This is a genomic window from Paenibacillus sp. J22FR83 (assembly GCF_059691955.1).
In genome coordinates this window covers 403,699-461,369 of sequence record NZ_JCAUAM010000003.1, presented here as the reverse complement: position 1 = coordinate 461,369, position 57,671 = coordinate 403,699, and the positions used below count along the sequence as shown (strand labels likewise).

General features: G+C 45.0%; 48 protein-coding genes (2 of these 48 only partly in view). 9 read left to right on the top strand and 39 right to left on the bottom strand.

The genetic code is table 11. The features are described 5' to 3' along the window. The 3 genes from AC58PV_RS07755 to AC58PV_RS07745 all read right to left on the bottom strand — a co-directional run. Positions 1 to 634 carry the beginning of a GDYXXLXY domain-containing protein gene (locus AC58PV_RS07755; protein ID WP_497431692.1) on the bottom strand. It extends 1,580 nt beyond the left edge of the window, so 634 of the gene's 2,214 nt are visible here — the first part of the coding sequence; it begins with the start codon at positions 632 to 634; the stop codon falls past the left edge of the window. An 85-nt stretch (positions 635 to 719) separates the two neighbouring features. Then, positions 720 to 2,540, bottom strand: a complete 1,821-nt coding sequence (locus tag AC58PV_RS07750; protein WP_497431691.1) for an ABC transporter ATP-binding protein — start codon at positions 2,538 to 2,540, stop codon at positions 720 to 722. Beyond that, a complete protein-coding gene (locus AC58PV_RS07745) occupies positions 2,524 to 4,278 on the bottom strand; it encodes an ABC transporter ATP-binding protein (RefSeq protein WP_497431690.1) in 1,755 nt (584 codons plus the stop codon). Before AC58PV_RS07745 ends, AC58PV_RS07750 begins: the two co-directional genes overlap by 17 nt. Positions 4,279 to 4,459: 181 nt before the next feature. Here AC58PV_RS07745 and AC58PV_RS07740 point away from each other — a divergent pair, with 181 nt between their 5' ends. Beyond that, positions 4,460 to 4,666 (top strand): YrzA family protein, encoded by a 207-nt coding sequence (locus AC58PV_RS07740; RefSeq protein WP_497431689.1) that lies wholly within the window; start codon positions 4,460 to 4,462, stop codon positions 4,664 to 4,666. A 108-nt stretch (positions 4,667 to 4,774) separates the two neighbouring features. Here AC58PV_RS07740 and AC58PV_RS07735 read toward each other — a convergent pair whose 3' ends face one another. The 24 genes from AC58PV_RS07735 to lacZ all read right to left on the bottom strand — a co-directional run bounded on the left by AC58PV_RS07735 (position 4,775) and on the right by lacZ (position 36,604). Then, a complete protein-coding gene (locus AC58PV_RS07735) occupies positions 4,775 to 5,734 on the bottom strand; it encodes an acetylxylan esterase (protein ID WP_497431688.1) in 960 nt (319 codons plus the stop codon). 24 nt (positions 5,735 to 5,758) lie between these two features. Beyond that, positions 5,759 to 7,405, bottom strand: coding sequence for a hypothetical protein (locus AC58PV_RS07730; RefSeq protein WP_497431687.1), 1,647 nt, complete (start codon positions 7,403 to 7,405; stop codon positions 5,759 to 5,761). 462 nt (positions 7,406 to 7,867) lie between these two features. After that, positions 7,868 to 8,983: an alanine dehydrogenase gene (gene ald, locus AC58PV_RS07725; RefSeq protein ID WP_497431686.1), complete on the bottom strand. Its 1,116-nt coding sequence runs from the start codon at positions 8,981 to 8,983 to the stop codon at positions 7,868 to 7,870. Between the two features lie 122 nt (positions 8,984 to 9,105). After that, positions 9,106 to 10,761, bottom strand: a complete 1,656-nt coding sequence (locus AC58PV_RS07720; RefSeq protein WP_497431685.1) for a PucR family transcriptional regulator — start codon at positions 10,759 to 10,761, stop codon at positions 9,106 to 9,108. Positions 10,762 to 11,059: 298 nt separating this feature from the next. After that, the gene (locus tag AC58PV_RS07715; protein ID WP_497431684.1) at positions 11,060 to 12,220 is read right to left on the bottom strand and encodes a DUF2264 domain-containing protein; all 1,161 of its coding nucleotides are present in this window, start codon (positions 12,218 to 12,220) and stop codon (positions 11,060 to 11,062) included. After that, positions 12,213 to 13,334: a glycoside hydrolase family 88 protein gene (locus tag AC58PV_RS07710; RefSeq protein WP_497431683.1), complete on the bottom strand. Its 1,122-nt coding sequence runs from the start codon at positions 13,332 to 13,334 to the stop codon at positions 12,213 to 12,215. Before AC58PV_RS07710 ends, AC58PV_RS07715 begins: the two co-directional genes overlap by 8 nt. A gap of 529 nt (positions 13,335 to 13,863) precedes the next feature. Continuing rightward, a complete protein-coding gene (locus AC58PV_RS07705; protein WP_497431682.1) occupies positions 13,864 to 14,646 on the bottom strand; it encodes an SDR family NAD(P)-dependent oxidoreductase in 783 nt (260 codons plus the stop codon). Between the two features lie 153 nt (positions 14,647 to 14,799). Next, positions 14,800 to 15,885, bottom strand: coding sequence for a Gfo/Idh/MocA family protein (locus AC58PV_RS07700; RefSeq protein ID WP_497431681.1), 1,086 nt, complete (start codon positions 15,883 to 15,885; stop codon positions 14,800 to 14,802). A 179-nt stretch (positions 15,886 to 16,064) separates the two neighbouring features. Further along, on the bottom strand, positions 16,065 to 16,730 hold the full coding sequence (locus AC58PV_RS07695) for a hypothetical protein (RefSeq protein ID WP_497431680.1): 666 nt from the start codon (positions 16,728 to 16,730) through the stop codon (positions 16,065 to 16,067). Positions 16,731 to 16,809: 79 nt separating this feature from the next. Next, the gene (gene glpX / locus AC58PV_RS07690) at positions 16,810 to 17,775 is read right to left on the bottom strand and encodes a class II fructose-bisphosphatase (RefSeq protein ID WP_497431679.1); all 966 of its coding nucleotides are present in this window, start codon (positions 17,773 to 17,775) and stop codon (positions 16,810 to 16,812) included. A 46-nt stretch (positions 17,776 to 17,821) separates the two neighbouring features. After that, positions 17,822 to 18,625 (bottom strand): pyruvate, water dikinase regulatory protein, encoded by an 804-nt coding sequence (locus AC58PV_RS07685; protein ID WP_497431678.1) that lies wholly within the window; start codon positions 18,623 to 18,625, stop codon positions 17,822 to 17,824. Between the two features lie 16 nt (positions 18,626 to 18,641). Next, on the bottom strand, positions 18,642 to 19,247 hold the full coding sequence (locus tag AC58PV_RS07680; protein ID WP_497431818.1) for a helix-turn-helix transcriptional regulator: 606 nt from the start codon (positions 19,245 to 19,247) through the stop codon (positions 18,642 to 18,644). 311 nt (positions 19,248 to 19,558) lie between these two features. Beyond that, on the bottom strand, positions 19,559 to 20,101 hold the full coding sequence (locus AC58PV_RS07675) for a chromate transporter (RefSeq protein WP_497431677.1): 543 nt from the start codon (positions 20,099 to 20,101) through the stop codon (positions 19,559 to 19,561). Between the two features lie 20 nt (positions 20,102 to 20,121). Further along, positions 20,122 to 20,808 carry a chromate transporter gene (locus AC58PV_RS07670; RefSeq protein WP_497431676.1) on the bottom strand — a complete coding sequence of 229 codons (687 nt, stop codon included), beginning with the start codon at positions 20,806 to 20,808 and terminating at the stop codon, positions 20,122 to 20,124. A 142-nt stretch (positions 20,809 to 20,950) separates the two neighbouring features. Continuing rightward, positions 20,951 to 21,865: a DMT family transporter gene (locus AC58PV_RS07665; protein ID WP_497431675.1), complete on the bottom strand. Its 915-nt coding sequence runs from the start codon at positions 21,863 to 21,865 to the stop codon at positions 20,951 to 20,953. A gap of 124 nt (positions 21,866 to 21,989) precedes the next feature. Continuing rightward, on the bottom strand, positions 21,990 to 22,493 hold the full coding sequence (locus AC58PV_RS07660; protein WP_497431674.1) for a hypothetical protein: 504 nt from the start codon (positions 22,491 to 22,493) through the stop codon (positions 21,990 to 21,992). A gap of 209 nt (positions 22,494 to 22,702) precedes the next feature. Then, on the bottom strand, positions 22,703 to 24,253 hold the full coding sequence (locus AC58PV_RS07655) for an ABC transporter substrate-binding protein (RefSeq protein ID WP_497431673.1): 1,551 nt from the start codon (positions 24,251 to 24,253) through the stop codon (positions 22,703 to 22,705). Between the two features lie 78 nt (positions 24,254 to 24,331). Next, the gene (locus AC58PV_RS07650) at positions 24,332 to 25,240 is read right to left on the bottom strand and encodes a carbohydrate ABC transporter permease (RefSeq protein ID WP_497431672.1); all 909 of its coding nucleotides are present in this window, start codon (positions 25,238 to 25,240) and stop codon (positions 24,332 to 24,334) included. 21 nt (positions 25,241 to 25,261) lie between these two features. Next, on the bottom strand, positions 25,262 to 26,206 hold the full coding sequence (locus AC58PV_RS07645; RefSeq protein WP_497431671.1) for an ABC transporter permease subunit: 945 nt from the start codon (positions 26,204 to 26,206) through the stop codon (positions 25,262 to 25,264). Positions 26,207 to 26,398: 192 nt separating this feature from the next. Next, positions 26,399 to 28,741, bottom strand: a complete 2,343-nt coding sequence (locus AC58PV_RS07640) for a helix-turn-helix domain-containing protein (RefSeq protein ID WP_497431670.1) — start codon at positions 28,739 to 28,741, stop codon at positions 26,399 to 26,401. A 31-nt stretch (positions 28,742 to 28,772) separates the two neighbouring features. Beyond that, positions 28,773 to 30,854 carry a right-handed parallel beta-helix repeat-containing protein gene (locus AC58PV_RS07635; protein ID WP_497431669.1) on the bottom strand — a complete coding sequence of 694 codons (2,082 nt, stop codon included), beginning with the start codon at positions 30,852 to 30,854 and terminating at the stop codon, positions 28,773 to 28,775. A 104-nt stretch (positions 30,855 to 30,958) separates the two neighbouring features. Continuing rightward, complete coding sequence (locus AC58PV_RS07630; protein ID WP_497431668.1) at positions 30,959 to 32,107, bottom strand: glycerate kinase; 1,149 nt, start codon at positions 32,105 to 32,107, stop codon at positions 30,959 to 30,961. 29 nt (positions 32,108 to 32,136) lie between these two features. Next, on the bottom strand, positions 32,137 to 33,018 hold the full coding sequence (locus AC58PV_RS07625; protein WP_497431667.1) for an NAD(P)-dependent oxidoreductase: 882 nt from the start codon (positions 33,016 to 33,018) through the stop codon (positions 32,137 to 32,139). A 439-nt stretch (positions 33,019 to 33,457) separates the two neighbouring features. After that, positions 33,458 to 36,604 (bottom strand): beta-galactosidase, LacZ type, encoded by a 3,147-nt coding sequence (lacZ, locus tag AC58PV_RS07620; RefSeq protein ID WP_497431666.1) that lies wholly within the window; start codon positions 36,602 to 36,604, stop codon positions 33,458 to 33,460. 131 nt (positions 36,605 to 36,735) lie between these two features. Here lacZ and AC58PV_RS07615 point away from each other — a divergent pair, with 131 nt between their 5' ends. Further along, positions 36,736 to 37,572 carry an AraC family transcriptional regulator gene (locus tag AC58PV_RS07615; protein WP_497431665.1) on the top strand — a complete coding sequence of 279 codons (837 nt, stop codon included), beginning with the start codon at positions 36,736 to 36,738 and terminating at the stop codon, positions 37,570 to 37,572. A gap of 106 nt (positions 37,573 to 37,678) precedes the next feature. On the opposite strand, the gene AC58PV_RS07610 is transcribed toward AC58PV_RS07615, so the two are convergent. After that, positions 37,679 to 37,969 (bottom strand): hypothetical protein, encoded by a 291-nt coding sequence (locus AC58PV_RS07610; RefSeq protein ID WP_497431664.1) that lies wholly within the window; start codon positions 37,967 to 37,969, stop codon positions 37,679 to 37,681. Between the two features lie 421 nt (positions 37,970 to 38,390). On the opposite strand from AC58PV_RS07610, the gene AC58PV_RS07605 reads away from it, so the two are divergent. Beyond that, a complete protein-coding gene (locus tag AC58PV_RS07605) occupies positions 38,391 to 38,528 on the top strand; it encodes a hypothetical protein (RefSeq protein WP_497431663.1) in 138 nt (45 codons plus the stop codon). Between the two features lie 41 nt (positions 38,529 to 38,569). On the opposite strand, the gene AC58PV_RS07600 is transcribed toward AC58PV_RS07605, so the two are convergent. The 5 genes from AC58PV_RS07600 to AC58PV_RS07580 all read right to left on the bottom strand — a co-directional run bounded on the left by AC58PV_RS07600 (position 38,570) and on the right by AC58PV_RS07580 (position 44,328). Continuing rightward, positions 38,570 to 39,442, bottom strand: a complete 873-nt coding sequence (locus tag AC58PV_RS07600) for a sugar phosphate isomerase/epimerase family protein (protein ID WP_497431662.1) — start codon at positions 39,440 to 39,442, stop codon at positions 38,570 to 38,572. A 36-nt stretch (positions 39,443 to 39,478) separates the two neighbouring features. Next, entirely contained in the window at positions 39,479 to 40,339 is an 861-nt protein-coding gene (locus AC58PV_RS07595; protein WP_497431661.1) for a sugar phosphate isomerase/epimerase family protein, read from the bottom strand. A 32-nt stretch (positions 40,340 to 40,371) separates the two neighbouring features. Next, entirely contained in the window at positions 40,372 to 41,436 is a 1,065-nt protein-coding gene (locus AC58PV_RS07590; RefSeq protein WP_497431660.1) for a Gfo/Idh/MocA family protein, read from the bottom strand. Between the two features lie 131 nt (positions 41,437 to 41,567). Beyond that, entirely contained in the window at positions 41,568 to 42,536 is a 969-nt protein-coding gene (locus AC58PV_RS07585; protein WP_497431659.1) for a quinone oxidoreductase family protein, read from the bottom strand. A 154-nt stretch (positions 42,537 to 42,690) separates the two neighbouring features. After that, on the bottom strand, positions 42,691 to 44,328 hold the full coding sequence (locus AC58PV_RS07580) for a putative bifunctional diguanylate cyclase/phosphodiesterase (protein WP_497431658.1): 1,638 nt from the start codon (positions 44,326 to 44,328) through the stop codon (positions 42,691 to 42,693). A gap of 265 nt (positions 44,329 to 44,593) precedes the next feature. Here AC58PV_RS07580 and AC58PV_RS07575 point away from each other — a divergent pair, with 265 nt between their 5' ends. Both AC58PV_RS07575 and AC58PV_RS07570 read left to right on the top strand, forming a co-directional pair. After that, positions 44,594 to 45,358, top strand: coding sequence for a phytanoyl-CoA dioxygenase family protein (locus tag AC58PV_RS07575; protein ID WP_497431657.1), 765 nt, complete (start codon positions 44,594 to 44,596; stop codon positions 45,356 to 45,358). Between the two features lie 82 nt (positions 45,359 to 45,440). After that, positions 45,441 to 46,271, top strand: a complete 831-nt coding sequence (locus AC58PV_RS07570) for a helix-turn-helix domain-containing protein (protein WP_497431656.1) — start codon at positions 45,441 to 45,443, stop codon at positions 46,269 to 46,271. Positions 46,272 to 46,388: 117 nt separating this feature from the next. Here the strand turns inward: AC58PV_RS07570 and AC58PV_RS07565 are convergent, their stop codons facing one another. Both AC58PV_RS07565 and AC58PV_RS07560 read right to left on the bottom strand, forming a co-directional pair. Continuing rightward, positions 46,389 to 48,209 (bottom strand): heparinase II/III family protein, encoded by a 1,821-nt coding sequence (locus tag AC58PV_RS07565; protein WP_497431655.1) that lies wholly within the window; start codon positions 48,207 to 48,209, stop codon positions 46,389 to 46,391. Between the two features lie 171 nt (positions 48,210 to 48,380). Next, positions 48,381 to 49,013 (bottom strand): SGNH/GDSL hydrolase family protein, encoded by a 633-nt coding sequence (locus AC58PV_RS07560; RefSeq protein WP_497431654.1) that lies wholly within the window; start codon positions 49,011 to 49,013, stop codon positions 48,381 to 48,383. 242 nt (positions 49,014 to 49,255) lie between these two features. On the opposite strand from AC58PV_RS07560, the gene AC58PV_RS07555 reads away from it, so the two are divergent. The 4 genes from AC58PV_RS07555 (at position 49,256) to AC58PV_RS07540 (ending at position 54,402) form a co-directional block, all read left to right on the top strand. Then, positions 49,256 to 50,785 (top strand): spore germination protein, encoded by a 1,530-nt coding sequence (locus AC58PV_RS07555; RefSeq protein ID WP_497431653.1) that lies wholly within the window; start codon positions 49,256 to 49,258, stop codon positions 50,783 to 50,785. Beyond that, the gene (locus AC58PV_RS07550) at positions 50,769 to 51,860 is read left to right on the top strand and encodes a GerAB/ArcD/ProY family transporter (protein ID WP_497431652.1); all 1,092 of its coding nucleotides are present in this window, start codon (positions 50,769 to 50,771) and stop codon (positions 51,858 to 51,860) included. Before AC58PV_RS07555 ends, AC58PV_RS07550 begins: the two co-directional genes overlap by 17 nt. After that, positions 51,857 to 53,059 carry a Ger(x)C family spore germination protein gene (locus AC58PV_RS07545; RefSeq protein ID WP_497431651.1) on the top strand — a complete coding sequence of 401 codons (1,203 nt, stop codon included), beginning with the start codon at positions 51,857 to 51,859 and terminating at the stop codon, positions 53,057 to 53,059. The genes AC58PV_RS07550 and AC58PV_RS07545 overlap by 4 nt, the downstream gene beginning before the upstream one ends. A gap of 239 nt (positions 53,060 to 53,298) precedes the next feature. Continuing rightward, positions 53,299 to 54,402 carry a GerAB/ArcD/ProY family transporter gene (locus AC58PV_RS07540; RefSeq protein ID WP_497431650.1) on the top strand — a complete coding sequence of 368 codons (1,104 nt, stop codon included), beginning with the start codon at positions 53,299 to 53,301 and terminating at the stop codon, positions 54,400 to 54,402. A gap of 25 nt (positions 54,403 to 54,427) precedes the next feature. On the opposite strand, the gene AC58PV_RS07535 is transcribed toward AC58PV_RS07540, so the two are convergent. The 4 genes from AC58PV_RS07535 to AC58PV_RS07520 all read right to left on the bottom strand — a co-directional run. Beyond that, positions 54,428 to 54,598 (bottom strand): Spo0E family sporulation regulatory protein-aspartic acid phosphatase, encoded by a 171-nt coding sequence (locus AC58PV_RS07535; protein WP_497431649.1) that lies wholly within the window; start codon positions 54,596 to 54,598, stop codon positions 54,428 to 54,430. Positions 54,599 to 54,726: 128 nt separating this feature from the next. Continuing rightward, the gene (locus tag AC58PV_RS07530; protein ID WP_497431648.1) at positions 54,727 to 55,524 is read right to left on the bottom strand and encodes a polysaccharide deacetylase family protein; all 798 of its coding nucleotides are present in this window, start codon (positions 55,522 to 55,524) and stop codon (positions 54,727 to 54,729) included. Between the two features lie 76 nt (positions 55,525 to 55,600). Next, on the bottom strand, positions 55,601 to 56,671 hold the full coding sequence (locus AC58PV_RS07525) for a dihydrodipicolinate synthase family protein (protein WP_497431647.1): 1,071 nt from the start codon (positions 56,669 to 56,671) through the stop codon (positions 55,601 to 55,603). A gap of 2 nt (positions 56,672 to 56,673) precedes the next feature. Beyond that, positions 56,674 to 57,671, bottom strand: partial view of an NAD-dependent epimerase/dehydratase family protein gene (locus AC58PV_RS07520; protein WP_497431646.1) — the 3' portion only. The gene runs 19 nt beyond the window's last position; the window shows 998 of its 1,017 coding nt (coding positions 20-1,017); the start codon falls outside the window, past its right edge; the stop codon is at positions 56,674 to 56,676.

Sequence of the window (57,671 nt, the reverse complement as noted above, 5' to 3'; positions counted from 1 at the left end):
GCGCTGCAATGAGTGGTACGTTCATCCAAATCCCATAATTCTCAAATGTGTGGGACACGGACATGATTACGAAGATACAAAGTGTCGCCTGAAAAGTCACCCATTTGAGAAAGGGAGAATGTAAGATCTCTTTCTCAAACAGAACAAACAAGGTACCGTTCACGATCGAAAGCCCTAACCAAATCACGAGCGTAACACCCTCGGCTTCGGAATAACTGCCCCATTTGGGAAAGAAGAACAATCCATAAGCAAGGTGCCCAAGTATATAGCTCAAGACATAATAGGGCTGCCATCTTGTAAGAATCGCATACAGAATGGCTGGAATTGACCATACGAGAAACAAACTGTAACTGTCTGCATGTGAGTTATAAGTTTGACCGATCAACCCGATCCCCACACCGAAAGAAATACAGCTGGCGAACAAGCTTAGCTTACTTAGAAACTCCCTTCCCACCTGGCGGGAAAGCCAAACGGATAACCCGTAAAATCCCAATATAAGTACAAATATAGGAATAAACTTCTCTAATCGGTTCAGCTTCTCCCAGTTAGAAGCAAAGAAGTAACCAATAGCAGTTAAAAGAGCACTAGCCCCTAGTACATAACCAAGTTGAATCATGATTTTGTTGGATTTCATGCTGTTTTCCCTCCCCTCGACTTACTTCTCATTTTACAGGACATCGCTGATTTGAGAAGTACTATCTATTCCTAGTACCTGATCATTAGCCTATAGAAGACATTCGGCCGCCCGCTTCATTCTCTGAAACATGACTTCCTTGTGAATGATGGGCCAGTTGCTCATAAATACCATGACGTGCAAGTAACTCGGTGTGTGTACCTTCTTCAACAATTTCCCCATGACTCATGACGATAATACGGTCAGCATGCATAATGGTTGATATTCGGTGTGCGATCACAATGGATGTTCTTCCTTCAGCAACAATGTTCAAAGCTGTTTGAATGAGCTGCTCGGTTTGTGAATCCAAATTCGCCGTAGCCTCATCCAGAATAAGAACTTTAGGTTTGAATACAATGATTCGTGCAAAAGAAATCAATTGCCGTTCACCTGCCGACAACCCGCTGCCTCTCTCTGAAATACGGGAATCATACCCATCTTTCATCCGTGTAATAAGTGCGTCCGCACCCACCAATTTACAAGCTTTAATGACCGTCTCACGTGAAATCGTGGAGTCGAACATCCTTACATTTTCAAAAATACTGCCTGCATATAGATATGGCTCTTGTTGGACCAACCCTATCGTTCGATGGAGATCCGTCTGGGAAATGTCCCGAATATCAATGCCGTCAATTCGTATGGCACCTCTCTGCACGTCATAGAAGCGACAGAGCAGACTGATCAGAGAACTTTTACCTGCACCTGTTGTACCTACAACCCCAATCATTTCACCGGGAGCGATATGTAAGTCCAAATCTTCAATAACTGCCGTATCCTTCTGATATCCAAAATGAACATGATCAAACTGAATGTCTCCTTGGACATTAACCAGTGGAATCAATTCTGAAACCTCTTTATCCTGAACTTCGGGTTTCGCCGAGAAAATATTCCAAATCCGACTCATGGATACTTGTGTAGACTGAAGTGTATTCCATTGCTGGGTGATATTATTGATAGGTTGAAAAAACTGTCTAATATACGTAATGAACGCGTAAAGTACGCCAAACTCAATCGCTTTATCAAAGACGGCGATACCGCCCACCCAAGTGATAAAAGCTATCGATAAATTACCTAAAATGTCAAAAGAGCGGTTAAACAACACACTAGTTCGGATCTCTCTTAAGTTCGCTCGGAAATAGCCTGTGTTCTTATCCGTAAACCGACTCATCTGCTCCTTCTCTTGATGAAACGCTTGAATAAGGTGCATGCCTGATAAGTTCTCTGCTGTGAACGCTACCATTTGAGATAGCTTGGATCGTGATAGCTGATACGTTTTGCGCATATAAGAACGGAAACCCACCGCAATAAGTACGATAATTGGAATCACGATCATACTATACAGCGTCAACATCGGATCCAAATGATACATGAGCACGATAATGAAAATCAACGTCATGCTGTCACGTACTAAACTGAGGAGTACTTGTGTGAAAAACTGATTCAATGTTTCCGTATCACTGGACACATGCGTGATCAAGCTTCCACTTGGCGTTTTATCATAATAAGACATCGATTGTTTGAAAATATGTTGAAATAAATCTTTGCGGATTTTGGCGACAATGCTTTGACCTGCGAATTGCAGCAGATTATTTTGAATATAGCTGAAAAACATACTTGAGATCGATAATCCCCCGTATAGCAAGCAGATCATGATCAATGCGTTGAAATCATTCTTGCCGATCATCAGATTATCGTCGATCGCTATTTTGACCAAATAGGGCTGAAATAAATCTGCCGCGATGCCTAATAAGGCACATACGACAACGGTTGCAAACGTGAGCTTATGCGGTTTAGCGTAAATGGCTAGCGAACGAAAGGAAGCTTTCGTTTGATTGAGGTCTTGTGGACGTTTATTCCGCTTGAACATCGTCGCTACCTCCTTCTTGGATGGCATACAGCTCTGCATACAAGCCATCTTGTTCAAGTAATTGATGATGTGTGCCGCGTTGAACAATCCTACCTTCATGCAGCACGATAATCTCATCCGTGTGTTTAAGTGCTGAAATGCGGTGCGCAATCCAGATGGTCGTCTTGTTCAATCGCTCTTTTCGAATCGCATCGATGATATGTTTTTCCGTTACGGAATCAACTGCGCTTACGCTGTCATCAAGAATCATCAGAGGTGAATCTTTAATAATTCCTCGAGCTAAACTCGTTCGCTGGCGTTGACCACCCGATAAGGTGACCCCGCGTTCGCCTAGTTTTGTCTCAAACTTTTCGGGAAATGAGACGATACTGGATAGAATTTGCGCTTTATTTGCAGCGCGTTCCACTTGTTCTATAGAGGATTCCCTTTTGAAGAAGGCAATATTATCCCGAATGGATGTGCTGAACAGAAAGCCCTCTTGTGGCACATAAGCGATTTGATTCCGCAGACTTTCCAGTGTCACATCACGGATATCGCTATCTCCAATCCATACCGTTCCTTCCGGCGGATCGTAAATTCGCAGCATGATTTTCATCAATGTGGACTTCCCGCTGCCTGTTTTGCCAATAATACCGATCGATTTCCCTGGTTCAATGGTCAGTGAGATATCATGAAGCACTTCATCCTCGTCATCTGGATACGCAAATGACAAATGCTCAATGCGAATCTCTTCCTGATCCAGATGCGTTGGCTGTGCAAGCTCATTCTGCTTAATTTCGGACTCCTTCGCTAGCAGCTCATTGACTCGTTCCAAGGATGCTCGAGAGCGCTGCAGCGCATTAATTACGCGCCCAATTTGCTGTAAGGGATTCACCATCATTCGGATATACAAGGTTAATTCAACGAAATGACCAATCGTGATACGCCCATGAATCGTCAAATAGCCCCCGAAGGCAATCGCAATAATAAGCGATACCGCACCCAGAAACGGGATTAACGCTTCAAATAACGAGGATAGTCGGACTAAACGAAGCTGCTTGTCACGAATCCGATCTACGGTTTCACTAAATCTGCCAATCATGATGGGTTCTACCGCGAATTTCTTCGCAACACGAATACCTCCAAATTGCTCTTCGGCTGATTCCGTCATTGTTCCTATTGCTTCCTGAACTTGTAATGAACGCTGTTTGATGATTGGTTGAAATTTAGCGGATAACACAGGAATAAGTAATAAGGGCACGATGCAGATCAGAATAACATACAGCGGGATGGAGCTAAATAACATTGAAACAATCGCAGCAGCAATTAAAATGACCGAGTTCACAATTTGGTTGATTCCCAAAGAAATGGATTCTCGAATAACGGTCACATCATTCATCACATAACTCAGCAGCTTACCCACACCATTTTGCGAATAAAAAGTGGCTCCAAGCCGAGTAAAGTGATCAAATAACCGATTTCTCGTTTCGAACTCGAAGCGTCGGCCGCTCCGCATAATCATGTACTGGCCAATCGCGCACAATACACCAAAGGCTACACCAATGATGAGCAGCTTCACGCTGTATTGCACAATTAAACTTGGGTTTAGTCCCCCTTTTTGGAGCTGATCCGTAAACATACCTAGCAGTTTAGGATAGTACGAGTGAATAATATTCCCTACCGAGATCAAGAGTGCGGCGATCACATACACCGGCCAATTCTTACGCAAGAAATTAACCAATAACCGTGTAGGCTTCAAAACGACATCACTTCCCATTACTAATTTTGACTCGCTTGTAAGTTTTCCCATGTATTATTAACGTCCGATCCACGCATTTCCCAGTATACGCCTATTCACTTCTACTTCCTATATCAGATATTGACGTTATAATAAGAGAAGTCGTCATAAATTTACATAGACCCATAGGAGGCGCAGGATCATGGACTTTATTTTAGATCGTATCGAAAATAAAATTGAGTTTTTTCAGGCGTATGATTTAAAAACACTGGAGAAGAAAATTAATGATCAAATCGACAATAACAAGGCGCTCATGCTTGATGTATATGCGATTCAGCATCACACTGTCTTCGACCCCAATGCAGTTAAAATGCTCTACAGTGCAGTGGTTCATTTCAAAGTGAAATAACAATCAGCTGCTCAAAAAAGATCGGTGGTACACCGAGACAATATCGCGAGCCCCAGGCTGCGCGCAAAAAACCACTCGCATCTTTGGAATGAGAGTGGTTTTAATTTTTTAAAGATCCGACATGAATTGGAAAGTCAAATCACCGAAACCTGGTAATCCTTCATGTCCGAAATCCGGGAAGATTTCTAATTTTTTGGTAGCCGTGATTTTATTATATGCAGCAAATTGGGTAGACGGCGGGCATACCGTGTCCATAAGACCTACACCCATCATCACTTCACCTTGAATGCGATTAGCTAAGTTTTGAATATCTATGTAGCCCAATTTCGTGAAATATTCTTCCTCGCGTTTGTGCTGTGGGTCATGACGACGGAAGAAGTCCTTCAACTCTTGATAAGCATCCTTCGCTAGATCCATCTCCCACACGCGCTTATAGTCGCTTAGGAAAGGATAGACGGGTGCTAGTTTCTTAATTCGTGGCTCAAGCGCTGCACAAGCAATCGTTAAAGCACCACCTTGCGAACCTCCCATAGCACCTACGCGTGCAGGGTCAACTTCAGGCATACTCATCGCGATACCAGCAAGCTGTGCAGTATCCAAGAAAATGTCGCGGAACAGGAGTTGATCCGGGTGATCATCCAATCCTCGCACGATGTGTCCTCTCAGCGTCGTCCCTTTGGTTCCGCCAACATCCTCTGAGAATCCGCCTTGACCACGACAATCCATGGAGAAGAAAGAATAGCCAAGTGCTGCGTAAGAAAGCTTATCGTTCCAATCGCCAGAATTACCTGAGTAGCCATGGAACTGAACAATCGCTGGATGCGGTTCTGTCACATTCTTCGGGCGAACATATTTCGCGTAAATGCGAGCGCCTTTCACACCTGTGAAATACAGATCAAAGCAGTCCGCATACGGTACTTGAAACTCACTAGGGCGAAGCTCGATTTGGGGATCTATCGCCTTCATTTCAGCGATTGCACGCTCCCAATACGTGTCAAAATCTTCGGGTCTTGGATTTCGTCCTTCGTACGTGTGTAGCTTTTCTAACGGATAATCAATTGCTGGCATGTGTCCATCCTCATTTCTACGATTTTAAGCGACCGTATAGGAAGTGAAATCGATGACTTCACCATTAATAAGTTTACTTATTCCCTGCGCCAGATCGCCGCTTAACAACAACGCTTGATTCAATAAAGACGTATAGGTAATCGTGTTATTTGCACCGTATGTAGGTTGCTTGTCATTCATCAATTGGGCAAAATGGTGAATATCGCGAATCCCAAGTAATTCTGCATGTGACTGATCAACGCATTCGACGACGACTGCATTCCTTCTACCTTGACTAGTTACAAAACAACGATCCTCCAGCACTTCTCGTTTGAACGCTTGCTGGATATAAACAGCCATGTAAACGTTACCTACTTGTCCAAACAGTCCATTAGGTGTCTCTACCCACTCCCCTAGAGGCAAACAACCTTTGATGTAACCAGGCTGGTCCGTTGGAATGTCATAGGAAGCCATAATAACCTGCTTATGAAAAAGCACTTCTGTGTATTCGCTTTGATGACGCAAATCTCCTTCTGGCTGCTCCAAATCTGGATGGAAAAAATAACCGTGATTCACACCTTGTACGTGATCAAGCGGAAAAGCGATGTCCCAGCGATGTTGTTCATTATCAAATTCACGAATTCGTTCCCACATCCCGCCCATTGCAAAGCTTTCTGTGATATATACATAACTATGCAGATGATCATTCTCATGCTGTGCTTGACCGATTTGTTTAGGTATTTGCCGCTTGATTTCAACGGGTACCGATGACCGATGCAAGGCTGTTTGAATGGTTTGCGCCGGCGCTTCATACGCTAGAAAACCCGCATACTCGGTTCTTGGCATGTGAGCCGGCAGCTTGAAATCCCCATATTGCACATAATCGTGCAGGACATTCGTATCTTTAGGCATGTCATGCGGCCAAATCCGTGCATGCGGCCCTACCCAAGCGCCACCTAAGTAGAACGTTGCTCGCTCGCTCCATAAATAGTCGAGCATGCGAGCGAGTTCACTACGGATTTCGGTATCTTGGATCAACTGCCACGCACAAGTGAACGCCTGCACCCAATGCCAGAACCATGGCAGTCCGCCGTATTCCGTCATCCCATTAGCAATGACTCTTTGGCGTGTCAATTGGAGACTTTCGAATCCATCTTGAACTAAAGCGGCGTCCCCATAGCGTTGTCCGAAAATAAGCTTCGCAGCTGTATATTTCGCTTCGTGATGACCATAACTTGAGAGCGGTTTCCGATAGAAGTTGCTCTCGTAAATATGGCGAAGCGTTGTATCAAACGCTACACGGAGCGCTTCGCTCAACTGCTCTTGATAACGCTGCGCAAAATAAACCATCAAGCTGCCCATAAGCTCGACTGGCAATGTATTCTTGGACGCCTCTTGAGGCGATGGTCTTAAGTTCAGAGGCCAGTGACCATAAGTGCTGCTGGCAGGATCTTGATCTTGAATCTGGAGTAAATGAAGAAGAACACTCTCTGCTTTAGCCTTCGCTGCAATCCGATCACCTTCGAAGGTGATCGCGGTATCCACCGATGCCGCAAAAAGATAAGATGCGTAATAGAAATTGTCACGCACGTCCCCTTCAAATAGAAAACCATTACTCAGAATGGGTTGTTTATAAGCTGCCTGCGCAATATTCGCAATAATTTCGTCTTGGCGTTGCTGGATCGTAGTCAAATTGTCATCTCCTATTAAAAAACATATGTAGCCTATTGGTTTAATATTAAGTTATCAGGCAAATTCTCGAATTGAAACGTTTCACTTCACCAATTTTATATGTTAATAAATGTAGCGTCAATGCGAAGTTATGGGGAAAAGGCCATGTGTTGCGAAGTTGAGCTAGTGCCGTGGGCTCCTGGCCGACTCCTAAAACCACCAGAGTCAGATTAAATGGAATTTGTACATCTATTTAGCTCATTTTCTCACGTATAATTTAGATTAAATGTAAAATATGTAGTTAATTTCCTCCATTCCGATCAATTCAGCCAAATCAACTGGAATTACCTACATAAAATACATCTAATTACTATTTCAATGCAATTTCGCATCAAATACATGTAGAAAATCCATCTATTTGCGGTATCAAAAAAAGAACCTCCAAATGTTAGATTGTGTCTAACGCTTGGAGGTTCTTTTAAATTATTGGATTAGCGAATATATATCCGTGTACGTATAACCATGAGCCTCAGCGACGGCTTGATATGTCACATGACCATGTGCCACATTAATCCCCTTGGCGATGGCTTTGTTGTCAAGTGCGGCACGCGCGAAGCCTTTCCCTGCGATTTGCAAACCATAGCTGGTCGTTACATTCGTCAACGCCAAAGTTGAAGTACGCGCAACGGCTCCCGGCATATTGGCTACCGCATAATGGATGACCCCATGCTTCACATAGGTTGGCTGATCATGGGTTGTCATACGGTCGATCGTCTCGATCGATCCACCCTGGTCAATGGCAACGTCGATGATTACACTGCCGGGGCTCATCGTTTTAACCATATCCTCTGTCACGAGACGAGGTGCTCTGGCACCAGGAATCAGTACTGCGCCAATAACGAGATCCGCACGTCGCACGACTTCGGCAATGTTGTATGGATTGGACATAATCGTTTTCACACGACCGTGAAATTGATCATCCAATTGGCGAAGTCGATCGGCATTCAAATCGACAATGGTCACATCAGCTCCGAGGCCTATGGCCATTTTCGCCGCATTCGCACCGACAATGCCACCACCGATCACTGCGACTTTACCAGGTTCAACACCAGGGACACCACCTAGCAGTATGCCTTTACCACCATGCGCCTTCTCTAGAAAATGGGCACCGATCTGCACAGACATACGCCCAGCCACTTCACTCATCGGCGTTAAGAGCGGTAAGCTGCCGTTATCAAGTTGGATCGTTTCATAAGCGATGGCTGTTACATTTTGACTAACAAGGGCATGTGTTAATTCCGCTTCAGGAGCTAGATGCAGATACGTGTACAAGATCAATCCATCATGAAAGAAACCATATTCCTCGAGTAGTGGTTCTTTCACTTTGACGACCATCTCCGATGACCAAACCTCCCCTGGGGTTGCCACAATTGTCGCACCTGCCGCCAAATAATCCTCGTCCTTGAATCCAATACTATGTCCGGCCAACGTTTCGACCCTTACTTCATGTCCTGCTTGTTTGTATGAAAGCACCGAGCTCGGTGTCATGCCAACGCGAAATTCGTTGTTTTTAATTTCTTTAGGAACGCCTATAATCATGCCCCATCAACCTCTCTTGAGGATCCCTTCATGTAAGGATCGCTCTCTACTTGTTTCCAAGTATAAGAGAGAATTTGGTATATGCCATTAGACATATTGTCAAAAAACCACGTATTTTCTTTTCACAATTTCTTCTCCGGATATAGAAGCTGATAAGCTCTGATTCCCACTTGAAGTGCCAATCGTTTCTCAGGATGCATATAATCGGAGCCAAGTAGTTCTTCAATTTTGTCCAAACGATAATAGAGCGATTGCCGCACGATAAACAGTTGCCCCGCAGCAACTTGCTTCGACCCATCATGATCCAGATACACTTTCAGTGTTCGCAGCAAGTCACTGCCTTTTAAGGTATCGTGATCAATGAGTGGACCGAGGTAGGAGCGCACGAATGACGCAAGAATTTCCTTGTCCGCGATATGAAATAATAGCTCGAATACGCCTAACTCATCATAAAACATCACATTCTTCTGCTGTAACGTAACGGTTACTGACAGCGCTTGGAGTGCCTCTTGGTAACTGCGATGCGCTTGTAAGAAGCTATGATTCGGCTGCCCAATCCCGATCTTGAGTCGAGCTCCTGCGTGATCCTTCATTCCTTGAAGAGATGCAAGTACATGCTGCAAGCGCTCTTTGGCTGGCTTCTTAGGAGCCTTATCGAAGGCGAGAACGACAAGTCTGTTATGTTTCAAAGTAATGATGGGATGAAATAGCCCCCCTTCAAAAACCGATCTAGCCGCAAGCGACAAGTGTAGCCCCATCGATTCAATCCCGTCATCTTCCGCAGTCAGATCTTCTTCTTGTTCCTGCTCAAATTCGATCAGAACCACCTGATAAACCAGCGCATTTAGACGTTTAAATTCAGTACCGATCAGTTCCTTAATCTGCTCCTCCTCTTGTATGCGCATATGAAGCAAATCATCCACCCACAGGGTTTGCGAATACAATTTTCGTTCTTCCATATACCGTTTCCGCAACAAGTCCTGTGCAATTGACAGGGAAGCTGAATCAAGTATTAAATACTCATATTCCTGCGGCTTACGATCAAGCACGAGCAGAATGTGTGCCCATGTTTTGCCCATTGCGCCAACAGGTTGAACGATAACAGATTGGCCCTCTATCTCCTCCAAATACAATCCTGCTCCTGTTTCGCCAGACCTACTTTCACTATTTTGGGAAGCAAGGAAATCCAACCATTTCGCTGACTCCCATTTACCAAGAGGCGGAGTGAATTTCGGCTGTGCATCAATTGGCACATAAATGACTTGACCTTTGGTGCTGCTTTGCAACAAAGCAAGTACATGCGTGACACCTTGGGAAGACAACGTCATGCGATGAAATTCACGCGATACTTTCTCCAAATCCTGAAGCGCTTTATGATGCTGATTAATAATATGGGCATGGATATCCTGCGTGATATCGATAAATCGAACCGCTTCCGGGAAAATAATGAGTGGGAAATCGTGATCCTCAGCAGCGTCCAACCAATCTTGAGGAACTGAACTTATATAGTGTCCCATCTCCATACAAAGACAGGTTACGTTTCTGTGGATTAGCTGCTCCAAATAGGTCATGAACGATTTCGTATCGTTCTTGAAGGCGGCACCCGTCGTTAGAATCATCTCGCCACCTTGCAGCAGCTCTTCAAATTGGCTCACTTCGATAATATGAACCCAGCGGACTAATCGTCCTAAACCCATTTTGCCAGCCGCGATATAGGCATGTTGAAAAGTCGGACGTTCCAGTACCTCTTCAACGGTTAATTGATAGTTCTGATGCATGTAAACTCACTTCTCTCTGCTCGTTCTCAATTTTCGCTTCTCGCAAAGTTATCCACAATCTTACCATCATAGTATTTGTGTATATCTGTCAGGTTTTCAATCAAGCTAGTTACTTCTCAAGTGTACACGAAAATCATGAAGGATTCACACTCCTGTTCTCACATCTAATCACTAACTTCACTTACGAAAAAAGCGCCAGCTCCCGGAAATCAGAGCTAGCGGTGTACAATCAACGCTTATAAAACAAAAGCACGCACCCATCCCATCGGGACGTGTACGTGCTAGGAAAGGCATAAATCTATTCATATATCGCTTTGTCTATCGCAACCGTCTGACCTGACCACACTTGCTGGGAGGTCCACGGTACAGCCGCACCTTGCCAGAATTCATCATCCGCTGTCAAGCCTAGCGGTAGAAACACCGCCGAACATAAGTATAAGCTTCCTGTTGAGATATAAGGCTCGCCTAGCTCCGGTTGGTGTCCGCAAAGTCCTATCCGCAGCCAACCGCCTTCATCGAAAGTACCTGGTGCTTCAATCAAACGGCGTATGACGGCCGTCAAAGCTCCGCGTACTTGAGCTGGCTGTACACCAACAGGCAACTCACGTCGCTGTGATGTCTGGGCCAGCGCTTGGAAAGCTCCGAATCGGTAAGCTAACGAACGGCCGATCGCTGGGAAAGTGCCTTCAGGTGAAATCATGCGCTCCTGAACGGCCGCATAACGTTGCGCGCGCTTCAGAATGTTCTCGCGCATGTTGCCCCAATCCCCATATAGCTCATGCACATGCTCAATGATATCCACCATCATTGGCTGAATAACAAAGCTGTTATAGTAATCCGCATGATAGTCCACGCCATCACCATACATGCCATCGCCTAGATACCATTGTTCATGCTGTTTCAAAGCAAAGTCAACACGCATATGGTCCCAGTCTTCGCCCATGACACCTAGCGCAGTTTCTGTCATTGCTGCGAAGAGCAGCCAGTTGTTGAAACCTGGCTTACGCGTCCGTGACGTTTTCATCGCGGCAGCAAGATTCTTTTGAACACGGGAGTCCAAGCTGTGCCACAGCGTATTCGGTGCACGCAGGATGGCGTGCGCTAAGAATGCGGTATCCACGATTGGCTGCATGCCCGTCGCAAAATTCAAGAAATCCGGAGACTCTGGATCCGTTGCCGCATCCATCGCCTCTTGGGCGAGCTTGACGTACGCCTGACGAAGCTGCTCTTCCTCAGTATCTAACGCTGGCGTCTCTAGCCAAGGGGCGATTCCGACGAGCGTACGACCGAACGCTTCGAGATGCGTGAACGCGTGTTGCTCTTCTTTTTTACATTCAACTGGCATTGTGGCTCTAAGTTGTCTGTTTGCTAGCGCCCGAAGGACAGGCTCAGCGATGCGATGCATCGTCTGAACCCAATAGGCGCGATCTGTTGCCACAGCCGATTGTGAATTACTCATACCAATACCCCTTGAATCCTTTTTCCAAACGAAGCAGAGCTTCTAGATAGTAGTAGTCGCCCCAAATCACATAATCATCCGGTGCAGCGCCGCCGCGAACACTGTAAGAACCGCGCTCAAGGAGACCTTGTGCATCCGGTTTGCCAATTGTTGCGTAGGATTTCACAAGTCCTGCCATCGAACGTTGTACCCCATCTTCCAAGAATGCACGATCTGGATCATCCGCTGCCAAATGCTCAAGAATCTCTAAAGCCCCTGCAGATGCAATCGCTGAAGCTGAACTATCTCGTTTCGTTTCGGCATTAACTGGCGCATTGAAATCCCAGTATACAACATCGTCTTCTGGCAAACGCTCGAAGAAATAACGTGCTAACCGTTTAGCTGTCTCTAGATACAGCGGATTTTTGGTATAGTGATAAGAAAGCGCAAACCCGTAAATTCCCCACGCTTGTCCTCTTGTCCAAGTAGATCCATCTTGATAACCTTGATGCGTTCCACCACGCAGTGGTTCACCTGTTTCTTGGTCAAAATAGAACGTGTGATACGATGAATCGTCACCACGTACCAAGTAGCGGCGCGATAGATCCGCATGGATAATCGCGACTTCTTTATATTTCGCATCTCCTGTTTGCTCGTATGCCCAGTAAAGCAAAGGAAGATTCAACAAACAATCGATAATGATCCGCCCGCCATTGTGCTCATCGCCTTCAGGACCCCAAGCTTGAATATATTGGCCCTTCGGTCTCCAACGTTTCATCAACACGTCTGCAGCCTGCAAAGTAAGTTGTTTCGCGTTCTCATCCTTCTCCAGGATCCATTGTGCTTTGGAAGAAAGGGAATATAAGAATCCAATATCATGATGATCCAATCCAACATGATTCTCTAGTCGATTTTTAAAACTCGCAACCGTTTTCTGTGCAGCCTCTTGGAATACTTTGTCACCGCTATACTGGTAGCTCAGCCACAGAATTCCTGACCAGAAGCCATCCGTCCAATCGGTATTCGGATTCAAATGATAAATATCGTTCTCACTAACATGAGGGAACTGATCCCCAAAACGCTCAATATTCACTTTCGTCTTCTGCAAAGCATCCTCAATAGCTTGTTTCCACATGATAGAATCACTCCGTATCCCTTGTAATAGGTTGCTCAATACCTGCTCCATTTTTCACGAGCGTGTTAAACGTTTAACACTCATATTTAGATTAAATTGAAACGTTTAACCTGTCAAGTAAAATTAACGATTTTGCTATCCTTTTTGGACGAAACCATTGCCTCCATGTTACTGCTGATATCTAAAGCAAATCTTTAATTAGATTATTCTTAAAAAATAGGCTTTTCCCTCTAAAAAAAAATAGAACCAACATCGATTTCCTTACGTAATACTATTCATGCATGACATTCTTTCAGTGTTAGGGAGGTTTCTTGCTTATGACAATCACATTCGCCTTTCACCACAATACTTCTATCCGGGACGCTATCTCTGAGATCGTCTGGTATCTAAGAAAGAAACGCAGAGCGTAATCCAATCCATTTCCCTAAGAAACATAGAAGAAGAACAAAGCCTATGGCTTTCCGTTATCGGAGAGACATAGGCTTTGTTGCATTTGAACTTATTTGTATTTGAGAACTTATTTGAACTTCTATAAGGCTGCGCCTTTTCCACCATCAATATTCACAGAGGTCCCTGTTACATAGGAAGCGGCATCAGATGCCAAAAAGGTAATCACATTCGCTGCTTCCTCCGCATTCCCAATACGGCCTAATGGAATATCATGCCGCGGATCACTTGCAAACTCTTCCCACGTGAGGTCAGGTGCAACTTTTTTCCAAACTTTCTCGATCTGATCACTGCGGATTGTCCCAATACATACGGTATTGACCCGAATCTGTGCAGAGCCCAAATCTTTACTCATTGCATTCGTTAATGCCAAACCAGCCGCTCTGCTAACCGATGTCGGGAGTGATGAGGCTGGAGGTGTTTTGGCTGCGGACGTCGTAATGTTTATGATCGAACCTCCACCTGCTTCTCGCATATGTGGAATCGCAAATTGTGAGCAATGGATCGCCCCGAATAATTTCAATTCCAAATCTTGACGCCACACAGCCGATCCTACCTGTTCAAATGGTGCAGCAGCAGCTGTCCCTGCATTATTCACAAGAATATGTAATTCGCCAAAATGTTGAACCGTCTCTTCAATCGCTCGCTGACAATCCGCTTCCGATGTCACATCTGCCACAATGGCTAGTACTTCGCCTTCGGTTAGATTGGCAATTTGAATCGCAGCTTCCTCAAGCTGCTCTGAATTTCGCGCAAGGATAGCCACTTTCGCCCCTTCGCGGGACAAAGAAATAGCGGTAGCAAGTCCAATCCCTTTGCTTCCCCCTGTAATTAAAGCTACCTTATTGTGCAAGCCCAAATGCATATGGTTCGCTTCCTTTCTCTCAATAACAGAATAATGGCAACCTACCTACTGTAAGCATACGCCATCACAACGCCTTTTTTCAAATTCCATCTGAACGAAGGTAACGAAAAAACCACGAGAACCTAACATCCTCATGGTTTTTCTTTGCCGCTACTATTGGTTTAAATAAACAGCTTGGCCTGTGCGAGCGGACTCGTAGATGGCTTCAAGGATTTGCGATACAACATACGCTTGCTCAGGCGTTACTACCGGATCAATATCTTGGTCAATCGCATTGATCCAAGTACGCATTTCTACATCAGCAGCGCTTTCCGTTTTACCGTCGTAGAAAGCAACACCGCCTGCTTTCAAATCAACTTCGGTTGTGTATAGACGACTGTGCTTCTCGCCATTGATGCGAAGGCCGCCTTTCATATCCGCTCCGCCTTCTGTTCCACTCAACGAGCACTTCGCTTCGTCAACTTCAAGCGTGTTTAAAGCCCAGCTGGATTCAAGAATAATCGTTGCGCCATTCTCCATGACGATCATCCCGAATGCGGAATCCTCAACAGTAAACTTACTTGGATCCCATGGTCCCCATGCGTTAGCTGCGTTTTCTTTTTGAGACAATTGGTGATAAGACGTACCTAATACGACTTTCGGCTTATAGTTATCCATCATCCAAAGTGTAAGATCCAAGGCATGCGTACCGATATCGATTAACGGACCGCCACCTTGTTTCTCTTCATCAAGGAAAACACCCCATGTAGGTACTGCACGACGACGAATCGCATGTGCTTTAGCAAAATAAATGTGGCCAAGCTCTCCATCTTCACACACGTTTTTCAAGTGCTGGCTATCCGGACGGAAACGGTTGTTGTAACCAATCGTCAATTTTTTGCCAGTGCGTTTCGCTGTTTCAACCATGCGTTTCGCATCTTCAGCTGTTTTCGCCATCGGTTTCTCGCACATTACATGCTTGCCAGCTTCTAGAGCAGCAATAGAAATTTCAGCATGTGAAATATTCGGTGTCAAAACATGCACGATATCAATCGTAGCATCTTGTAGAACTTCTTTATAATCTTCGCAAACTAGCGCGCCTTCAATCCCATATTTCGCTGCAGCAGTCGCAGCACTCTCTTGAATAATGTCACAAAATGCGACTAATTCAACATTGGATAACTTACTCAAACTAGGTAAATGCTTACCATTCGCAATTCCACCGCAACCAATAATACCAATTCGATACTTACGTGACATGTGAAGACCTCCAGTAGGTTTTTGCCTTGCAACAACCATATATGATATCTAGACAACTCTATTAAATGTAGCACATGAAAACGCTTATTTTTAGTCTAACTTTCGGACAATCAGACTCAGAAATTACGACACGACAAAAAACCAGGAGAAGATGTCTCCTGGCTTTTACTTAGACTTACTTAGCTGCTACCTGCCCTTTTCTGAGCATCCTCCAAATAACTCCGATATAGCCCTTCGTTTGGCTGTTCCTGCGTTAAATTTTCGTAGTAGCGAGCAACTTTTTGAAAATAGTACGCATGCACATCACTAGTCGGTACAAGCCGGAAGGGTTCCCAGCGGTATGTTTCTACTCGGTACGCCTGACCCTGCTCTTGCGTCCATAAGGCGATTTCGCAAAGGCCATCCTGACCATTCCGCGTCGGCATATCTTCGATTTCCAAATGTGAATAGGTCGTACCAGGCGGAATTACGCGTTGAAAGCCTGTCTGCGTCCATTGAATAATATCCAACTCTGCAACAGGTTCCTCTGCCCGCTCCCAACCGATTAAGACATCCCAGCCTTCTTGGCGAGAAATAGGGGCTGCCGCAAAATCTTTAACCGCAAGGTTCCTTCCTGTCGATGCCGACCCGATCGGAAACCAATTGCCAGAGTACTCTTTTAAAGAAAATAAATATTGATGGTCCAAATATCTATATAGGGCGGTGATTTCCGGAAACCCATCACCATCCACATCGGCGTAAAGAATTGCCGCGGGATCTCCCTCCTGCTTCAGCACGACAATCTCGGCCTCCTCAGGTATGCAGCTGCGGACGACGGAAAGAAAATCAATTGAAGACAAGCTCATGTTATCCCCCTTTTCGCATCTTCTCAACTCAAGTATATGCAGAGGGGAACTTGGCACATGTCTAGCATAATTGATTAGGTTAAGCGCTCCCGCGTTGCTCTTCATGCAATTGGTGTAGGCATTGGATAAAACGCACTGTCTGCGTTTGCGCTCTCATCACTACCGAGTGCGTTTGTGCACGACCGCCCCAACCATATTTGACACCGTTTAAGAAATCGCCTGATGTGACCCCCGTAGCTGCGAAAATAATATCAGAATCGCCAACAAGATCCCGCATACCCAAGACTTTCGATGGATCCGTAATCCCCATGGCTAGACAGCGAAGATGCTCTTCTTCATTCTCGGGAAGCAATCGTCCTTGTAGTTCGCCCCCCATACAACGTAATGCCGCTGCAGCAAGAACACCCTCCGGAGCCCCCCCTGAACCTACATGCAGATCAATCCCCGTTTCTGGGAATGCTACCGCCATCGCACCGGCCACATCGCCATCGCTCAGTAAATATATTTTGACCCCGAGTCTTCGCAAAATCATGATATGCTCGGCATGCCGATTGCGATCGAGGATGGAAACCGTCAACTCTGAAATTTCCTTATGCAGAATGCTTGCTGCTTTCTGAATGGTCAGCTCGAGCGGATCTTCGAGACTCAGTTGGCCAGCCAATCGCGGCCCGACAGCCAGCTTAGCCATATACATATCAGGGGCATGAAGGAGATTGCCTTTCTCCGCGATAGCTACAACTGATAGGGCGTTATTTCGGCCGCTTGCAACGATATCAGTCCCCTCTAAAGGATCAACAGCTACATCAAATTCAGGTCCAACGCCACTTCCGACCTCTTCACCAATGTAAAGCATAGGCGCTTCGTCCATTTCACCTTCACCAATGACGACTGTCCCCCGAAAAGGAACAGCACCAAAATATTCGCGCATGGCAGAAGTAGCTGCTCCATCCGCATCATGTTTATTCCCTTTCCCTGTCCAACTGGATGATGCAATAGCTGCCGCCTCTGTTACCCGTACGATCTCCAACGATAAGTCTCTGTGCATAAGCGATCCACCCTCTCGAAATTGGTTTGATTCGTTGACTGATGCGTTATGATCTTTCCGCCAAAATTAACCCCGCTGTTTCTTCAATTGCTTTCTCACTCACATCAATAATCGAACAACCCAACTCTCGATACAATTTCATGGCAAAAGCTACTTCTTCCTCTATGCGCTCTTTCGTCGCGTATTTAGCCCCGAAAGGGAGACCAACGGCTTTCAGTCGTTCTGTCCGTATCCCGATTAGCTTATCCACACCCATCGTCAGCCCGACAAGCTTCTTCGGGTCAAGCTCAAATAGTAGACTAGGTGGTTTAACCTCTGGAACTAACGGATAGTTCGATACTTTAAATCCTTTGTGCGCCAGGTAGATACTAAGCGGTGTTTTGGAAGTTCGTGAAGGTCCCAACAAGATGATATGTGCCTGTTTCATCATGCTAGGATCCTTGCCATCATCACTATTGACTGTAAATTCTACCGCTTCAACCCGTTGATAATACTGTTCATCCAACTGATAAAGCAGCCCGACTTTCCGCTTCGGTGAATCCTTAAAGGTGTCAATAAAAGCTTGCATCATGGGTCCCATGATATCAATCGCATTCACATTCAATCGGATGGCTTCTTGTCGCATCATTTCTCTAAGTTCAGGCAATACAAGCGTGTATGCGATAAATCCATTCAATCGTGAAGCTTCTTCTACAATTGCTCGAACTTCATCTTCGGTTCGAATGGAACCATATCGCTTGACGGCAACCTGACTTGCGTTAAATTGCCGGATTGTTGCTTGAACAACTGTATTCGCTGTTTCTCCTACCGAATCCGAACATACGAAAATGGTATGCAGCTTCTCTCCCATGTAATTTCCCCCTGATTTACGTACCTAGCGCTACATCGAGCAGCAATTTGGTCATTGTTGTTTTCGTAATTCGGCCTAACACTTCCAGCCCTTCCCTGCCCACTATTGCCTTAACGACGGGTAAGCTGTCCACTTCATGCTGAATCATTTTGCGAGCTGCTTCTAGCACACTATCTTCAGGCTTGACCGTAATAATGTTTGGTTGTCTGGTCATTACCAGCGAAACTGGCATAGCCGTTGCCGTTGCATGTCCTAACGTAACCTTCAGTAGATCCTTTCGTGAAACCACGCCTGCAAGCGCACCCTCCTGATTAACAATCATCAAACTTCCTACATTTTCGAGAAAAAGAGCAACAACAGCATCACTAACTGTTACCGTTTCTCGAAGCACTACTGGAATGCCCATCACGTCTTTCACCCTGACGGATTCAATCAACTTGCTTGGTACATGGGCATCGTGCGCTGCTGTCCCAAGAAAATAGCCTACCTTTGGCTTGGCATCAATATGCCGTAACATCACTAATACCGCTAAGTCCGATCGAATCGTCGGTCGACTAACTCCTAGCAGCTCTGCAATGCGTTCCCCAGCAATCGGCGCATATTTGCCGACGAGATCAATAATTTCTATCTGGCGAGCCGTAAGTTCGATGATGTATCCCTCCTAAAGCCATATACTACCGTTATATAGTATGTTCTATTTATTATATATTGTACATTATATAACATTTATCCGAAATATAAAGATGTTTATTACCTATAAAAGAAATATTTATCACCTAAAAAAAACTACTTATCGCCCCTTCCGCTTGGATGTGGGATAAGTAGTTTTAAGAACATTGCCCGTATGTCGGTTAGGCGTGGGGCGTGATTTCGTTCCCTAACTCGATAAAATCGTGGTAGGGATGGCTTGCTGCTACCTTTTCCCCATCATAACTACAAGAAAAAAACAATGCCCATCACGCCGGCGCCTACAATAACCGCAACAGGATGCAGCTTATATTTGACGATTGCCACAAAAGCACCGCCAGCAATGAGCAGTGTGGCAACTTGTTTCCACGTGACCCCTGCTTCCACAGTACCAAAAGTAGACTGGCCAAAATGCAGCGCGGCATAAATAATAAAACCTGTCACAACAGGCTTGATGCCGTAAAAGGACGATGTAAACCATGGACTAGCGTGCCAACGAAATAGGAAAACAGCCACGAGGATGATGATTACCAAAGATGGCAGGACCATACCTAAGGTTGCTAGGATAGCCCCTGGGATACCTGCTGTCTCATAGCCAATTAATGTGGCACTATTCGTTGCAATGGGGCCGGGGCTTGTGCCAGCTAAAGCAATCACATGATGAAATTCATCCAAAGTCATCCAGTGATGCGCCTCAACTTCAACCTGAATCACAGGCATCATGGCATAGCCGCCTCCGAAGGAAATGAGTCCGATTTGGAGAAAAGTGAGAAATAATTGAAATAGCATGTTACATTGCACCTCATCCCTTAAATCCCATCCGCCATATACCAGTCAGCGGTCTTGTTGTCAGCACTTGTCGATGTCGGTGTCGATGCAGCCGTAGCAGGAATTGCAGTTTGTGAACTAGATCCTTCATTATTACAAAAGGGCTTTATCAAACCCCATTTATTCTTGAGATAAGTTGCGATAAGCCCAACCACCACGCCGAGAGCGATCAACACCAGTGGTGAGACCTGAACGACGAGCATGACAGTTACTGTCCCTGCCGCGATATAAAGGGTTAGCCGATCGAAGATCGATGATTTCGCCATTTTGTACGCTGCAGCCGCAATAAGACCAATAATTGAAGCATGGATTCCTTCCATGAGGGCTTGCATTTTGGGAAAATGCTCCAGCCAAGTATACAGCATGCTTAGCATGAGCACGATCAAGAAGGTCGGAATTGTGATTCCTATGACCGCAGTAATGGCTCCAGCAACTCCTGCGAGTCGATAACCGACCAAAGCCGAAACATTCACACCTACACCACCAGGTGCTGCGCCGGAGATGGCCAGCAGCTCTGACATTTCGGTGTCTGACATCCACTTCTTTCGATAGACAACATCGCGGTGAATGGCAGGCAGCATCGCATAACCACCACCAAAAGTAAGTGGACTAATTCGTAGAAATACCCAGAATATCCGAATCCATTTAGAAAGAAGACTTCCCGTCATATTGATCACCCCCCCTGACTTAATTCCATTTTGAACTAAAGTTAAGGGAAAATCCAATCAATAATCGTGATTCCTTTCCAAACAAATGCTTATATTGGGGGACATTCCCCCAAATACATGCTAAATATAGGCAGAGTATGATTCATTTTGATAAAATGAGGCGCACTTGCTTCTTCATGGCTCGATTCGTCAGATAGACACCTAACACGATGGAGAAGGCGCCCAAGAGATGATAGAGCTGCAAAGATTCCCCTGTAAAGGTGGTTGCGAAGATGGCACTAAACAAGGGGATGAAGTTGAGGAATCCTGCACACCGCTGCGGACCGGCAAGCTCTATGGCTTTATTCCAGCTCAGGAAAGCTACAATGGACGCGAAGATACCTACATATAATAACCCACTGACCAAGGCAGGGCTCCAAGACACAACAGGTGCTTGAATCATCCACTCAATTGAAGAACTAGGTATCAATACCACAAGCGCAACGGCTACTTGAACCAGCAGAAATGGACTTGCTGGAAACCGTCCAGCCGTTTTCTTCATTCCTACCGAGTATAAAGCCCAACATAAGACGGCAATCAACATGAACATATCACCTCGATTGACGGATAAGCGGAGCAGCGCCGACAAATCTCCTTGACTAATAATCCAGCACACACCTAGGATCGATACGCCAATTCCGGGTAATGCCCACCAGGCAAGTCTTTCCTTCATAATAGCCCAAGTAATGAGAACAACGAATATTGGTGTCGCTGAATTCATTAAAGAGGCATTGATTGAACCCGTGTATTGTACTGCGACATAGGTAAGTGAATTAAAGCCAGCTACGCCTGTCAAGGAGAGAAATATCACTATTTTCCAATTCGCAAGCAACTCATGTTTCAACTTCCAAGCAGCCTTGCCATACAGAGGGAGTAAGCACAAGAAAGCAATACCCCAGCGTACTGTCGCGAGCGTTATAGGAGGAATATGTAAAACAAGTGACTTACCCGCCACAAAGTTTCCTCCCCAAATGCATGTTGCTAAGATTAATAAAAAGTATGGGGATCGTTGTAACATAGAAAATTGTATCTCCTTATCATTGTCATTAGGTACGTATTTACGAGAATGCCATTTACAAATTATAAGTTAAACGCAAACAAAAGTCTCCGATTCTCGGAGACTCAGGTGATCAATACATGCGTTAGCTATCATCTTCTAGAAATTGAACTTCACAGTAGCACCCGAGCGGGATCATTTCGCGCAAGAAGCGCTGCAGGATTTCCTTCTCATGCTCCTCCATTCGTTTAAGTACGTCAAAATCAAAATGGATGATGCTATGAATGACATCATAATGTTTAAATCGTAAACGTCCGTAAGGAAATTGCCGATTGATCGCGGCTAGAATGCCATATTGATTTAAATTTGAGCGCAATGCCGTTTGCGTAATTTCCATAGGTACATCTTGTATCAACGGCACGTTATCAGCACGAACAGCGCAATAGGCCTTAACTTGAAAAACGACATACGGGTACAAGTAAGCGTTTGCATACTTTTCTACATTGAGCGCATCCTGCTTCGATAATTGCAGATCCTCATTCCATGCATAAATCGTTGCCTTATATTTATCAGACGTGTGAATTCGGATGTACCTTAAATGGGGAAAGCGAGTTTTCACTAGCTGTTCCGATAATAGCCGTGTTCCCACCAAGATCACCTCCTTCATTCTTGCTTTTCGTATAATTAGTATATGCATGTAAACCAAAACAGCTATCCTTTTTACTGTGAAAAGGCAGTTAACTTAATCTTAATGTTTACTCATTTATATTCGAAAGCTTGGCCTAATATGATGAAGCGCACCAAAAGCCGTCCATTGGAGTCCTATGACCCAAAGAACGGCTTCTTGGCTACTACGTGTTATAAGCCTTTCGCTTTCAGGAATGCTTGCCATTGCTTCGTCGTTTCCGCATCGATCTTGTCTTGACCCGCTGCTTTCAGCTTGTCGATATATTTCTGCAGCTGATCCGCAGGATCTACAGCACCGGTTTCAAGGGCAACTTGGAACTCGTTATCTACAGCAGTCACATTGGCTACCTCAGATTTGATGGTGTCTCTGTTCACATCAAAGCCGTAGGATACTGGCACCATGGCACTTTCGTTTAATTTGATTGTTTTGTCCCATACATCAGGTGTCTGTGCACCTTTCAAGTAAGCATTAAATTGGTTGCCGAATACCCAATCCACATTCGGGGCATAGCCGGAATCTTTGATCGGTTCGATGTATTTGTCATCCTTCTTCGTATAGTGCTTGCCTTCCAACCCGTTTGAAATCAGGTTATATAACACTTTATCTGTGTTGAGCAGGTTAATGAACATGAGGGCGCGATCTGGGTTCTTGGAGGTTTTGCTAATCACCTGCATAGCACTCGCAACTCCTGTGAAGTAGGAATCCGAGATCGGAACATACACAACAGCGTTGCCTCCGTTATTCGCCATTTCGTCCACTTCGCCGCCTGGCTTCGTCGTAAACTCAAGGCTTACCGCTACTTTCCCCTTCTTCTTGAGATCCGTAATGTTTTTCAATAGTGGCGCATCCTCATTGATATAGCCAGCTAATGACCATTTATGCATCGTCGTGAAGAAGTCTTTCTTATTTTGCAGCTGCTGAATTTTCGTGATGGATGTGTAAGTCTTGTCATCCTTCTTATACGCAACCGCAAGCCCATCTGCAGCGACCAAATTCGGGTCTGTATAGAGGCCCCATGAATTCTGAGCCATCCCAAAAGGGATAACATCCTTTTCGTTGTCCTTAATCGATTTCAAGAAAGGCTCGAGATCTTTAAACGTCTTAATTGAAGAAACATCCAATTTATATTTATCTACGAATTGCTTTTGAATGACGAGACTTTTGGTCTTGGCTGCAATTTGATAAACAGGGAAGCCATACACTTTGCCATCCGTCGCTTTCATATCCGGCCAGAATTTATCGGGAATATTCTTCCGAGCCGCTGCAGCATTTTTAATGATCATGGCATCGGTCAGCTCCAAGAGCGCACCTTTGTCAATGTTTGGCTGGTAACTAAGCAGCCAATATTTGGAGCCCCACGCCACATCGAAAGCTTCACCCGAGGCCATGATGGTGTTCATTTTCGGATCATATTCATCAAAGGAAAGCGGCTTAAGATCAACGGTAGCATTGATTTTGCTCTTCACATACTTATTGACTTCCTCATTCACGAGGGCCTGATCTTTACCAGGCGGATTACTTGGATAATAGAATGTTAATTTGACTTCAGGCAATGTGCTTGGTGCAGGTGTAGCGGGCGTCGCGCTTGTCGTTGTTGTTGGGGTTGTTGCTGCCGGTGTTGTCGTTTCACTTACCGTGTCAGTCTTGCATCCAGCTAATACGGACATACTCAGAAGCATAATGGCTGCAGAGCTCAGGTACCTTTTTTTTACTTGGATCAACTTACACACCTCCATATTAAGAACCCCTAGTATCTTCAGAACATCAAACCTTCCTTACAAACGCCCCCTCACCTCCTCTCAGCTTTTAAGTGAACCTACCGTAATCCCTTTCACAAAGTACTTTTGGAAAAAAGGGAACATAACCATCATCGGTCCGCCCGCAACCAAGGCCATCGCCATTCGCACAGATAAGGTAGGGAAGTTCGCAAATTGTAATTTGCTTGCCGCCTCGGCCAAAGGTGAATTCGCCAGGAATTCAATCTGAGACAGAATGCGAACTAGCAGCAATTGAAGCGGCACATATTTGTTATCATCGATAAACAGCAGGGCATTAAACCAATCATTCCAATAGGCAAAAGAAATAAATAATCCGAGTGTTGCCAATGCAGGTGTCGAAAGCGGCATAATAATACGATAGAAAATGCGAAGTTCACTAGAGCCGTCAATCTTGGCGGATTCAATCATTTCCATCGAAATTTTATCGAGAAAACTTTTCATAATAATAATATTGAACGGATTCATGAGCAGTGGAATGATAAGAGCAAGGATGGAGTTTTTCAAATGCAAGTATTGTGTCATTAGGATGTAGAACGGGATCGTGCCCCCATTGAACAACAAGGTGAAAAATATATAAAACGTAAGCGGTCGATGATAGCGAAAGTCGCGTCGTGACATGGGATACGCCGTCAACGTCGTTAATAACAGCGATAACACGGTCCCCATAATCGTAATTCCGATCGTAACCCCATACGATTTGAGCCAAATTTCGGGAGATTTGAATACAATTCGGTAAGCTTCTAAGCTGAGCTCTTTGGGAATAAAACGATATCCGAATTGAATCAAACTGTTCTCCGATGATAAGGACACCGCAATGACGAGGATAAATGGAATGATCATCAACACCGAGATCAGGGTGAAAAATACGTGAATGTACCACAGCGATGCCGGTTTCACTGGTTTCACTGGTTTAGCTAAGGCAAGCTCCATAAAGCTCCTAGTCTCCTCCCATTAGAATAACGCGTTCTCATTATCAATTCGGCGAACCGCTGCATTCGCAGTTACAATGGTAATTAGTCCTACAACCGATTGTAGGAAGCCTACGGCTGCCCCAGAATTAATGTCCCCAAGCTTCGCTAAGGCACGATACACATACGTATCTATGACATCTGTCGTGGCCAGATTAGCCCCAACATTATTGGGCACGAAGTAGTGCAGACCGAAATCCCCACGGAAAATATTGCCTAAGCCCAGAATAAACACGATGATAATCAACGGCTTCATGAGCGGCAGCGTAATTCGGAAAATCATTTGAACACGTGATGCGCCATCTAATTTAGCTGCTTCGTAGTATTCGGTGTTTATGCCAACGATCCCAGCGTAATAGATCAAAGTTGAGAAACCGACACTTTTCCATACAGCGACCACAGGGAGAATGAATAGCCAAGGTGTCGTCTCAAAGTACCATTTGTGCGGAGAAAGCCCGATGTTGATCAGTAAGCTATTAAGGTACCCACTCTTATGCTCCAGGAAGGCGTAGGCAATGTACCCGACTAATACAAGTGAGATGAAATATGGCAGAAATAGGGTAGTTTGATACACCTTCACCATGCGTCCGCTTACCTCATACAACAGAATAGAAAGAATTAGCGCAGCAAGCGTTCCAAGAACGATGTAGGTCATGTTGTATAAAAGCGTATTGCGAATAATGCGCCAGGCGTCCTGCGATTTGAAAATAAATTCGAAATTTTTGAAGCCGACCCATTTGCTTCCCAGGATCCCTTGATCATACCTGAAATACTTGAAGGCTAAGATGAGACCGATCATGGGCAAATACTTAATCACGAGTTCAAATAAAATGCCTGGCATCGCAAGCATCAGCAGCTCTCGATTTTTTCGCAAGTGTTTGAATTCCTGGAATAACCATCTTTTTTTGTTGGGATGCGATTTCGTCATTGTGCTCCTCCTTCCCTATTCGTATCTTGCCACAGGATGAAGCGTTTACATAGCGTACGATGTTCGAAAAGGTGTAGAAAGCATATGTACAATATTCGAATTACTCTCTTTTTCCCTAAAAATGCACAAAACCGCCCTTCTAGGCACCAATTGGTGGAAGAAGTTGGCGGCTGTTATAACACATTTCCCCTGTTATGAAATGGATTTCTTCATGCGATATTCCTTCGGCGTACTGCCGAACTTAGCTTTGAACAATCGGAAAAAGTAACTCGGGTTTGCATAACCACATTTTTCCATAATATCTAGTACCGAATGGTCACCGCTCTCAAGCAGATGCTTGGCATGTTGCAACCGTACTTCGTTGATGTACTCGGTAAGTGTAATCTGATAGCTATCCTTGAATAATTTGCCCAAATAAGGGGACGACAGCTTGACTGTTGCAGCGATGGTTTGCTGACTCAGGTTAATATCCGCATACTTCTGATGGATAAGTTCTTTGACTGTCTCCAAAATCATGTCATTCCGTTCCACATTAGACGGCTTCTGTCCCTCACAAACTTGTGCACATAAGGCTAATAAAGCTAGGTACATTTCTTCTAACGTTTCCTTCTCTTGCGGAATGTGATGAATATAATCTACATGGAAGCTCATCTTCGTTACGCGATTTTCCATGATTTCAACAACGGCATACTTGATTACCCAAGTTAGATTCGTGACAGCGCGGTGAATATCATGATAATGGAAGGTGGCAAAAAGGGAGAACGCTTTCTCCAGCTCGATACCCGCTTCTGTCATGAGACCCTTCTTCAAACTCTCCGAAAGTTTCCGCTCAATCGTTTCTGGAATCGACACTCGCTTATTCGCGTTGTTCTCTTTCACCATGTCACTCGTAATAATGGATTTGTAGCCGAAAATGAGCATATATAAGCTATTCTGCAGTGCTTGTGTATAACCAAATGACAGCTGGGTCAATTGAGAAATGGAATCACTTAACCCACACGACAGACTCAGCTGATAATATTGCTCAATCGTATGCTGAATGTCCGCAAGTATGGGAAGAATCCGTTCTGTCCTCGCCGTGGCAGGTGCGTCAATTAGGGATACGATTAGAATAATATGATCTCCCCATACCTCTACAGCCTCACATGGAAACGCCTTGGACATCATTTCCTGCGCAATATTCGTAATGGCAAAGCTATGTGTTTTCTTCAAAGCAAGGGCCGTATGGCTCGCATACGTTTGAAAATGATCCAAACGCAGCACACAAACAATAATTTCAGCTGGATAGGCAATGTTTAATTGATGTTTGTCAATTAAGCTAATCATATCGTGATGAGAGAACATCTGACCGTCGGTCATAAATTTACGGATGTAATATTTATTGACGATGTGTTCAGAGCTGATTTCCCGCAGCGTATGCGACAATTTCAAATAATTCTCACTCATGGTATGAAGCTCATCACCTTCGCCTTCAGTTCGCCTCATAGACTCTCCCCGGGGTTGTTGGAATCGGATGCGATACAGCATATCTTCAATGGGGTGATATAATTTATAAGACAACCAGACCGATATGGCAATTGCAATCAAGAGGAGAACACCTGAGACAAGTAACGACTTCACTCGCGTCTGAGTGACCTCCGCCATCAATTGGTCATACGACTGCACATACAGAATAGTCCAATTAGGAATAGGATTAGCCATATATGTAATCATACTTTTCTCGCCTTCCACATCCCCGATCACGAATCCCGAAGGTTCACCTGTTACAGACTTATGATTCTTAATATAAGAATGAATGGTTTCCTGCGTGGGTTTGCTTTCGTACGCATCTATGTTGTGAGAAGAATATAAACGACCATCCTGATCTGCCATCAGAATATCACCTTGTGAGCGGCTGCCTGTATCATTCATTTTCTTCAAACTATCGAAAACCCAATCCGACTTGATATAGAGAACAATAGCGGATTCTCCACGTGAGAAAGGCTTCAACGATTCGGTTACGACGAACGCGAAGGCATCAATTTGACCATCCTCGCGATCGAGACTGACAGGAATGAGCCGGGATGTTTCATGTTGGTGGGCAGGATCAAGCAGCCAATCCGAAATTTTCTTCTTGGTCACACCGCCGTCCAATAAGAAATTGGTGGTCGTCCCGTAGATTTCATTTTGAGAATGATTATAGACGACCATGGAATGTAAGAAAGAGGAACTGTCCATGATACTGGACATGCGTTGATAACTGCGAATTAAATCCATTTTGGGCAAGGTTTCATCGAACATGAGAGGAATGAGTAAGTTATCTTTTAAAACAAAGTAAGATAAATGTGTAATGATTTCGTTCATATAAGAGAAATTATATTGCAATTGCGTGAGAATTTTGAGATTGGAGTCCTCTTGAATTCGTTTCATTGATTTTTCCAGCAAATACGTATTGGCAAAGGAGGAAGCTAATAGGACAATAACCATCGATAACATGATGGAGCTTAGTACACGCTGCAAATATTTCTTGGATTTATAGAAGCCAAATCCTTTCATAAGTACCAAGCCCCCTCTCATTATGACGAATTTACTGTGGTCCTATTGATTTATCATCGATATCCACCCAACCTAGCGCATAAGCGGGTGATGTGCTCGCAAGGTGAATCTTCCCATCTGGCGTTAGGAGCAACTGTGGGTCTGCGATAAGCGAATACGCGTCGAATTTCCCACCTAGTAAGGAGCGCCAGGCCTGCCAGTCATAAACATCTCGACCTAACAAGTCTGTTCCTGACGAAGGCAACGGTAGTTTTCCTGCAACCTGGCATATACCCTGATCTCGTTCCGACCAGTAAAGATTATAATCTGCTTCGGCGAACTTATCGTCCCGCCAATTGACGAAGTAGTAGAGATAGCCTGAGTTATATACCATGTTCCCTTTCACTGTGACTTCTCTATTGTCTTCACCTGCCATCTCTTGTGTGCCAATCGCCGCTATGGCATCGGGGTTATCTGCGAGCATATTTCCTTGAATGAGGTTGCCAATGCCTTTGGAGAAAATGAGCATCCATAGCTTCCCTTCGCCTGTGCTGTAGATGCCCGAAAGGATATTCTGAGTAACCGTGAAGTAGTCTGAAGCGTCATCCAAATAAATACCAAAACCGAAGGAAAAATGAATTCCGCTATCATGTAAGCGGTTCCCATGAATGGCATTGCCCTTCCCAACTCCCCACGATTCGATCATACCGCCATCTTGACTATCCATCATGACATTGGAAATATCGTTATTAGCGATATAATTATTCCTCGTGTGCAGGAAATCCCAATGATTCTCCCACGTTACGGGGATGTCGTAAATGGTTGTTGGCATGACCTTGTGACGCAAACCTTTCAAGGAAATGCCATAGCGCGGCATATGCGATATCCGATTATGGGTGATTTCGTTATGGCCACTTTGATATAACAGAATGCCACAACCATGTCCAATCAGCTCACCGCCATAGCGAATGACATTATTCGTTATCTTATGTTCCCTATTTGTGTAGGAGCTCGCTGCGGAAGTAAATGAGCCTTGTAGCGGTGAAAAGCCTGAGGCATAGATCCCCATATATCCGATATGCTCGATGTGATTTCTGTTAATTCGGATGTTCCTCGTCTGCTGATCCAAAAAGATCCCGCTGTTGCCTGAGTTTACGATGTGACATTCTGAGATAGTGATCTCTGCTGCATGCTGTATGTAGATTATTCCTTCACGATGCTCATCCCGTTCGACATTACTTAAACCCTCGTCTTCTTGAATCATTTGATAATCGGGCCAGAAGTCTGTGCAGGAGAAGTGGAGTCCATGAAAGTGAAGATGCTGAATAGGCTCATCTTGATCTTTGCCTTTCAACTCAACTAACCTCGTGACGGTGGGTACGATAATCTCTTGCTGCAAAGGTGAACCTATTCTCGGCTTATAGTAGAGCCAACCATCCTTATCATCCCAATGAAATTGACCTGGCTCTTGTAGAAAATCGAGTGATCCTTGTATAAAATAACGTGAACCTGCGCCAATTTCCCAAATGGAAGGTTGTTGAAATGCCACATATCTAGCTTCAGCATCATGTGATTTCACGGATCGAAGCTCTGAGAACCAGTTCCATTCCCCTTTTCCTGGCCAAATGTATACCTGAGCTTGCGTAAGGTCACTTCCTTCCGGCAGATTCCCCACTCGATAATAAATGCCTTCGCGACAAGCAGTTTCTGTCTCCCCATCTACTTGATAGTAACCCCTTGCTGGCAAGCGTGCTTTAGCGATGCGTTCGCCATCCGCATATAGCGTATGGAAGTTGTTTCCAGAAACCATCCGTGCCCGCCACATGTCGGAACGATACGGTTCCCAGTTCGTAACTGGTCTGCCACCTACGATATTCACTATTTCTCCAGGTACATTGCAATAACTTACCCGATAGCCGTTTCTGCCTGAATCGCGCTCATCTAGCTGCCAGGTTTCTTCTAAGTAATACGTCCCGCCAAACACAAAGACGATGACATCGTGGTTCATCCCTTTGTGGATGAGTTCCCGAACTGTCATCTGAGCTTTGGTTATCGTTAAGAATGGCGCCTCGCGGCTTCCACTACCATCATCGTTTCCCGTTGTCGCTACATACAAATGGGTTGCGATTGTCATGTGCATACTCCTTTGTACATCATAATAAATAGACTTATGACTGGGAGCTTGTCGGTATACGCGAATTCTACTTGTTCTTCCTCTAGTTTATTCGTTGAGTGGAGTTATAGCTCCTTCTTTCGTCCAGCCAAAAATGTACGCATGACTTGCTCTGCCCGCTGCGCTAGAAGCTCAGGTGTGCGATTCATCGCCTCTTGAAGTGTCATCGGACCGTTCACGATGCTATGTATGCTCGTCATGCCATATTCATACAGCTTCTCGATGCCCTGCCCGACGGAACCAGAGATAACGATAACGGGTACGCCATGCTTTGAAGCAGCTTGCGCAATCCCCATCGGCGCTTTGCCAGAGGCTGTCTGATCGTCCGTCTGCCCTTCGCCGGTGATAACGAGATCGGCCTCCTGTAGATGTTCATTTAACTTGGTCATCTCAATCACAACATCGATGCCTCGCTTCATGCTTGCAGGGAAAAAGGCTTGAAACGCACCACCAAGCCCACCTGCTGCGCCAGCGCCAGGCAGGTGATGCACAGCAACTCCAGTATGCGCTGCCATCACATCTGCGAAATTGACCAGCGCTGCATCGAGGGCTTCAACCATCTCGGGTGTCGCACCTTTCTGCGGACCGAAGACATGGGATGCCCCTTGCGGACCAACGAAAGGATTCGTGACATCGGATGCAATGATAAACTGCGATTCGCGGATGACTCGCTCATCCCACTGCGTAGCATCCAGTTGCGCCAGGTGAGTCAACGCTTGGCCTCCAGCTCCAATGTCACGCCCTTCGGCATCTAGGAGCCGTAATCCTAACGCTTGGAGCATGCCGCTGCCACCATCGTTCGTTACGCTGCCACCCAGCGCCAGTATGAAAGAACGATAGCCATGATCGAGCGCATGGCGAATCAACTGACCCGTTCCATAGGTCGTCGCCAGCATCGGATTTCGTTGCTCTTCTGGAATGAGCACAAGTCCGGAAGCTGACGCCATTTCAATTACACACGTGACCCCGTCACCTAGGACACCATACGAGGCCGTTACCTCATCTTGCAGCGGGCCTTGCACGGGGACAAAGACCTTACTCCCTTGCGTTGCCTGTACAAGGCTATCTACTGTCCCCTCCCCTCCGTCTGCCATAGGGATAAGGACGGTTTCAGCTTCTGGCATTGCCCGCAGAATCCCGCCTTTTATCGCGATAGCCACTTCTTCTGAACTTAAGCTTCCTTTAAACGAGTCAGGTGCAATCACGATTTTCATAAGTTAACCTCCAGATCGAACAGCTGAGCTTATTTATCTATTAACTTATACAACGCTTGGGTGCCACTATCCTCTTCGCCCATCGCAGCTAATTGTTCGTAGAGAGATTTGGCCAGTGTTAATCCCGGGAGATCGATGTTCATTTCCTCAGCTGATTGTAAAGCAATCCCCATATCCTTAATAAAATGTTTCACATAGAAACCTGGCGCAAAATTGTCGGCAATCATCCGTGGCCCCAAATTACTTAACGACCAGCTGCCCGCGGCACCTGTCTCAATGCTTTGCAGCACCGTTGTCGGATTAAGTCCCGCTTTCTTCGCGTACACCAGTGCTTCAACAACCCCCATCATGTTGCTTGCGATGGCAATTTGATTGCACATCTTCGTGTGTTGCCCAGCTCCTGCTTCACCTTGATGAACGATATTCGTTCCGATCACCTGGAAAATAGGCAACATCTGCTCGAACACATCCCGAGCTCCTCCGACCATAATGGACAATCGTGCTTCTCTTGCCCCAATATCTCCGCCAGAAACTGGTGCATCCAAGGCGTATAACTGACGCGTCAGTGCTTCATCATAGATGCGTTTGGCCAGAGAGGGACTTGATGTCGTCAAGTCAATGAGGAAGCTGCCAGGCTCTGCCATGGCAAGGATGCCATTTTGCCCAAAGTAAATATCTTCAACGTCCGTTGGAAATCCGACCATGGTCATAATAACCTGACATTTCTGTGCTAAAGCGCCTGGCGTGTCCTCCCAATGCGCCCCTTTGTCCACTAACTCCTGCGCCTTAACTTTCGTACGTGTATATACATGAACCTCATATCCCGCGCCAATCAAATGTCCTGCCATGCTTTTACCCATCACGCCTGTGCCAATGAGTCCTATGATTGGTTGTGCTGTATGTGCTGTCATCTTAATGTCCACCTTTCAGGTTACCTGAATGTCGTATTTGATCTCCATTTAAACTTATCACCCTCTCCTCTTCGGGTCAAACGTGGTTCGCTAGCCTTGGTGTATTAGCAACGTTTCGCTTATGCAATGAGAGCACCTCGATCCTACGAAATGAATTTGAGGTGCGAGGGACATTAGTGAATGAGAAAAATCGTCAGGTATGTTCTTCCTGACGGTACTGAATTTTGGTGAGATAGTCGATTTTATCGACTATCTCAGTCCTACAGGCGCTCATTTCTCTCGAGTTAGTCGATATTTTCGACTATCTCAGTCCCACAAGCCTCAATCCCAAAAAACCTGGGATCTGCTTCGCTTACAACAATCCCCTAACAAATAAATTCTTATATTCACAAAAAGCCGTTCCACAGGGACAACCCCCTGGAACGGCTTAATTCAACGATTACATACCTTGGAAAGTGAACGCATACGAATAGGTTCTGTTCGCGTATAACGTAAACTCTGGATGTGTTCTAGCTCCCCAGCTATCGTCTCCGCCAACACCCATTTGCTTGTAATTCACACGAACTACCACTTTATCACTCGCAGGTAACTTGTACGGATGATCATGTGCTTCTAGTTCAGATGGTGAATATGGCAAGGCATTGAGCTCAACGGTTGGTAAACCTGCGATGCGTAGTCCGCGCCCTGCCGCATTCGTTATAGTTGCCCAGCGAACATCGGTCTTATTGCCGCATTCCTGCGGACGCAAGTATGGAACGAATTGCTCTTCGACAGTTCCATTATGAAGCGCAAGTTTTGCACCGACCTTACGATCCCAGTGATTCTCATGAGGCCCGCGGCCATACCACGTTAAGTTCTCAAAAGCAGCGTCTAGTTCGAACATGACGCCGACTTCAGGAATTTCAGGCAATTTGTCGCCCGGTGTTAATGTCATGCCCACTTCAACTTCCCCATTTGAAAACACGTTATAAACAAGCTGAATTTCAGAAACTGGCTTCGTCCCCAATTCATAACGTACCCGAACTTCCGCGCGTCCTGCATCTAGTGATTTTGCATGCAAAGTAAGGAGTTTACGCCCGCTGCCCGCTTCTTGCCAAGGTGCACAACGAATGTGGTGCTGGTTCCCACGGTCGTTATCGGTATACGCACGCCAGAAGTTAGGCACTGGCCCACTTTGGAATAACTCGACTCCGTCAAACAAATAAGAAGTAATGTCACCCGTTCCAGTATCAAAACTAAGCGCAAATCGCTCTCCTTGCAAGCTGATGCGATCGGTTGACTGCGTGACTTGAACAGCTGTCTCTGTAGTAAGCGCAGCTGCGGATTCTTTTTCCGCTTCCCCATTGCGTGCAAGGATCGCTGCATTCACTGCTGGAAGAATAAATTGCTCCCAGGCAATTTCATGTCCTTTCGCTCCCCATAAAGTAGCATCTTTCAAGACCAAACTCAGCGTTAACACGAATTCATCGTTCGGGAAAAGACTTTCAACAGCTTCAAGTGCTAGATCAATCGTCGTCGTTTCACCTGGTGCAACCGCAAAAGTTCCTGTGAACTGTTGACTTTCCACAACACCATTGCGTGCAATCGTCCACGTCCAGTCGTATTCATTTAAGTTGGTGAACAAGAATTGATTGGTCACCTTGATTTGCCCTTTTGCCACATCAACAGCTTCGAACTTCACATTCTGGTAGCACTTCTTCACTTCATGCAGCTTCGGTGAAACGGAGCGATCCGCGAAAATCAAACCATTGCCACAGAAGTTGCCATCATTTGGTGTATCACCAAAATCGCCGCCATACGCGTGATACGCGATACCATCAGGTGTTGTGGTGCGGATAGATTGATCGATCCAATCCCAAATGAATCCACCTTGTAAGACAGGGTATTGATCAAACAACTCCCAATATTTGAATAAGTTGCCGCAGGAGTTACCCATTGCATGACTATACTCGCAGAGGATAAACGGCTTTTTCGGATTATTTTTGGCGTATTCTTCGATCTTTTCAATCTTGGAATACATTTGACTTTCCATATCGGACGCTCTTTCCGACTCACGCCACCAGAACACGCCTTCATAGTGAACTACGCGAGAAGGATCGGCTTCACGAAGAAAATCATGCATTTTGAAGAAATTATCTCCACCAAAGGACTCATTACCCAACGACCAGATGACAATCGACGGATGATTTTTGTCTCGCTGCATCATGGAGTTAGCACGGTCAAGTACGGCTCCCGTCCACTCCGGTCGACTTCCTGGCACCGTTTCGCCTAATTCGAATTGCGGATAGGACCAGGAACCGTGGGTCTCCAAATTCGTTTCATCGATAACATATAAACCATATTGATCACAAAGCTCATACCATAGTGGATTATTCGGATAATGCGATGTCCGCACAGCATTGATATTATATTGTTTCATTAGCAAAATATCAGCAAGCATACTTTCCGCATCGACGGAACGTCCGCGATCACGGTCAAATTCATGCCGGTTTACACCTTTGAAGACAATGACTTCGCCATTCATTTTCATCAAACCGTCTTCAATCTCAAACTTGCGGAAGCCTACTTTACAACTTTCCGTCTCAAGAAGCTCACCTTCTTCATTAACTAAACGAAGAACGAGCGTGTACAGGTAAGGACTTTCAGCACTCCATTTGGCTGGTCGTGTTATATGAGCGGACAATTCCACGGCTTGGCTTGAGGTGTCGTTCGTTTGAATACCTACACGAAGCGGCGCTTCCCATAGAGCTTGCTGCTCACCGTCGTATAACATCGCTTCCACATGATGCAGACCTTGACTCTTCCCGTCATAATTGGTGATCGTCGCTTGAATGTTCAGTTCAGCATCCTCGCAAGCCGCATCCAAATTCGTATTTACTTTGAAATCAGCGATATGTGCCGTAGGTGTCGTATACAGATATACATCCCGGAAAATCCCGCTCAAACGCCAGAAATCCTGATCTTCTAACCAACTCGCATCACTCCAACGATACACTTCTACCGCGAGCTTGTTCTCACCATCAATCAAATATGGCGTAATATCAAAATCCGCAGGTGTAAACGAATCTTGGCTAAAGCCAACCAAATCACCATTCACCCATACATAGAATGCCGACTCCACACCTTGAAAGCTCAGATAGACAGGCTGCCCGTTCCAACCTTCAGGGATTGAGAAATTCCGTACATAAGACCCAACAGGGTTATACTTCACTGGGGCAAATGGCGGCTTAATATCCTCGTGCCCTACCCATGGATAAATAATATTCGTGTACTGTGGAAAATCAAAACCTTGCATCTGCCAATGCGACGGCACGGCCATATCCGCCCAGTTGCTAGTGTCGTAATCAGTTCTGTAGAAATCCTGAGGACGACCTTGTGCATTTTCTGCCCAATGAAATTTCCAAGTGCCATTTAAGTTTTGATAAAATTGCGAAGCTTCACGTATGCCAGCCAGTGCTTCCGCTTCCGTGTGATAGGGCATCAATGTCGCATGCGCTTCCAATCGATTTAATTGGTAAATCTCGGGATTATTGTTCCACTCGGGGTAACCGTTTGCAGGAGCTGAGTATACAAATTTATTCGCCATGGATGATTGTCCTCACTTTGCATGATTAGTTGATCATTTAGTTTATGCCCTTATTGTACAAGACAATTATTTCTTTTAAAATATAAGAAATAACGCATGATATATTAAAAAATGAAAGAGATGATTATTCCTTGGCGATTGATTATAGAAAGTTTTTTGTCATTACTGAAACCGATCGCAAGCTCCCACTCATCCTCGACACAATTGGATATGAGAGTGAACAGCAACATTATCAACGGGAAGAAGGCTATCCTTGTTTCCATTGGCTGCAAACCATCTCCGGCAGTGGTGAAATTATTCTAGACAGCGGCCCCGTCAAACTGAATGAACGACAAGGTATGCTGCTTGCTGGCGGCGTCCCCCATGCCTACCAAGTCCCCGACACACCTTGGTCGACATGGTATTTAACCTTTGATGGTGCATTAGCTGCCTCTATCGTGCACGCTTTAGCCATACCACTATCAACTCCCATTAGCTGGGGATTCGATACGCCACTTGCTAGTATCCATGAGTATTACTATCATAAATATCGCGATAGTCACGACTTCACTGGAACCAACGGTTCCTTGGAAATCTATCAATTCCTGACACTGTTGAAAAAGCACGGCATTATCAACAAGAGCGCTTCCTTCTCGCAAAGCCATGAGCGACTTCTTCCGCTGCTGCTCGAGTTAGAACACAACTTCGGTGCTGCGCACGTCGGCCTTAGTTGGATGGCGACTCAGCTCGATGTCTCTGCGCAGCATGTGAATACCTTATTTCGCCGCGCCTTCGGACTCTCCCCTTACCAATACCTGCTGCAGCTTCGCCTGCAGAAGTCCAAAGAGATGCTGATCGCGCAGCCTGATCTGACCGTAAAGCAAATTGCCGAGGCCACGGGCTTTCTTGATGCATCGCATTTCATCTCTACCTTCCGGAAAGCCGTCGGGCTAACGCCGGATGTATTCAGGCATCCCTATGTGAAGTAGTCCCTAAACGTAGCTGCATTCCGTCTGCTACTGATAACAGTTGGGAAAACTTAACTTAATGAAAAAAACCGCCGCGGCGGTTTTTCAAATGAATAGCTTATGAGAATTAGTGGTTAGGGATGAATTCACTATGTGCTTCGAGCAGTTTTTGGACGAAAATCTCAAACTCTAGTAAATGCGACGAAAATTTGAAATCGGTTACACCCGTGTTGAAGTCAATAACCGTTAGGGCAACGCGATTAAAGGGGTATTCCGGAATAGGTCCCGAGGCAAGTGAAATATTCTTGAAGGGGTAAATGGATGTCTCACCGTAGAAACGAAGCACTGTTAAATGATCATCTCGTAACTCCAAGGAAATCTGCTGTTCCGAATCCGTGAAACTCTTCCATGTAAGCATCCTAAATCAATCCTCCTCTTGTCCTTTATTTTACTCTCCTTTTGGAAGATTAAGAAGCCCAATTTGTAAAAATGGGTTGTAATCGCTATCTGCTAAGGTCCAACATGCGTGTGGAGCAAATAGGGTTATGGCAGAGCTTTATTTGGAATAGCATAGGAGTGTCCATTTGTACTCTGCCAGTTGAGGCATAACGCTTTAGTCAATAGTCAGAAATCACCGAACTAAATTCGCTCTCGCAGTCAATCTCGCTTAAATAGTCCGAATTTTCCTTACTAAATCGCCGCAAACATACCTTTCCTTCGTTAAACGTGAAATTAAATGGGTTAAGTCGGACTATTTGCTCTTTGTAGAGAGAAATCCTCCATTTAGTTGGGAAATATCGGACTATTGCCAATTCTCGCTCGTAGCAGAGGAGTGGATTATGGCGCACTCTTGCTTGAGTGACCGGGTTAGCGTGTTTGTCCCGTTGGGTGCGTTAGCCGATCTGGCTACGTTTGTCGGGGTTGTCGATGTTGTCAGGTATGATGGGTCTGATGGATTATCTAGTCGACAAGGCTAGATATACAAAAAAACCTCGCCACCGGCGAGGTTTCCATCATCTTATTTATACTTTTGAATAAAAGCAATCGCACTTGCGATATCTTTCTCAGGCTGTGCCCCAACTTCACGCTCAATCGTTAGGTAGCCTTTGTAGCCAATCTCCTGCAGTGCCTGGAAGTAACGTCCGAAATCAACATGACCTTCACCCAGCGCTAGCTCGCGGTACGTATCGCCAGATGTTGCAGCCTCTGCAATATTCTCATGTGACATTGGCTTATAGCCAAGTGAACCGTACACTTCACGCGGATCGGCTTGACGAAGTCGTATGCCGTCTTTCACATGCGTATGAACGATATAATCTTTCAAGGTGTATACACCTTGAACAGGATCATCGCCAGTCACCATCACCATGTTCGCCGGGTCAAAGTTAACGGAAACACCTTTGGTAGATAGGTTATCCAGGAAACTTTTCAAATGTGCCGATGTCTCCGGGCCTGTTTCTACAGCGAAATAGGCGCCTAAACTGCTCGCATATACACCAAGTTCTTCGCAGGCTTGCAGCATCGTTTGATAAATGGGGCTATTTCGATCTTCTGGCACAACACCGATATGCGTCGTCACCACGTTCGACCCCAATTCAACAGCTAGATCAAGAATGCGTTTGGATTTCTCGATTTTCTCGGCATTTACGGTTTCATCCTGAAAGCCATGTCCGCCTAGATCACCGCACAGAGCTGAAATTTGCAGATCCAACGACGCGATGTAGTCGCGCAATTCCTTACGTGCGCCAGCAGTTAAGTTAGCTGGGTCCATTTCACCGGAAACCGCATAAATCTGAACACCGTCGGCGCCAAGCTCTTTCGATTTTTTCAAACCATCCCGTAGTCCGAGACGCAAACTATCTACCATAATACCAACTGGATTGATTAGCATTTCGTATAAACACTCCTTATCGCGACGAGCTTAGCGTTAGTTAATTTCGTCCCATATTCTGCGGATATTTTGCAATCCGATCAATGTGCCTCGCTTGCACTCTTCCATCCCTTCAAATTCCAAAGAGATATAACCATCGTAACCTGAATTCTTGACGACCCGTAAAATTTCAGGAATATTCAAATCGCCTTGAGCCACAATCGCTCCGCGCAAATAAGTACCATAAGTCGACTTGAACCAGCCTTCGCCTGGGTTCTGATTGGATGGGCGAATGTAGAAATCTTTCACATGGACAATAGAGGCATAAGGAAGATTATTCGTCACAGCGGCCACGGAATCCTCGTCGACACAAACAAAATTCCCAACATCCAATGTTGTTCGGAAATTCTCACGATCGACAGCATGAATCAGGGCTTGAACACGGTCACTATGCTGAACGAAGAAACCATGATTCTCAACACTGGTCACAATGCCAAATTGCTTCGCATAGTCAGCAATCTGACGACATGCCTCTGCTAAGCGTTCCAAGTTCGCATTGAAATTGCGAATCGAGAGATCCTCACTTCGAGCAACGTCATGCCGCATTTTCGAAACACCTAGTCTGGCAGCAAGATCGACCTCACCCTTCACTCGCTCTACTTCCTCCTGATACTGTTCTTCAGTCTCGGTTAGGAAATTAGCGCCGATGGCATAGTTGGAAATATCAATACCTCGAGCCTGAGCCTTCTCACGAATTGCATCCGCAAGCGCAAAGTTACCCGGTAAATCATACCCCAATGGCACGATCTCGACGTGTTCACCTCCCTGATCCGCAATCCAATCGATAACGTCCATGATGGACATTTCGCCAGACTTTAAAGCCTGGTACAAGCTATATGTGCTTACCCCTAACTTCATACGTGCTCCTCCAGTTCTCCGATTCGTTAGAATTATAATCTGATTTCTTGACCCTTCGCAGCAGACTCGTAAATACCGCATAAGATTTTCATGATTTCAAGACCATCTCCGACTGGACTAATCGGTGTTTCACCTGACTGACAGCAGGATACGAAATGATTGATTTCATTTTGGAAAGCTCCGTTAATATCGATCGATTTGTTATTGATTTGAGGCGTCACATTCGTAATCGTGTCCAAAACTTCTGTAACGAGTACAATTTCAGGCTCTAGCTCAACGCCGCCTTTATCCCCATAAAGCTTGATAGCGATTTCATCCTTCTTAGCATGTAGCGTGAAACTAACGTCCACCATGAGGGAAGCACCGTTCTCAAACCGAATCAACACATTCGCCAAATCTTCAACGGTATTGCGTTCTGCATCATAATCCGCTGCTTTATAGAAGGATAAGTTTTTCACATTTTTCCGATTGCCAAGCTTGTTATACGTATGACCGCTCACTGCAACTGGCTTCGGTTTGCCCATCAAATACCAACAGACATCAATAACATGCACACCAATATCAATCAATGGTCCGCCGCCGGAACGCTCAACATCTGAGAACCAACCGCCTGGATTACCTAGACGACGAAGGCATGACGCCTTAGCATAATAAATCTCGCCTAATTGACCATTATCTATAAAATGTTTCACAAGCTGAGCATTCGTATCGTATCTTCTCACAAATCCAACTTGCAGAATCTTCCCTGTTTCACGAACGGCATCTTGAATGCGTTGTGCTTCTTCTACCGTTTTACATAGCGGCTTCTCTACTAATACATGCTTGCCTGCATGAAGCGCAGCAATACTAATCTCGGCATGTGTATTATTCCATGTACAAATACTTACTGCATCAACCTCTGAGTTAGCCAAAAGTTCATGATAATCCGTATAAATATTCGCAATATCGTATTTCTCCGCTTTCGCGGCTGCGCGTTCACGATTAAGGTCACAGACAGCGACAATGACAGCATCCTCTGATTTCGTATATGAAGCAAAGTGCAAATCTGAAATTGAACCTGCACCAATAACGCCAATTCTCAATGGGTTTATGCTCATTGTACATTCCAGCCTCCTTTAGATAACTACTACATAAAGTTAACACGGTTTGGACAAAGCGAGAATACCCATGATAAGCAGCTCCATGGACTATATGTTCAAAATCTCGCCTTAGACATGCCGACTTTTCATTATGGTATTAGCAAAATTTTGCCTGTACTCTGTCTACTCTCGAGTAATCGATGGGCCGCGGCGCCGTCCTCCAATGCAAACGTTGTCACTGTATCCAATTTGAGGCTGCCAGCACGAAGTGCTTCAAACAAATCATCAGCTCGCTGAATCCGATTTTCTAAACTAGTCACGTGATTCCAAAGATCGCCGCCAGTTAACGTTTTGGAGGAATCCATCAACATTCTTGGATCCACTAGAGCTGGGTCTCCACCTGCCATACCATAGAAAACGACAGTTCCCTTGGTACGGACCGCAGCGAAACTGTCCATTAACGTGGAACCAACAGAATCATACGCGACATGGACACCATCTTTATCAAATGACCACTGGCGTACTTCATCGACCCAATTCGCCCCGTACAAGATGACCTCATCTGCTCCAGCGTCTAGCGCGACTTGCTTTTTGGTCTCGGAAGAGGTAAGTCCGACTACCCTTGCCCCTTTCCTTTTGCATAATTGGATCAAAAGCTGACCCACACCGCCCGCAGCGGCATGGATCAGAATTTCATCGCCAGCCTGGACCCGGTAGCTGTCGTTCGCCAAGTAATGCGCAGTCATGCCTTGTAGAAGCAGGCCTGCCGCATGTTCAAATGAAGCATCCGCGGGCAGCGGAATCGCCCGCTCACCAGGAACAGCGACTAGCTCCGCATTCGCAAACGGTACGTCGGCGAAAGCGATCCGATCTCCCACTCGAATATGCTGGATATGCCCAGGTACGCTCTCCACGATTCCGGCACCTTCATACCCTAAAATATAGGGTGGTTGCCCCGCCAAATGATAATTCCCTTTGCGGCGATAGACGTCTGCGAAATTAAGACCTATCGCTTTCATGCGAACCAGAATCTGCTCACCATCTAGGATAGGGTCTGGAATCTCTTTATATTGAAGAACTTCGGGTCCACCGAATTGTTCGAAGATTAAAGCTTTCATATGTGACCTCCCACGCGTAATTGACCGTGGTTATTTTAACATAATCGATGGTAGAACCAAAATACACGGCCGTATAGCCATTTTGAAATAAAAAAAAGTGCCTCCAAAACACGCTCTTCAGCGAATCATGGAAACACTTGGTGATGTAAAAGTTCTAAAACGTCGGATGAGTTGGTAAATCCTGATAGGGTACAGGTTTATTAATGTAATACCCCTGAATGCCCCAGCACTGCATCTCAGCTAGCATATGGAAATGATCACTCGTTTCAATACCTTCTGCAACAACTTGCAAATGCAGCGCTTTCGCCATAGCAAGAATGGCCGCGATTAATGGCACATTGCCATCCGCGATGAAAATGCGATCGATCTTCAGCTTGTCAATCGGCAGCTGCGTTAACATGCTTAGCGATGAATAACCCGTCCCGAAATCATCCAAGGCTATGGTGAACCCTGCTTTCCGCAGCTTACCTAGAATGATTTGTACTTCTTGCAGCGAGTGCAAAGTTGTACTTTCTGTAATTTCAAGCTCCATGGCGGTTGGGTCCACCCCCTCCTCTTGCAGAATTTGCAAGACATGGTCTACAAAATTCAATTCATTGAGTTGGATGCGTGAGATGTTGACGGATATTTTGAACAAAGGACCATAAATCTCCTTCATCTGTTGCCAATCCTTGCAAGCTTGACGAATGACCCAATAGCCAATCGGGACGATGAGACCTGTTTTCTCCGCAACAGGAATAAAGTCGCCAGGCGGTATGTACCCGACTTTCTCGCAATGCCATCTTAGCAGCGCTTCCGCCCCAATCGCCATTGCCGAAGCTGGATTATAAATAAGCTGATAATGTAAGTGAAGTTCGTCCTTATCCATTGCTTGCGAAAGGCCTAACTCATGGATGAAATTTTCGACATGATCATATTTGGAAGAGGCTTCGTATAAATGATAGCGCTTACGACCAGATCCTTTCGCTGTGTACAAAGCAATATCAGCTTGCTTCAGCAGATCTTGAATTGTTTCATCATGCTTCCGCTCAGCAATCCCGATACTCACATTCACTTTCACCGCATGTTCATCGACGCGGAAAGGTTCATGGAATAACGTGCTCAACTGCTCCGCCGTCTCAATAATATGAGTAGAAGGAACTGAATCCACAACTACGAATTCATCCCCGCCTAAGCGAATAAGTGTATAACGGCTATCTCCAAATACTTCAATTAGACGACAAGCGACTTCAACAAGCACCGAGTCTCCAGCTTGATGGCCGAAGGTATCATTGATATTTTTGAAATTGTCCAGGTCCATCAAATAAATCGTTGGCGGTTCCAACACGTGTTCGAGTAGATACCTACGATTGAAGAGGTTAGATAGATCATCTTGATAAGCGTAATTGTAGAGGATGTTCTCCTGCTGTTTGCGCTCTGTAATATCACGTGTCACCGAAAAAATAAAACTAGCTTTCCCATGTTCATCCATAATAGGCGTTAAGATACTTTCGCCACTAAGCATCCCATTGGGTAATAATATCCCATCCTCGTAACGAATCGTCCGACATTCATCGACTACTCTTGCATATTTTTTATATAAATAGTCTGCCATATGGACCGTATTCGATTCAAAAAAAGTTGTCCCCATCTGTTCCATCGTGATACCGCTAAACTTTGTTGCGGCATTGTTAACGTAATAGTACGTGATCTCCGCACCCGTTACTTTCATAATGTAAATAGAGTCTTCAATATCATCCAGCATCATTTGCAGTAAATTCAAATCTAATGTTGTCGTTGCAGGAAATGTCATCGGTTGGACTCCTTTATCCGAATACCCTAAGCGTTAGACCCGGTATGGGCCGTTTGTACTATCTATTCGACATCCTATATAGGTATCCCTTCTAAAGTAGTTCTACATTCTCCACACTTAGCCCTATATCCAACAAGTAGGACTTTCAATCATACAATCGTTTTGTGCTAATCATAATCGTTTTCCCTCCTTATTCGCACGTACCGCGTAGCGTACAATTACATTAAGCAAGTAAATACACTAGCACAAACGGGAGGTAACACCTATGATAACCAAAGGAAATCCGTTCTCACTCACCCAATATGTCAACGAAGGCTATAGCGGACCTATGCAAGGACTTTCGCTTGAAGAATCCGATATGTACTATAATCGTTTCTTTGAGGTCATTGAACAGAATAAATATGAGCCTGGTCCTACCAAGATGAATTTGTCCGCTTGGCATCAGCGGCATCATTGGGCCTATACTCTTGCTACGCACCCAAGCATTGTTAACGCAATGAAACAGATTCTTGGCGATGATTTGGTCTTGTGGGCGATGCATTTCTGGTACAAAGAGCCTAATAATGATAAATTCATTCCTTGGCATCAGGATATCAATTATTGGCCGATGGATCCTGCGATCAATGCAACCGCTTGGGTGAGCTTAGGCTGGTCGATACGAGAAAATGGTTGTCTTCGTGTCATTCCTGGCACACACAAGTCAATCGTTGAGCATGTGTCAACAGGAACAGATCAGAGTGCTTTCGAGCAAGGTTTACCCGCGGAGTCGATTGATGAATCGTTAGCGATAGATCTTGAGATGTCTCCAGGTCAGATGGCCTTCTTCAATGAAGCAACCTTCCATGGTTCTGAAAATAACAAATCGAATATACCGCGTGTTGCCTTCTCGGTTCGCTATACAACACCTGAGGTCAAATTCAAAATTGACGAGTGGGGCGGCGACACCACGCGCATTCGCACTTTTCTTGTCCATGGTGAAGATCGTTTCAAGCGAAACGAAGATATTCAGGGTATTATGCCTCAGGAATAGATAGGAAATCGTTGCCTCCTCTGCATCCAAGCATGTTAGAATGATAGGAATAGAAGAGATCCGTGATGCGGAGGGATGGGCATTGAATTCTTTTCAGATGATGATCGAGGCGTTAGAAATTCGCTTTCTGCATATTACCCAATATCAGTTAGATTATCGTTGGCAGGCTAGCGGGCGTAAATTACGGCACTGTGTGATGTGGTTTGTGCATAAGGGAAGTTTCCAACTTGAAATTGATCAGGCTTCTTATCGTTGCAAAGAAGGTCAAATCATCATTCTGCCTGCGCATAGCTCAATTAGTTTTCATGCCATTTCGGATGAATTACTGCTAACGAGCATTAACTTCGATGCCGAAATCGCCTTAGTCAGCAATCGGAGCTGGTTACAGCTATTGAATCTTCCGAATCTATTTGATGATAGGGATAACCGCATTGAACACCTCGTTCAAGACATGCTTCTTTCTGAAGTAGACGCAACACCTTATGTGCATGTGCTGCAACAATCTTCCTTGCTTCGAATTCTGTATGAATTGCTCCGCAATGGCGGTGTGTCGGAGGGGAGCTCCGCTTTTGCGCAGATGGACAAGCGAATTCATACGATCATTCATTATTTGCATGCTCATCCGAAACAAATGCCTGAAATCAAGGAACTTGCTGAGCTTGTTCAGCTAAGCGATTCCCATTTGCGCAAATTGTTCATCAAACAAACGGGACAGGCTCCGCTCCATTTCGTGCATAGCATCAAAATTGAACAAGCCAAAAAGCTTCTCGCTACTAGCGTGAAGCCCATCTCGCAAATTTCCTATGAACTTGGCATCGAGAATGCGAACTATTTCTCTCGCATGTTCAAAGTCAAAACCAACTTAACTCCGCTGCAATATCGACAGCAGTTTGGTCTGTGGTTGAATGATTAGGATTGGCTACAGAACGTAGAACGAAAACCTACAGCTCATTCGGACTGATCTCTGCATAAGCAGTAGAATGCCGATAACTAGCTGTAGGTTTTTACTGCTAATCCGACTAAAAATAATCTACGCTAACTCCAAAGTAACCTCTATCCGCAACTGATCTCCTACCTCTGCCGCGAATAGATCAATTAAGTAGACAACCTCTGTCCCGCCCTCATGATTCTGATGCTCTACTGTTTGAATCGTTGCTTTCAGTTGTTGCGAATCATAGCGTACTAATTGTTGGTGGCCTGTCCCAAATCCCAACCGAAACTCGCCTTCCTTCACGATAACTGGCTCACACTGCGTAACGAAGCGTTCTGTTACAGAAGCGCCGGACTCACGGAATGCAAAGGAATCCGAGATCGTCAGCTTGCCGTGTACTTTATCGAACTCGAAACTGCGCTCAAGCTTCTCAAGTGTAGATACTGCATAAGCTTGACTCAGTTCAAGCTTAAATTCGTCCCTAACGTCGGTACATTCCGCTGCAAGTACTTGTGCACGATGCTGAATGCCCGCTTCCTGATAGGACCCATTGATGATCGGTACGCTATGCCCCGCAGAACTGTTGCACAGGATGGAATACCGCTCGTCGCCAAAGTATTGCTTCGTATATAAGCCTGCTCCCAAATCTTCAAACCATCTGACCCCATCCACGATCCATATGAAGTGTCCGATGTCATTATGGTTATGAGGCTCATCGTTATGTCCGCCCTTGGCTGCAAAGCTAACGAGCTTGCTGTCTACCTTCGCCCGGCTCACCATCCACTGTGCTTCTGGCAAATAATCCGTTTGTAATGGGCTTTCTTCACGTTCACGAAGCAACTCTTCATTCAACCACACCACGTTCCGTATGGCACCAGCGAAACGACCGCAATGATCAATCATAACTGGCCGATTATCCAATGTAGGTATGCGTATCTCCGTAAATTTCTCACACAAACGACTGAAGATCCCCATTTGAATACCATTGCTCCGTGAACAATCGGAGAAATTGGCAATATGGTTGCCTTGCAAGAAACAACTTTGTGGAAACTGGGCAACTTTACGTGCTTTCGCACTCGATTGAAGAATATCTACTTTACCGCCTGTACGCTGCTTCAAAAGCTCACTGAAGTACACGTAATAACCGAATCCATAGTACCAATAACCCAAGCCTTCCAAGCACGCGCCTTCTTCTGAGAAGCCCTCAAGAAAGCAATCCATCGAGGCGAGTACGCGTGCAATGATAGGCATCAGTGCTTTGGAATCCTGAATGAGATAAATGGCTGTCATACCAATATTCCCTGCACAAACAGCAGACCAATTGATATCACAAGTTTCCCACCAATAGACTCTCTTAAGTGCCACATATGGCTCGAGTACCCGCGTCATAATCTCTCGTTGTACTCTTCTCACAACTAGACCATTTAACTGATCTCGGAATATATGACAAGTCTCACTTAGCGCATGTGCGGTTTCGGAAGCAAATAAATCAATATGTTTATATTCTTCACCCTCGGGGGCAGCATCATGATTCATCAAGTGCGCAGGCAGACACCATGTGTATTCATCACAAATTGCCCAGATGGTATCCTCCAAGGCGGGTAAATACGATTCAACGCCATCCTGCAACGCTGCCACAACCAAAGCCGCCAACCGTCTCCGTCGATCAAAATAAAGCGCCTCAAATTCGATTCGAGTTCCCTGGGAACGGAACAAATCCCACTCCCTAAAGGGCAATGCCGCTATTGGTTTGCTCGCGAATTCCTTCACAAGTAGCGAAATCTCATCATAGACAGAAGTAAGTAACGGACTCTCCCTCTGTTTAATTGGTGTTGTAACCAAGGCTAAAGCTTCGTGAAACAATTGGCCATGATCGTTTTCAGCGTCTAGTAATGCTTGTAACATATAGCGACTATTCATAGTACGACCTCCTAAGCACACACGAATTTGTTTACCTTTAAATATAACCGCAAATAATAACAACGAACTAGTCATTATCTTTACCTTTATCCATCATAAATTGACCTTTTCACGACTAAGAAAAAAAGCCTCACGCATCAAGCGGAAGCTTTCTTCTCCTTATCCTATCAATTACTCAGCTGCTCCAACTGCCTTCAGCCAAGCATTAGCAATTAAAGCATGTCCAGCCGCTGACGGATGAACCCCATCTGGTGCCCAGAAAGCGCTGTCAGCTTGTGTTGACGCTTGTGCAAATAAACCATCCAAACATAATAAACGCGCGCCGAATTCTCTTGCCAATTCACGCACTGCCGTAATCTTCGGATCCAAATCTTCTCTCCACAACTTGCGGTCCTCTGGTACAGGTAGAACAAATGGTTCAATGAGAAGCAGTTTCGCTCCTGTGCTTGCAGTTTGGTCTAGTAATTGACGGTATCCTTCTTTGAATGCTTCTGTCGAAGTTCCATCATTGCGATCATATCTGCGCCATGTATCATTAATGCCAATATAAATCGAAACAAGATTAGGTTTCAAGTCCAAACAATCTTCTTGCCACCGCCCTTGAAGATCAGGCACACGATTGCCAGAAATCCCTCGGTTCAAGAATTTCACTTGTTTCTCTGGATATTTCGCTGAGAATTGAGCAGCTGTCATAAGTGCATAGCCTTTACCTAAATCATTACCATTGTCACGAACACGCCCAGCATCCGTAATACTATCTCCTTGAAATAGTACGATATCCCCTTGCTCCAACCATACTGCCATTCGAATGAATCCTCCTTTGATTAACCACTTATGCCTCTACTAACCTACCTATAATTTCCTCACAAATTATACCATGTCCGAGGAGGCGCGTGTACAACTAATATCAATGAAAGTTGTGATGCATTTTACACACATGCGTTTAAATACTGACAAATTTGGACAAAAAGATACGTATTACCAAATTAAACGACGATGCCTTCCACTTCGGACAGGTACCTCTATTTGGACAAGGAGACTTGCTCATGGATGCCATGTCAACAGTCCCACCAACTTTGATTTCGGAGCAGCTTGACGATAACTTCCGTGAACTTAAACTCATTTACGATAAATGTCACGACATTCACTTTCACACGTTCAACATCGGTCAGACCACCAAAGCTTTCGTTATTTATGTCGAAGGCTTAATTGATTTGGAAATTTTAAACAAAGACGTCCTCACACCATTAATCAATGAACCTGAAGCCGAGTGGAACTACACGGTCAAGGAATTATCTGCGCTTGTTTCGATCTCCAATATCATCGAAATTGTACATATGGATGAGTTAGTTTCCCAAATATCTGGCGGTTGTGTTGGGCTTTTCGTTCAAGGAATTCCTACTTGCTATTCTCTTGGCATTTCGAAATGGGAGAAACGTGCGATCAATGAGCCAAGCGCCGAAGCTGTCGTGCGAGGACCACGGGAAGGATTTACCGAAACACTGCTTGTTAATACCTCCATGCTGCGCAGGAAAATCAAGAGTCCAGCCATGAAAATGATCGCTTATACATTAGGCACACACACGCAAACTTCTGTATTTGTCGTTTATATGGACGGAATCGCAAGGGAATCTCTCATTGAAGAGGTTCATCAGCGAATCAGTGACATTCAAATTGATGGCATTTTGGAAAGTGGCTACATTGAAGGCTTGATTGAAGATAGCCCTTTTTCGCCATTCCCTCAAATACAAGTAACCGAGCGTCCTGATGTCGTATGTGCAGCACTTCTAGAAGGCAAGATTTCCATACTTGTCGATGGAACCCCCTTTGCCTTAATTGCGCCTGCAACCCTCTTTTCTATGCTGCAATCGCCTGAGGACTATTACCAACGTTTTATTATCGGCACCTTAATAAGATGGATGCGATATGTATTTTTCTTTACAACGCTCCTACTGCCATCTCTCTATATCGCGATCCTAACTTTCCATCAGGAGATGGTTCCAACTTCGCTGCTGCTCAGCATCGCTAAATCCCGTGAGGATATTCCATTCCCTGCGCTTGTAGAAGCCTTGCTTATGGAAATCTCCTTTGAAGCGTTGCGTGAGGCAGGCGTTAGACTTCCTAAACAAGTCGGTGCAGCGGTTAGTATCGTAGGTGCTCTTGTCATTGGACAAGCTGCTACATCAGCTGGCTTGGTTTCGGCTCCGATGGTTATGGTTGTAGCAATTACCGGCGTCGCCTCCTTCATGATGCCACAGTATCCGACAGGCATAGCACTGCGGATGCTTCGCTTCCCGATCATGTTCTTATCAGGCATGCTTGGCTTATTAGGGCTGATGCTCGGATTTATTGTAATTGTGGTTCACCTATGTTCATTACGCTCCCTAGGCGTGCCCTATCTTCAGCCACTTGCGCCTATGAAAGGAAGTGAACTGAAAGATGTGCTTGTTCGTGCTCCGATATGGTCAATGAGACGCAGACCTTTATTTACAGCTAGTACGAACCCTATTCGTCAACCTAAGGGGCAAAAACCAGATCATCCTGAAGGAAATGATGCCCATGATCGAAAAAGCTAGAATTTCCCCTTTGCAGATGGCGCTCATCATGCATCCGACAATAATGGCTACAGCAGCGCTTTCTGTCCCATCCATCACCATGCGAGTAGCAGGAACAGATATGTGGATGGCGCCTATCCTGTCCTCACTTGTCGGTCTCTTAACCATCTACATCGTTTATCATTTGCATACGAAGTTTCCAAATGATACTTTCGTGCAATATGTGCCGCGGATTGTGGGACGATTTGCAGGTGCACTAGTTTCCCTTGCGTATGTCATAGCCTTTCTTTATTCCGCAAGCATAAGTGTAAGAGAGTACGGTGAATTTATTTCGGGTAATTTCTTAATGAATACCCCGATGCTCTTCGTTGTAATACCCATCATTGCCGTTTGTGCCTATGCACTATATGAAGGTCTTGAAGTGCTGGCTAGATCTACACAGATCCTGATTCCGGTTGCCATTTTTATTATTTTCGCAATGGTGATTGCCTTGATTCCCGACTTTCAATTTAAACAAATGCAACCTATTTTTGGAAATGGTCCACTGCCTCCACTACTAGGATCTATCGTTCCTGCCTCTTGGTTCTCCCAATTTTTCATTCTGTCGTTCCTATATCCCTATTTGAATAAAAAGGAACATGCAATGAAATGGAGCATCTATAGTGTGCTGGCCGTCATGGTTACGATGCTAGCTATTAATTTCCCTATTTTGCTAACTTTTGGCGTACTTACGCCATCAATGAATTATCCTTTTTTGGTAGCTGTACGTTACATCGCTCTTTCGGATTTTGCGGAGCATCTTGAATCCCTCTTGATGGCCATATGGTTAATTGGAATTTTCATGAAAATTGCCATAGTCTATTATTTGGTCTTGCAGGGAACAGCTCAATTGTTTAAGCTATCTGACTATCGTCCTATAATTATTCCTATAGGATTCCTAGTCATACTGTGCAGTATTTGGATTTCCCCTACTTTCCAGGATATGAATCATGCACTTAGCACGAGCATCCCTTTCTTCTCACTGTTGATGCAAGTGGTCATCCCAGCTTTTCTACTTATTACGGTTATAGTCAAAGGGAGGATACTTCGGCGATGAGTGCTCCTACACGTCACCGCGGATTCCTGTTAGCGCTAGTACTGAGCTTACTGCTTCTCACTGGTTGTTGGGATCGCATTGAAGTCAATGATGTCGCTTTAATTACAGGTGCAGCCATAGATAAAGTAAGCCCAAATACTATTTTGCTTTCTGTCCAAATTTTCGTCCCAAGGAGTTCCTCTAACAATGCAATGGGTGATAAAGGAGCAAATGTTGGCAACCAAGCTTCAATCGTCACTTCTGCTACAGGAGAAAATATTGCTGATGCACTTTCCCACATTCAAGAGAAGCTGCCTAGGAAGCTATTTTGGGGGCATTCGGAGGTATTTATTTTTAGCGAGGATATCGCGAAGGATGGTATTCGGGATGAAATTGACTATTTAATGCGAGCTCCACAGCCGCGGGAACGTGCCTATATGTATGTAGTCAAAGGAAAGGCGAGACAAATGCTTACAACGCAGTCTTTCCTTGAACGAAATTCAGCAGAGATTATGCGAGAAATCTCAAAAGGTAAACTTTCTCTTAGCACGACACTCGCTGAACTAGCTCGAATGCTTGTCGATGAGACTGGTGCGGCAGCAACCCCATGGATTGATATGCTGCCTGTATCCGCACCAAACAATTACGATAGTATGCCTTCTCCCGTTAATGGTACGGCTATTTTTCGAGATGGCAAATTGGTTGGAATCATCGATGAATTTACCACTCGAGGCGTACTTTGGATCCGCAATGACATTAAACAAGCAGTCGTTACTGTGAATCCGGAAGAAAATAGCCTTAACTCCGTTTCACTTCGATTAATAACCAGTAAAACCAAAATTCGTCCACTGATTAAGAATGGAACCTGGTCGTTGGATATCCAAATACGAACAGAAAATAGCGCCCTGCAAAACTCAACATCGCTAAAGATTAGTTCGGATCCCGAAGCAGTTAAAATCATTGAAGCTGCGATGAATAAGGATATCGAAGATCGTGTCCGTATTGCGTTGAGTAAAGTTCAAAAAGAGCTAAAAGCGGACATCTTCGATTTTGGCGGCGCCTTTCATCGTGCATACCCCAAAGAATGGGAACAAAACAAAGGAAGCTGGGAAGAAATATTCCCCAAATTAGAAGTGACGATACATCCACATGCCACAATTCAACGGCCAGGACTTACAAGCATCAAAGAAGTCGAATTTGAGGAGAAACCGCGAAGATGACGTCGCAAGCTATTCCATGGATCATGTCGCTTTGCTTGCTAATCACAGGAATACAATGGTATTGGATTCGAAAAAAAATAACATCTAAGGAAAGAGTGACTTATTGGTCTATTCTTTGCTTGTGTTGGATCTTGGCTATTATGCTCTTCCTCCATCCCAGTCTTCCAGGTCCAACAGACTGGGTGAACGTTATTTTTCGACCGCTAGGCAAAGTGATAGATTCATGAAGGAGAATGGACATGCGGATTAGCAATAAACAATTATTCTGGATGATAGCAACGATGCAAGTCAGCATGACCATTCTGCTTACCATACATCCGGCTTTAATGGCGGCCAAACAAGACTCTTGGCTCTCTATGCTTAGTGCGACACTCATTGGCATGTTTATCGCCTTCATTTGTACACGAATCAATCGTAAATATCCAGGTCAAACTCTTGTTAGCTATCTTCCACAATTAGTCGGTAAATGGATGGCAGGTTTCCTGTTTGTCATCTACGGAGCATTCTGGTTTGTCGTACTTGCCATGGTCTTGCGGCAATACGCCGACTTCATTCTTGCCACCATCTTGCCCCAAACGCCAATTTTTGTGCCCATTGTTGCCATGTTGTTTGTTGCCGTCTATGTCACAAGAATCGGCATTGAAGGCATTGGACGTTGCAGTGAAGTACTGGGCCCATTCCTATTGATCATAATAATCTTAAGTTTATTGCTCAGTATACAAGATATTCAACTAAAGCAAATTCTCCCCTTCTATGTGGATTCGGGATGGAAAGTTATTCTGAAGGGCTCACTGCCGACAAGTACATTTCTAGGCGATTGTGTCATGCTTGTCTTTCTACTCGCTTTCTTAGACAATCCCAATGAGGGCACGAAGCCCGCCGTATTCGGTGTCGCAACAACCGGCTTGCTTACCAGTGCAACAACTTTCGTTCTCGTTACACTCTTTGGTACTCAAATGGCTGCCGGACAGACCTATCCTTTCTTCAATCTCGTTCGTTATATCTCGGTATACAACTTCTTCCAAAACCTAGACGCCATCCTTATTCCGATCTGGATTATAGGGGTTTTCATGAAAGTATCCCTGTACTTGTTTGTCTGTACCTACGGTTCTGCGCAAATATTCAAAATTGCGAAATGGCCGCGAATGCTATGGATTGTAACGCCTATCATTCTGCTCATTGCCATGGTGCCTCGGAGTTATTTTGATAGTTCGGTATTTTTCCCACAAAAAATCGCTGTTCCCTACATTTTTCCCATTCATATGCTTGGTATTCCGCTTATCTTATGGGGAATTGCTTCGATTAAAAATAAAAATAACCGTGATGCACACTCGCAAGTGTGAACACGGTTATTCTAATCAAATCTACTTATGCGATTGTTCGGAGAAAAAGAGATTGATAATAGGTATTCAACAGTTCATCCAACTCGATAGAAAGTTTCAATACGGTGTCCGACAATAGGCCGTATGTTTGACTAGCAAGATTCAGTTCATTCCGTAATGCCTCAATCTTTTCTTCCAACTCATAACGATGTCCCATATTGATCCCTCCGATTTCGAAATTCCTACTGTGGATAACTAACACGTTTTGTTACCTATATCATAATTTATTTTTGTTAAGAAATTGTTAGGAAAGTACACGAATTTACGAATTTTTACAGAAATTCGCTAAATTTTGATCATTTGTCCGCCTGGAATCTCCACTATTTCTCCTTCAGCGCTTAGCCAAACCGTGATAGCTGACGGATTGTGGATAATATGACAATCGGCAGAGAAACGCAGATTGTCCAGTGCTTTCATATAGGCGACAATTTCAGCATTGGTGGCAAACCAAATGTCAGTGCGACCCTTTACTTTCTCACCAAATTGCTCTAGCATCTCCCAGTTGTTATCGTTCTCAAACTCATAACTGTGTCCCCATACATAGAATAATGCTAAGCGAGAAAATCTTTGTTCTAACTGTACAAACGCATCAGCTAACTCAAGCATATTCTTATGGTGACAAGTAGGATGCCATTGCAAGAAATCTTTGGGCATTTGAAAGTTTCCATGGCTAGCGACCGTCCGTGCATACTCGATGCCTAATGTAGGAAGCGCCTGGATGACGCGATCTGAATAGGTTCCGAACGGATAGCTCATGCCGCGCACAGGATAGCCAACTAACGATTCCAAGGCTTCTCGATCTAATGTGAGTTCACGAACGATTTGATCCATGGGCGACTGCTCCAAAAAGGGATGATCAATGGTATGCGCAGATACCTCATGCCCCTCGAACAAGGATGCCACCTCAGATGCCTCAATATAGCCTTCTTTTCCCAGAAAACTACTATTCAAATGAAACGTTCCCTTAATCCCGTATTCATTCAATATACGCACGAGTCGGCGATCATGTTCCCTTCCATCATCGTAACTAAGCGTTAAAGCTTTGGTGACACCTCTTGGAAACCTATCCAAACGTATACGCATAACAATCCTCCTAGAATATGACTATTACTCTCTTTCAATGTAACAGAAACTACGCTAGTGGGCTATCTTTTCCTAGTTACTCGGCTAACCAATCCGAGAGGTTCGCTTTTACAAAAGCATCATCATTCAGATGAGGATAGTCATTGTACATACGATCGATTTCTTCCGATTGTCCTGGGGACAATTCTTCATGCGGATTCAAACACCAAGTTCCCTTCATCAAGCCTTGTCGACGAAGCACTTCATGAATGCCTGGAATGCAACCGGCGAAGCCATTAGCGGGATCGAAGAATGCTGCGTTCGTTTCGGTTACTTCGATATTACGAGTCAGCCATTCTGATGCAAGCGTAGGGTTCATTCTTATCCCTTTAATTTCGTCTAAGAGTTCTACCGCTTTGTGCGTCCAGACGGCCCAATGTCCAAGTAAACCACCAACAATTCTTTTCTCTATGTTTTTACCCGCAACTTGGAATTTATAAACAGTTAAAAGATCCGTAATAATATTATCATCGTTCCCTGTATACAGGGCAATCTCATCGCGGCGCTCTGAATAGCAGACAGCGCGCACAACATCGATCGTTTGATAACGATTGAACGGAGCCATCTTGATCGCAACAATGCCAGGGATATTCGCGAATTGCTTCCAGAAATCGAAGCTGTACACCTTACCGCCAACCGATGGCTGAAGATAAAAGCCAATGACTGGCATTTTCTCGGCGATCCGAGCCGTCCGTTCCAAAATTTGCGCCTCAGTCCAGCCGCTTAAACCACCCATGGATAACAAGGCAGCGTCATAGCCTAGTGAGATTGCAATATCTGTCTCTTTCACCGCTTGTTCCGTAGGACCACAGATCCCGGCAACCTTGATAAATGGTCGTGTAAGGCCTGCACGGTCGACTTCTTCAGCAGCCATTCGAAGAACTTTCTCATACAAATTGTACTTAGGATCGCGGATTTCAAACTGTGTGGAATGCACACCAACGGCAATACCGCCAGAGCCCGCAGCCATGTAGTAACGTGTTAATGCCCGTTGACTTTGCTCATCCAACTGACGATCTGCGGTAAGTGCTAATGGATGTGCAGGAATGACAAGCCCCTCATGCAACGCGATTCGTTGCTCATTACTTAATTCCCTACGTTGTGTCATCGTTAGAATTTCCCCTCTCGCTCTTGGAAATGAGTAGGTTTATTAATCATGCTGCCCCCATGCTCGATCCACTCTGCTACCCAGTCGAACATTTGGAGTAGGGATACTTGCGGGTATCCGAATAGTTGCATGCTCTTCGCTGCATTGCTAAGCAACGCCGTTTCTGACTCTTGCCCTTTGAAGATCGGTTCAATACCAAGTCTTAGGCCAAGCTGCTGTGCCGCATATTTCACGGATACGGTCTCTGGACCCGTTACATTCAAGAAATTAGCTGGACTTTGTGTAGCCGCTAGAGAACGAATTGCTATTTCATTCGCATCCCCTTGCCAAATACAATTGAAATGCCCCATGGAAAGATCGATAGCACGGCCTTCCTTCAAGGACTTCGCAATTTCCAACAGAACGCCATAACGCAGGTCAATGGCATAATTCAAGCGATAGATGAGAACTGGCGTTCCGTTCTTGTGACTGTAATGCTCGAACATCCGCTCGCGGCCTAGACAGGACTGACCATATTCCCCAATCGGAGCTGGACTAATCGCTTCATGAGCTCCACCGTACGTTACGGGTGTGAATGGATATACATTCCCTGTTGAGAAGACGACAATTCGGGATTTACTAAATTTCTCAGCAACACGACCTGGCAGGTAGGCATTCATTACCCATGTGAAATGCTCCTTGCCCGTCGTTCCAAACTTGGTACCAGCCATGTAAATAACATTAGGAACATCGGGTAAAGCCTGAAGTGCCTCATCATTCAGTAAATCACAGGCAATCGTTTCTACCCCGAATGATTGCAGTTCTTCTTGCAGACCACTTTCGGAGAATCTCGAAACGCCATACACCTTTTTATCCACGCCTGCTGCCTGAATGGCATTCATCGCTAACTTAGCTAGACTCGGTCCCATTTTCCCACCAACGCCAAGCAGCATGATATCTCCCTCTAGTTCTTGCATAAACTGTATTAAAGCAGGGGAGGGTGTTGACATGACTTTATCCA

Bases quoted from the DNA above. Each gene is read 5' to 3' on its own strand.
- AC58PV_RS07750 (WP_497431691.1), bottom strand. From the start codon at position 2,540: ATGTTCAAGCGGAATAAACGTCCACAAGACCTCAATCAAACGAAAGCT.
- AC58PV_RS07740 (WP_497431689.1), top strand. From the start codon at position 4,460: ATGGACTTTATTTTAGATCGTATCGAAAATAAAATTGAGTTTTTTCAG.
- AC58PV_RS07735 (WP_497431688.1), bottom strand. From the start codon at position 5,734: ATGCCAGCAATTGATTATCCGTTAGAAAAGCTACACACGTACGAAGGA.
- ald (WP_497431686.1), bottom strand. From the start codon at position 8,983: ATGATTATAGGCGTTCCTAAAGAAATTAAAAACAACGAATTTCGCGTT.
- AC58PV_RS07720 (WP_497431685.1), bottom strand. From the start codon at position 10,761: ATGCATCAGAACTATCAATTAACCGTTGAAGAGGTACTGGAACGTCCG.
- AC58PV_RS07715 (WP_497431684.1), bottom strand. From the start codon at position 12,220: ATGAGTAATTCACAATCGGCTGTGGCAACAGATCGCGCCTATTGGGTT.
- AC58PV_RS07710 (WP_497431683.1), bottom strand. From the start codon at position 13,334: ATGTGGAAACAAGCTATTGAGGATGCTTTGCAGAAGACGAAAGTGAAT.
- AC58PV_RS07705 (WP_497431682.1), bottom strand. From the start codon at position 14,646: ATGCATTTGGGCTTGCACAATAAGGTAGCTTTAATTACAGGGGGAAGC.
- AC58PV_RS07700 (WP_497431681.1), bottom strand. From the start codon at position 15,885: ATGTCACGTAAGTATCGAATTGGTATTATTGGTTGCGGTGGAATTGCG.
- AC58PV_RS07695 (WP_497431680.1), bottom strand. From the start codon at position 16,730: ATGAGCTTGTCTTCAATTGATTTTCTTTCCGTCGTCCGCAGCTGCATA.
- glpX (WP_497431679.1), bottom strand. From the start codon at position 17,775: ATGCACAGAGACTTATCGTTGGAGATCGTACGGGTAACAGAGGCGGCA.
- AC58PV_RS07685 (WP_497431678.1), bottom strand. From the start codon at position 18,625: ATGGGAGAGAAGCTGCATACCATTTTCGTATGTTCGGATTCGGTAGGA.
- AC58PV_RS07675 (WP_497431677.1), bottom strand. From the start codon at position 20,101: ATGCTATTTCAATTATTTCTCACTTTTCTCCAAATCGGACTCATTTCC.
- AC58PV_RS07670 (WP_497431676.1), bottom strand. From the start codon at position 20,808: ATGACGGGAAGTCTTCTTTCTAAATGGATTCGGATATTCTGGGTATTT.
- AC58PV_RS07665 (WP_497431675.1), bottom strand. From the start codon at position 21,865: ATGTTACAACGATCCCCATACTTTTTATTAATCTTAGCAACATGCATT.
- AC58PV_RS07650 (WP_497431672.1), bottom strand. From the start codon at position 25,240: ATGGAGCTTGCCTTAGCTAAACCAGTGAAACCAGTGAAACCGGCATCG.
- AC58PV_RS07645 (WP_497431671.1), bottom strand. From the start codon at position 26,206: ATGACGAAATCGCATCCCAACAAAAAAAGATGGTTATTCCAGGAATTC.
- AC58PV_RS07640 (WP_497431670.1), bottom strand. From the start codon at position 28,741: ATGAAAGGATTTGGCTTCTATAAATCCAAGAAATATTTGCAGCGTGTA.
- AC58PV_RS07635 (WP_497431669.1), bottom strand. From the start codon at position 30,854: ATGACAATCGCAACCCATTTGTATGTAGCGACAACGGGAAACGATGAT.
- AC58PV_RS07630 (WP_497431668.1), bottom strand. From the start codon at position 32,107: ATGAAAATCGTGATTGCACCTGACTCGTTTAAAGGAAGCTTAAGTTCA.
- AC58PV_RS07625 (WP_497431667.1), bottom strand. From the start codon at position 33,018: ATGACAGCACATACAGCACAACCAATCATAGGACTCATTGGCACAGGC.
- lacZ (WP_497431666.1), bottom strand. From the start codon at position 36,604: ATGGCGAATAAATTTGTATACTCAGCTCCTGCAAACGGTTACCCCGAG.
- AC58PV_RS07610 (WP_497431664.1), bottom strand. From the start codon at position 37,969: ATGCTTACATGGAAGAGTTTCACGGATTCGGAACAGCAGATTTCCTTG.
- AC58PV_RS07605 (WP_497431663.1), top strand. From the start codon at position 38,391: ATGGCGCACTCTTGCTTGAGTGACCGGGTTAGCGTGTTTGTCCCGTTG.
- AC58PV_RS07600 (WP_497431662.1), bottom strand. From the start codon at position 39,442: ATGCTAATCAATCCAGTTGGTATTATGGTAGATAGTTTGCGTCTCGGA.
- AC58PV_RS07595 (WP_497431661.1), bottom strand. From the start codon at position 40,339: ATGAAGTTAGGGGTAAGCACATATAGCTTGTACCAGGCTTTAAAGTCT.
- AC58PV_RS07590 (WP_497431660.1), bottom strand. From the start codon at position 41,436: ATGAGCATAAACCCATTGAGAATTGGCGTTATTGGTGCAGGTTCAATT.
- AC58PV_RS07585 (WP_497431659.1), bottom strand. From the start codon at position 42,536: ATGAAAGCTTTAATCTTCGAACAATTCGGTGGACCCGAAGTTCTTCAA.
- AC58PV_RS07580 (WP_497431658.1), bottom strand. From the start codon at position 44,328: ATGACATTTCCTGCAACGACAACATTAGATTTGAATTTACTGCAAATG.
- AC58PV_RS07575 (WP_497431657.1), top strand. From the start codon at position 44,594: ATGATAACCAAAGGAAATCCGTTCTCACTCACCCAATATGTCAACGAA.
- AC58PV_RS07565 (WP_497431655.1), bottom strand. From the start codon at position 48,209: ATGAATAGTCGCTATATGTTACAAGCATTACTAGACGCTGAAAACGAT.
- AC58PV_RS07560 (WP_497431654.1), bottom strand. From the start codon at position 49,013: ATGGCAGTATGGTTGGAGCAAGGGGATATCGTACTATTTCAAGGAGAT.
- AC58PV_RS07555 (WP_497431653.1), top strand. From the start codon at position 49,256: ATGGATGCCATGTCAACAGTCCCACCAACTTTGATTTCGGAGCAGCTT.
- AC58PV_RS07550 (WP_497431652.1), top strand. From the start codon at position 50,769: ATGATCGAAAAAGCTAGAATTTCCCCTTTGCAGATGGCGCTCATCATG.
- AC58PV_RS07545 (WP_497431651.1), top strand. From the start codon at position 51,857: ATGAGTGCTCCTACACGTCACCGCGGATTCCTGTTAGCGCTAGTACTG.
- AC58PV_RS07540 (WP_497431650.1), top strand. From the start codon at position 53,299: ATGCGGATTAGCAATAAACAATTATTCTGGATGATAGCAACGATGCAA.
- AC58PV_RS07535 (WP_497431649.1), bottom strand. From the start codon at position 54,598: ATGGGACATCGTTATGAGTTGGAAGAAAAGATTGAGGCATTACGGAAT.
- AC58PV_RS07530 (WP_497431648.1), bottom strand. From the start codon at position 55,524: ATGCGTATACGTTTGGATAGGTTTCCAAGAGGTGTCACCAAAGCTTTA.
- AC58PV_RS07525 (WP_497431647.1), bottom strand. From the start codon at position 56,671: ATGACACAACGTAGGGAATTAAGTAATGAGCAACGAATCGCGTTGCAT.